At 60.5% G+C, this 45,966-nt stretch carries 31 protein-coding genes and 1 pseudogene; 11 read left to right on the top strand and 21 right to left on the bottom strand.

Annotation, left to right across the window (positions count from 1 at the left end; genetic code table 11):
• Positions 1–18: 18 nt before the first annotated feature.
• On the bottom strand, positions 19–1,116 hold the full coding sequence (locus tag PMI23_RS05375; protein ID WP_007949676.1) for an AraC family transcriptional regulator: 1,098 nt from the start codon (positions 1,114–1,116) through the stop codon (positions 19–21).
• A gap of 211 nt (positions 1,117–1,327) precedes the next feature.
• Between PMI23_RS05375 and PMI23_RS05370 the strand changes: the two genes are divergently transcribed.
• From PMI23_RS05370 to PMI23_RS29200, 3 genes are all read left to right on the top strand, one after another.
• A complete protein-coding gene (locus PMI23_RS05370; protein ID WP_007918190.1) occupies positions 1,328–2,275 on the top strand; it encodes a SphA family protein in 948 nt (315 codons plus the stop codon).
• Positions 2,276–2,530: 255 nt separating this feature from the next.
• Positions 2,531–2,725, top strand: a complete 195-nt coding sequence (gene relB, locus PMI23_RS05365) for a type II toxin-antitoxin system RelB family antitoxin (RefSeq protein WP_007918192.1) — start codon at positions 2,531–2,533, stop codon at positions 2,723–2,725.
• A gap of 73 nt (positions 2,726–2,798) precedes the next feature.
• On the top strand, positions 2,799–2,999 hold the full coding sequence (locus PMI23_RS29200) for a type II toxin-antitoxin system RelE/ParE family toxin (RefSeq protein WP_157279731.1): 201 nt from the start codon (positions 2,799–2,801) through the stop codon (positions 2,997–2,999).
• Positions 3,000–3,046: 47 nt separating this feature from the next.
• Here the strand turns inward: PMI23_RS29200 and PMI23_RS05360 are convergent, their stop codons facing one another.
• The 9 genes from PMI23_RS05360 to gspG form a co-directional block, all read right to left on the bottom strand.
• Entirely contained in the window at positions 3,047–15,559 is a 12,513-nt protein-coding gene (locus PMI23_RS05360; RefSeq protein ID WP_007918194.1) for a filamentous haemagglutinin family protein, read from the bottom strand.
• A gap of 189 nt (positions 15,560–15,748) precedes the next feature.
• Complete coding sequence (locus tag PMI23_RS05355; protein WP_007918196.1) at positions 15,749–16,858, bottom strand: substrate-binding domain-containing protein; 1,110 nt, start codon at positions 16,856–16,858, stop codon at positions 15,749–15,751.
• A gap of 611 nt (positions 16,859–17,469) precedes the next feature.
• Positions 17,470–18,681: a type II secretion system inner membrane protein GspF gene (gspF, locus tag PMI23_RS05350; RefSeq protein ID WP_007918198.1), complete on the bottom strand. Its 1,212-nt coding sequence runs from the start codon at positions 18,679–18,681 to the stop codon at positions 17,470–17,472.
• Positions 18,681–20,087 carry a type II secretion system ATPase GspE gene (gene gspE, locus PMI23_RS05345; RefSeq protein WP_007918200.1) on the bottom strand — a complete coding sequence of 469 codons (1,407 nt, stop codon included), beginning with the start codon at positions 20,085–20,087 and terminating at the stop codon, positions 18,681–18,683. The genes gspF and gspE overlap by 1 nt, the downstream gene beginning before the upstream one ends.
• 151 nt (positions 20,088–20,238) lie before the next feature.
• Positions 20,239–22,605: a type II secretion system secretin GspD gene (gspD, locus tag PMI23_RS05340; protein ID WP_007918202.1), complete on the bottom strand. Its 2,367-nt coding sequence runs from the start codon at positions 22,603–22,605 to the stop codon at positions 20,239–20,241.
• Entirely contained in the window at positions 22,602–23,147 is a 546-nt protein-coding gene (gspM, locus tag PMI23_RS05335) for a type II secretion system protein GspM (protein ID WP_007918204.1), read from the bottom strand. Before gspM ends, gspD begins: the two co-directional genes overlap by 4 nt.
• The gene (gspL, locus tag PMI23_RS05330; RefSeq protein ID WP_007918206.1) at positions 23,140–24,315 is read right to left on the bottom strand and encodes a type II secretion system protein GspL; all 1,176 of its coding nucleotides are present in this window, start codon (positions 24,313–24,315) and stop codon (positions 23,140–23,142) included. The genes gspM and gspL overlap by 8 nt, the downstream gene beginning before the upstream one ends.
• Entirely contained in the window at positions 24,312–25,271 is a 960-nt protein-coding gene (gspK, locus tag PMI23_RS05325) for a type II secretion system minor pseudopilin GspK (protein ID WP_007918208.1), read from the bottom strand. Before gspK ends, gspL begins: the two co-directional genes overlap by 4 nt.
• An 8-nt stretch (positions 25,272–25,279) precedes the next feature.
• A complete protein-coding gene (gene gspG, locus PMI23_RS05320) occupies positions 25,280–25,738 on the bottom strand; it encodes a type II secretion system major pseudopilin GspG (protein WP_007918211.1) in 459 nt (152 codons plus the stop codon).
• Between the two features lie 147 nt (positions 25,739–25,885).
• On the opposite strand from gspG, the gene gspI reads away from it, so the two are divergent.
• Entirely contained in the window at positions 25,886–26,272 is a 387-nt protein-coding gene (gspI, locus tag PMI23_RS05315; protein ID WP_157279730.1) for a type II secretion system minor pseudopilin GspI, read from the top strand.
• Positions 26,273–26,547: 275 nt separating this feature from the next.
• Here the strand turns inward: gspI and PMI23_RS05310 are convergent, their stop codons facing one another.
• Complete coding sequence (locus PMI23_RS05310; protein ID WP_007949675.1) at positions 26,548–27,690, bottom strand: IS481 family transposase; 1,143 nt, start codon at positions 27,688–27,690, stop codon at positions 26,548–26,550.
• Between the two features lie 126 nt (positions 27,691–27,816).
• On the bottom strand, positions 27,817–29,538 hold the full coding sequence (gene aceK, locus PMI23_RS05305; RefSeq protein ID WP_007918081.1) for a bifunctional isocitrate dehydrogenase kinase/phosphatase: 1,722 nt from the start codon (positions 29,536–29,538) through the stop codon (positions 27,817–27,819).
• A gap of 398 nt (positions 29,539–29,936) precedes the next feature.
• Between aceK and PMI23_RS05300 the strand changes: the two genes are divergently transcribed.
• Together PMI23_RS05300 and PMI23_RS05295 are read left to right on the top strand one after the other, a co-directional pair.
• A complete protein-coding gene (locus PMI23_RS05300) occupies positions 29,937–31,562 on the top strand; it encodes a methyl-accepting chemotaxis protein (protein WP_007918083.1) in 1,626 nt (541 codons plus the stop codon).
• An 85-nt stretch (positions 31,563–31,647) separates the two neighbouring features.
• Positions 31,648–32,556 (top strand): DMT family transporter, encoded by a 909-nt coding sequence (locus tag PMI23_RS05295; RefSeq protein ID WP_007918085.1) that lies wholly within the window; start codon positions 31,648–31,650, stop codon positions 32,554–32,556.
• 121 nt (positions 32,557–32,677) lie between these two features.
• On the opposite strand, the gene PMI23_RS05290 is transcribed toward PMI23_RS05295, so the two are convergent.
• On the bottom strand, positions 32,678–33,541 hold the full coding sequence (locus tag PMI23_RS05290) for a DMT family transporter (RefSeq protein ID WP_007911287.1): 864 nt from the start codon (positions 33,539–33,541) through the stop codon (positions 32,678–32,680).
• A 470-nt stretch (positions 33,542–34,011) separates the two neighbouring features.
• Here PMI23_RS05290 and PMI23_RS29960 point away from each other — a divergent pair, with 470 nt between their 5' ends.
• Positions 34,012–34,431 carry a hypothetical protein gene (locus PMI23_RS29960; protein WP_238539517.1) on the top strand — a complete coding sequence of 140 codons (420 nt, stop codon included), beginning with the start codon at positions 34,012–34,014 and terminating at the stop codon, positions 34,429–34,431.
• Between the two features lie 45 nt (positions 34,432–34,476).
• Here the strand turns inward: PMI23_RS29960 and PMI23_RS05280 are convergent, their stop codons facing one another.
• Both PMI23_RS05280 and cysK read right to left on the bottom strand, forming a co-directional pair.
• Positions 34,477–35,415, bottom strand: a complete 939-nt coding sequence (locus PMI23_RS05280; RefSeq protein WP_007911288.1) for an aspartyl/asparaginyl beta-hydroxylase domain-containing protein — start codon at positions 35,413–35,415, stop codon at positions 34,477–34,479.
• A 184-nt stretch (positions 35,416–35,599) separates the two neighbouring features.
• On the bottom strand, positions 35,600–36,574 hold the full coding sequence (cysK, locus tag PMI23_RS05275) for a cysteine synthase A (protein ID WP_007911289.1): 975 nt from the start codon (positions 36,572–36,574) through the stop codon (positions 35,600–35,602).
• 127 nt (positions 36,575–36,701) lie between these two features.
• On the opposite strand from cysK, the gene PMI23_RS05270 reads away from it, so the two are divergent.
• A complete protein-coding gene (locus tag PMI23_RS05270; protein ID WP_007911290.1) occupies positions 36,702–37,778 on the top strand; it encodes a DUF748 domain-containing protein in 1,077 nt (358 codons plus the stop codon).
• A gap of 7 nt (positions 37,779–37,785) precedes the next feature.
• On the opposite strand, the pseudogene PMI23_RS29195 reads toward PMI23_RS05270, so the two are convergent.
• Positions 37,786–38,043 (bottom strand): annotated as a pseudogene (locus PMI23_RS29195) (DUF2442 domain-containing protein); the annotation flags it as partial.
• A 279-nt stretch (positions 38,044–38,322) separates the two neighbouring features.
• On the opposite strand from PMI23_RS29195, the gene PMI23_RS05265 reads away from it, so the two are divergent.
• Both PMI23_RS05265 and PMI23_RS05260 read left to right on the top strand, forming a co-directional pair.
• Positions 38,323–39,168 carry an AAA family ATPase gene (locus PMI23_RS05265; protein WP_007911294.1) on the top strand — a complete coding sequence of 282 codons (846 nt, stop codon included), beginning with the start codon at positions 38,323–38,325 and terminating at the stop codon, positions 39,166–39,168.
• 12 nt (positions 39,169–39,180) lie between these two features.
• Positions 39,181–40,359, top strand: coding sequence for a vWA domain-containing protein (locus tag PMI23_RS05260; protein WP_007911295.1), 1,179 nt, complete (start codon positions 39,181–39,183; stop codon positions 40,357–40,359).
• Between the two features lie 64 nt (positions 40,360–40,423).
• Here PMI23_RS05260 and PMI23_RS05255 read toward each other — a convergent pair whose 3' ends face one another.
• The 5 genes from PMI23_RS05255 to PMI23_RS05235 form a co-directional block, all read right to left on the bottom strand.
• The gene (locus tag PMI23_RS05255) at positions 40,424–40,972 is read right to left on the bottom strand and encodes a hypothetical protein (RefSeq protein ID WP_007911303.1); all 549 of its coding nucleotides are present in this window, start codon (positions 40,970–40,972) and stop codon (positions 40,424–40,426) included.
• A 118-nt stretch (positions 40,973–41,090) separates the two neighbouring features.
• On the bottom strand, positions 41,091–42,008 hold the full coding sequence (locus PMI23_RS05250) for a biotin-dependent carboxyltransferase family protein (protein ID WP_007911305.1): 918 nt from the start codon (positions 42,006–42,008) through the stop codon (positions 41,091–41,093).
• Positions 42,005–42,709 carry a 5-oxoprolinase subunit PxpB gene (pxpB, locus tag PMI23_RS05245; protein WP_007911307.1) on the bottom strand — a complete coding sequence of 235 codons (705 nt, stop codon included), beginning with the start codon at positions 42,707–42,709 and terminating at the stop codon, positions 42,005–42,007. The genes PMI23_RS05250 and pxpB overlap by 4 nt, the downstream gene beginning before the upstream one ends.
• Complete coding sequence (locus tag PMI23_RS05240) at positions 42,706–43,458, bottom strand: 5-oxoprolinase subunit PxpA (RefSeq protein ID WP_007911313.1); 753 nt, start codon at positions 43,456–43,458, stop codon at positions 42,706–42,708. The genes pxpB and PMI23_RS05240 overlap by 4 nt, the downstream gene beginning before the upstream one ends.
• 62 nt (positions 43,459–43,520) lie before the next feature.
• A complete protein-coding gene (locus PMI23_RS05235; protein ID WP_007911315.1) occupies positions 43,521–44,807 on the bottom strand; it encodes an MFS transporter in 1,287 nt (428 codons plus the stop codon).
• Positions 44,808–44,966: 159 nt separating this feature from the next.
• On the opposite strand from PMI23_RS05235, the gene PMI23_RS05230 reads away from it, so the two are divergent.
• Positions 44,967–45,881 (top strand): LysR family transcriptional regulator, encoded by a 915-nt coding sequence (locus PMI23_RS05230; protein ID WP_007911319.1) that lies wholly within the window; start codon positions 44,967–44,969, stop codon positions 45,879–45,881.
• The last annotated feature ends 85 nt before the right edge of the window (positions 45,882–45,966 follow it).

The following is a 45,966-nucleotide window of genomic DNA, read 5'->3' as shown; positions in this document are numbered from 1 at the left end:
ATAATCGACACAGATCTTTCAGGTCGATGCATGACTCAAGACACCGCGGTCGGCCCCCTCTCCCTCCGGGAGAGGGCTGGGGTGAGGGTTGGCGTCATTACGCCAGGCGCTAGGGCTCAGCCCCGTCCAACGCTTGAACGCTCGGCGAAAACTGCGCACATCGCTGTAGCCCACCTCTTCGGTAATCCGCTCGATCGGCATATCAGGATTGGCCAGCAAACTCAGGGTCCGCGCCTGCCGCACCTGCTCCAGCAAAGCCTCGAACGTCAGCGCATGCTCAGTCAACCGCCGGCGCAAGGTGCGGCTGCTCATATTCAAATCACCAGCAATCTTTTCAATGTGACTGCCACTACTCAGATCCCGCGCAATCGCCCGTTCCACAGCCTGAATCAGATCAAGCTTCTGATGCACCTGCGCCGCTTCCAGCTCCAGCAATGCCACCGCCTGACGCAACGCCAGCGAATGATGATTGGGCAGATTCACATCCAGCCATTGCCCATCGATCAGCATGCGATTGTGCAGGCAACCGAAGCGCACATCCGGCCCCAGCAGGCGGTGGTATTCGCTCAGATAATCCGGCGCGGCGTGCACGAACTCCACGGCAATCGCCTTGAACTCAGCCCCTGCCAGCGCGCGGCCGTACACCAGCAGACTGGCGAAAAACTCCTCGACTGCGAACACCTGCACATCAGCGAACGGCAAGCGGCATTCAGCATCGAGATGCACCTGGCCACCGACCACATCGACGCTCGACACCACGATGCCGCCCGAGGTGTGCTGATGCCGAATGCCCAACGCAAAAGCATCACGCAAGGTCTTGCACAGCGACAGCACATGCCCGAGCAGGCCCAAAGTGCCGAGCACGTTCTGCGCCCCGACCCACAGGCCCAAGCCCTGATTAGGCAGCACTTTAAGTGCGCGCTGAATCATCGCTACGGCTTGGCGATAGGAAATCCGCTGCGCCGGATCCTGCAGGTCTTCAAGGGTAAAACCCAGCCCACGGCACAGGCTCTGGGAATCGATGCCCCTGCTCTGCACGACTTCGGCGAGGGTTTGCAGGAGGAACGGCGAGACCAGCGCCAGTTCGAAGGTCGGGTCTTGGACTTTTACGTTCATGGGGGCTGACATTCCGGATCACGCTTGATTGTTATTTTTGTAACCGGTTGTGTCGATGGAAGTTAGCACAAGGTTTACGGACTGTCCGCAGATGCCCCCCTCATTGTCCGCCAATACCCTGCCCCAACGTACGCCAAACGCTTATTTCTAGCGTACCGGCGCTCCGAGCGACCGGTACCAGGTCCCAATCACAATAATAATGAGGACAGTCATGAGCCAGAACCGTGCAACATCCTTCTTGCCGCTCGCCCTTTTCATCGCGGGTTGCCCGCTGACGTTGCCCGCCCTAGCCACCGAAGCCGGGGTCGACAACATCGGCACTGGCACGGACGGCTTCTTCATGCTGCCGCTGGAAGTCGACAGCCTCCCGGAGAACATGGTCGCGTTCAATCTCTACTACAACCATTACAAGGCGCGAAAACTCAATATCAGTTCGCTGGGCGGCAAGGTACCGAACGTCGAGATCGAATCCACTGCAGTGATTCCGCGCCTCGATTATCTAAGCCCTGTGCGCGTATTAGGCGGGCGCCTGGCCGGTTACATCGCCCAGCCGTGGTTGAAGCAGGAAGTCTCGGTGTTCGGTTTGAGCGACACCCGCGAAGGCATGGGCGATACCACTATCGCGCCGATCATTCTGTGGGACATGGGCAAGAACCTGACCCTCGGCGCCGCCGTGGAGATCACCGTGCCCACCGGCGAATACAGCGTCGATCGACTGGCCAACACCAGCAACAATTTCTACACCTACAAGCCGCTGTTCTCATTCACCTGGCTGCCGACTGAACGCACCGAAGTCTCGATGAAGACCACTTACAGCTTCAACGAGAAAAACAAAGACACCGACTACAAATCGGGGCAGATCTTCCACTTCGATTACTCGGCCAGCTACAAGATCACCGACGACTTGATGCTCGGCGTCAACGGCTACTTCCTCAAGCAAACCACCGACGACAAACAGTTCGGCCACACCGTGCAGTTTGCCGGGCAGGACGTTGATGACGGCGTACGCGGCAAGGTCTTTGCGATTGGCCCGGCGCTGCACTTCACCTTTCTCAAGTACGCCAGCGCGGAGATTCGATGGGCCAAGGAATTTGATGTGGAGAACCGGCCCGAAGGTGAAATGCTTTGGGCGAAAGTCAGCATCCCCTATGCGTTCTGAGTGCATTTGTAGGAAAACGCACCTGGATTTGTAGCCTGAAAACCTGAAAAACGCATGGGTGGAATACGCCTACAGCGGCGGTCGAGATTACCGGACAACAGGGGGAAACGTCTGGCAGATTTAAAGGATGCGCTTGCAGATACTGGGCTCCGTTATCCCATGGTTGCTCAAGGGCTCATGGGGTGCATCGTCAGCCAGTGACGACAATGGGCCATGTCCCCCCTTAAACTGCCGAGATTGATCACGGAGATCACTATGAGCATATTACTTTCCCCGTTTTACTCTGACTTCGAATCCGAAGAAGAGGCAGAGAGCTACGATCGCTGGTTTCGTGCAGAGGTACAGCATGCACTCGATGATCCTAGTCCTGGTATTCCCCATGATGAGGCTATGGCGATGCTCGACCAGATGCTGGAAGAGATGCGCAGGAAGCGCCGCTCTGCTGCTTGAATGGAGCAGCAAGTCCTCGCGTCAACTGGCTGACATCTTCAAATACATCGAGTAACACAACACCAACGCTTCAATTTCGCTAAGACACAAGGTTGGTGCGGCAGCACAACGGCTTTCATCAATACCTTACGGTTACCGACCTGGCCGAGTGCCTGGTACTCGTGAGATGGTGATTCATCCGAATTATCTGCTGGTCTATCGAGTGAATGGGCGCATCAGAATACTGGGGGTGCTTCACCCCCGGCAAAAATACCCTTCAACTTCATCGACATAAAAAAAGGGCGACCCACCGGCCGCCCAAACGTACTACACGAGAGTCTTTTACAGCGTCAGTTGCCCACGCTCCTCTTCGGTCAACTGCTGTTTCGCCTGATCATCCAGCGCCCCGGCGCCCAACACCTGCACCGGGCTGTTCGGGTTGTAACCCGGTGCCGGTGCACGGCTGGCACCATCGCGGGACGGCGCAAGCTGTTCGTTGCCGAAGCTCAACACCTGCACGGTGAACACCGACGCCTGATTCTGTCGCGAAGCTGCCTGCTGCTGACGGGCGACGTCCTCCGCCGCTTGAGTGGCCGACGATGCTGCGGAACTCGCCGATGTAATCGCCCCGGTATTCACCGCCGACACCACCGGCACACCCGTCGCCTTGCCCTGAACCGAAATGTTGGCGGCGTTGACCACCGTCAGCGCGGCGATGTTGACGTTGCCCGAAACGCGAATCCCCGCCTCGCCCGCATCGATGGTGCCCAGCGGCGCGATCAGGTCGATGTCGCCCGGCGCCACTTCGGCGATCGGGTTGAGCGTGGCGATACCCGCGCCGGTGCTCGGCACCGACGGCGACAGGGTCACGTTGCCCCAAGTGTCGTAAACGCGTTTCGGCGGGGTGTAGACCACGGTGGTTTTCGAGCCGCGACCGGCGTTGATATCGCCCTCGGCCGACCAGCCGAGAATCGAGCCGCCGAACGTGGTCATGATCCGGCTCTGGCCGAGCAAAATGCTGCCCTGCGAATAGAGCTGAATGTTGCCCGAACCCTGAGTGATGATCCCTGCGGTGGACGGTGGCGCCGCGCCTTCGATACCGAACACCTGACCGCCGCCCGGGGTGAGCATCTGGATGTCGCCGCCGAACAGGGTCTTGACCCCTGCTCCGCCGTACAGCGTGATGTCGCCGTCGTAACGGATCGGATTGCCCGCCACATCAGTGGTCGGGAACAGCGCGGCAATGGCGTTGCGACCGCGTAGATAACTGCCTTTACGCGGGCCATCGACATCGTTGTACTCCAGGCCGCCGGCGCGCAGCTCGGCGAAGTACACCTGCCGCGCGAAGATCGCCTGCTCGGCGCTCGGCAGCGCGGCGTAGAACGCTTGGGCCTGTTCGTCACTGCCGTTAAATCCATAGCCGAGGGTCAGCCAGCTCTGCAGTTCGTCGAAGTAGGTCCTGACCACTTTGCCCGGTTGCGCACTCAGCGACTGGTCAGGGTTGGCGAGGTTCTGGCGATTCAGATAATGCGCTATAAAGCGTGAGTAATCAGGCCCTTGCGCGCCCACACCCGCCTGCATGACCACGCTGGCACCAGGGCGGTTGTCACCCGCCACTACCGGCCCGATGCTGGTAATACTGGCGCGGTCCTCCATCAGGATATTGCGCCCGGCATTGATGTCGAGAACGCCGGGACCGGCGATGTCGAAGCTGCTGTAGAGAATGTCGCGGCCCGCGGATACCCGCGAAATATCTCGCGGATCGTTATGCACGAACAGGTTGCCGGTCGACGCAATGCTTTCGCTACTCGGCGAGCCCATTTCGGCGTTGGGCACGATCGTTGGCTGGCCGAGGAATGTACCGGACGCAACGATGTCGCGCCCGGCCAGCATCGACACCGGGGCCGCCGCTTCGTACCAGGTGCGTCTGGACAGGTTGAACGTCAGCGTTTCACCGCTGCGCACGCCCACCAGATCCCCGGTCAGGGCATAGAAACGTGCCGGTGCCTGCACATCACTCAACCCCGAGTAACTGTTGGGCCCAAAGGCAAACAGCGGATAGCGCACATTCTTGTCCGCTGAAACACCGTCACTGTTCAGATTCGTCATGATTGGCGTCGCCGACGTACTGCTGCCGTAGCCATTGAATGCGGGAGCGAACGGCGTGGCGATGGCCAGTGGACTGGCGCCCGACTGGTTGATCGCATAGCCGCCGGCATAGATCGAATCCTGCGCCAGCAACTCCAGTTGCCCTGCATTCGACGGCGCCAGCAGCAATGAATAACTCGTTGCCGGCACTACGCCGCTGCCTTGGCTGTACACCGCTGACGGCCCGGCATAGATCGAGCCTTGCGCAGCCACTGCGCGCAAGATCGACGGATAGACAAAGCGCCCGTCGGTCGGCGAGGTATTACGCGCAGTCACGGGACCTTGCCCGATGGTTTCGCCCAGTTGGGTGCTCGGCGTCAGATTGCCGCCCGCTGAAAACAGGTCGATCGCGGTGTGATCGGTCCACAACGAGAAGCCGCTCAAGCCGCCGCCGTCGTGTACGACGCCGTCATCGGTGGTAAACGGCGTAGAGTTCTGCAAGCGTACCCGGCCCGGGTCCGCCGCCCCACCCAGTACCAGATCGCCACGGGTATTCAGGCTCATGGCCGAGTCGCCCGGGATCAACACCAGGCCGCCGGAAGCGCTGCCCAGCGTGGCCGTAAACGGATCGTACGGGCGGACTTCACGAACGTCCTGAACGGGAGCGGCAGCGCCATACTGAAGATTGATACCACCCAGCGCGCCCCCGGTCAGTTGTGCGGCACCGCGCAGGTTGATCAACGCACCTTGCAGATCATGTTGCGCAACACCGACGCCATTTTGTCCCGCCCGGGCCTGCAGCGACGGGTTGACCGAGCCACCGACACGGATGTCCATGTCACCGCCGCCGGTCAATTGCAGAGTACCGTCGCTGCCCACACGTCCGGTGCTGCCGACTGCCACGATCAAGCCCTGCCCACGAGGATAAAGGTTGCTGTTGCCGCTGCCGCCCATGGCCTTGAGCATGCCGGCGTCAGCACCGGCGCGCAGGCTGATGTTGCCGCCACCCAACGTCCCGAAACCGGTGAACCCCACCAGGAAGGGGCCAGTGTCGACGCTTTGATCCGGCAACGGCTGAGTCGCGTAGCTGCCGAAGTTGATCCACCACGCCGTCGGCACATCGCTGCTGCCGGTGCCCTGACGCCAGAGCCAATTGCCCACGGCCACACTCGGCACCTGTTCCGGGGTATCCATGTTTTGCGAGTACCCGCGGCGACCCAGCACATCGCCGGAAATCGAACCGCCGGCATTGATCGTCAGGTTGCCACCCATTTGCGGGTACCAGGCCTGATACAGGCTGTCATTGCCACTGACCCATTTTTCGTAATCGCTGCCGCCACTGCCCAGCACCGAGCCGTTATCCGACAGGCGTCCGCGCGGCTGGTTGTACAGCGGATCGACGTCCTGCGACTGCGTGCCGGCGGTGTACACGCCGAACGGTGAATCCATGCTCAGATCGCCCGCGGCGAGCACGTCCAGATCGCCGGTGCCGGTGCGCAACACGCTGAACATTTGCGTGCGGGTTTTGACGGTGATGCCCGGTTTGTTTTCCACGCACAGTTCCGGGAACGCACCGCACCAGGCCGCCACGTCATCGTCGCTCATCGGGGAGCCGGCAGGCATGCCCAGCCAGTTGTCCGGCGCCCACGCCCAACGCGGCGCCGGCACGCAAGAGTTCGGCGCCCAGTCACACCAGTCTTTCAGGTCGTCAGGCACTGGCTCACCGGGAGTAAAACCACCCAGGTTGCCGTCGCCCCAGACCAGCGTCGGCGGTTTTTCCGTCACCTTCAAGCCGTAGTGGGTGTCGGCCAGACGCAAGTGCCCATCGCTGGAAAGCGGCTTGATCGCGCGGCTGTCCGCCGCACTCAGATCCGCACCCGCCACCACGCGCATCGACCACGACGCACTGCCGGCCGGCAACATGCTTGCGACTGCCCAGTTGCGCCCCTGTTGCGTGCCGCTCAACGGTCGCAACTCAATGAACGCGGTGCCGTCGGCCAACACGACATCAGTCATCGACGGGATCAGCGAGCCACGCAACAGAGCAAGCGAACCGCTCAGGCGCACGCCCTTGATCGCGTTGGTGCCCGCCTCGACGTTGCCTGGCAACGGCACGCCTTTGGGCCAGCGCACGGCGCCGATCGCCGTCACGTTGTTCAAGCGGATGCCCGCGCCAAGGCGACTGCCCGCCGGCAAGGTCACGCTGTCGGCAAGCAACGTACCGGCGGCGTACAACAACTGGCCCGTCGCATCGTGTACCGCAGCGGCCAGCACTGTGCCTGCGCCCAAGGTATACGGTCCGGCCAGGGTCGCCTCGGTGGGCAACAGGGTCCCGGCGGGCAGCGTCGCCGCTTGCAGCGGCACGTCGTAGTTCAACGTGACACCGGCCGGGAACAGCGTGCCTTCGGCCAGGGTCACGCCCGCCGTCGGCACGATCAGGTCGCCACCAAACGGCTGGATGCCCGGCAAGAGTTTCCAGCCGGCATCGTCGACGGTTTCCGGCGGCGGCGCGAAGCCGTCGTTGAGGCTGCCATGAATATCGAGGTTGCCGCCGGCTCGCATCACCAGACTGCCCGCCTCGCCCGAACCGTACACAGCGGTTTTCTGCGTATGCGGATTGAGGCTGGCATAGCGGTAGCCGGACAAGTCCACATCGCCCTGCACCACCAGATCGCCGTCGGCGGTTTTGCTGGCGATTTCCACGCCCGGCCGTAAATGGAACGCATCGGCGTAGGTGGCATTGTTCAGCCCCGCCAGCTTGTTCTGCAGCAGGTTGCGGTTGGCCAGCGCCGCGTCGATGAACGCACTGCTGTCAGCATGGATGCGGTCGAAGTAGGCCTGATCGATCACCTGATACGGCCGTCCGCTGGCCGCCGGGTCGACGCCGTCGGTGGCATCGGTATAACGCCGCGTGGCATTAAGGCCAATCGATCGCGCGCCCTGAATGCTCAGCGCACCGCTGGCATCAATGGCGATGTCATCGGCACCGAGGCGCGGCGCGTTCAACTCCAGCGTGCCGCGCAACAGCCCGTCGGACTGCCCGGGCAAGGTGCCGCGCACGGCATCGGTGCCATGACGCAGATCGATCCGCGCACCGGCGCCAAGGGTCAACAGACCCGCAGCAGAATTGAGCTCAACCGTCGCCCGGTTCGGCGCGTCGATGATCTTGCCGTAGCTATCGACCCGCAGCACACGACCATGGGCGTCGAGCACGGCGTTGCCGGCCAGGGTCAGGCCGTTTTGCGCCGACAGGCGAATGTTGCCGACCCGCTCGCCGCTGGCATCGATCAAACCCGCGACGGTCAGGCTGCCGTTGTCCACCGAGACGTTCACTTCACCAGCCTTGAGTCCGTCGCCAATCAGCAGATCACCCTGCTTGAGTTGCAAGCTGCGACTGCCGAAGACCTGACCGGCATTCAAGCGCTGGTTGAGGGCGGCAAACTGCTGACTGGCATCACCGTTCAGGTGCTGGGCGCGGATGTCCACGCCTGCGGATTTGTACGGCACCCACGTGCCGCCGGCATCGTAATGGCCGCTGCTGGTTCCGAGTATCTGGCCTTGCAGATCAACCATGCCCGCATCGCTGGCCAGCGCGACGGCACTGAGGGTGCCGGCCTGATTGTTCTGCGCCGAGAGGTCGATGCGCGAACCGGCGGCCTGACGAATATTGCCGTGGCTGCTGTACAGCGCCACATCGCCGCCCCAGCTGTACTTGCTGACATCATTGAACGGCAAAGTGCGGCCGGCCATGTCCACAGACGCGCCATCGGCGAGGGTCAGATCGCCCTCGGATTTCACCAGCAGTTTGCCGCTGGCCAGGGTGATGCGGCTGTCCAGCGCGATGCTGCGGGCATCGAGCGTCAGTTCCGCGCCCAAGGCATTGGCGGCCGCTGGCTTGCCGGCGCCGGTGAGCGTCAGGTTGTTGCCGGCCTTGAGCAGGTTTATCGAAGCGGCCTCGCCCGTCAGCAGCGGCGTGCGCAGGTTGAGATTGCCGCCGCTGTAGACATAGCCCTTGACCGGATCGTAAGCGCCCTGTTCCTGGTACACCGCCAGGCTGCCCTTGTGATTGGCGGTGATGCGCTCACTGGCGCTGAGGTTGACATTGGCAAAACCCAGCGCCAGCCGATTGTTCTGCTCCAGACCGCTGGCCTGCGGATTGGGGCCGTAACCGAATTCGATGCGCTGCGCCTGAATATCGAGGGTGCCGCGGCCCGTGCCGGCGCCGCCAGTGATGACGGCGCCGGGATCCTGGCTGGCGCCGTTCCAGATCAGATTGGCGGTGCGAATGGACGCCACGTCAGCGCTTTCACCCAAGCCGTAAATGGCTGGCGTGGTGAATATCAGGTTCTGCAATTTACTCACGCCCGTCTGCGCGTCCAGCGTATCGAGGCTGACGTTGCCGTAAAAGTTGAACGCATCGCGGCTGGTCAGGCTCAAGGTTTCCAGCGCGGGCGCACCCAACTGCGTATCGCCGCGCAACAAGCGATCGAGCACACTCTGGTTCAGCGTCAGACCGGTCGGCACGCGGTTGCCGGCAGCGCTCAAGGCTTCGGCGCTGCCAGCGTTGACGGCGCCGACAGCCAGGGCCAGATGGCGGGTGCCGAAGCGTACCGACTCATCGAGTTCAAACTGCTTGTCGGTGGCGGCGGTAATGCTGCCGTTGGAATAGAGCAGCGTCGGGTTGGTGCAGACGGTCATCGGGCACTTGCCAATGCGAATGTCGCCCGCACCGGAAGTACCGTCCGCTACCGCTGGCGCCAGGACGTTGGTCCAACCGTTCGACACCATCAGCAGCGCGGCCGCCCCCGGCTGGTAGATGAAACCACTGCTGGAGTCGTACGGCGCGTTGCCACGGCCCAGGGTGTTGATCCCCGAACCGGCTTCGAGGGTCATGCCACCATCGCTGCGGGCGGTGCGCAACAGCACCTCGGGCGCCGACAACATCGCCCCCTCGCGCAGGGTAATCGACGTCGTGTAGCCAGTGAACGAAATGATATTGCCCGCGCCGCTGTAATCGATCAGCGGTTGCGCGCCGAGGGTCAGGCGCCCGGCATTCAAACCGTTGAGGCTGTCGGCATACAGCGACACGCCAGTGAAACCGTCGGTGCGCGAATGCCCGGCGCCGAGAATTTCAAAGTCCATTGCCCCGCGTACCGTGGCGGTTCCGACCACCCCGCCGGCAGCCGGGGCGAATAACGCACGGCCGTTGAAATCCAGGGCAACGTCCTGCTCGGCGCCTGACATCAAATACAGATTCAGCGATTTGCCATCCATCGGGGCCAAGGCCCGGGGCACGCCACGCCGTGTCGCGTCACTCTGGATGAATTGACTGAAACCGGTCTCGTTGTACTGCGAATAACGGCGCAGGACATCCGCAGACGTCAGAATGACCTGGCTGGGCAGGCTGTTACGCAGCCCGGTGTTGGCAATCGACATCTGCCCCGAACGGGTCCACGAACCATTGCGCATCTGCAACGCGTCGTTGCTGACGCCTGCTGTGGCCTGACCATTGACTTCGACCCGGAACGCCCCGGGCAGCAAGGCAAAGGTCGAGGGCAGCAACGTGTAGGTGCCCGCCGCCAGACCCGGCACGCCGGCACCGAGGGTAATCTGCTGGCCGATGCGCGGATCGACCGCCCCGGCCTCGGCGAGCATCGGCGCGTAGGCACTCTGATTGCCCGGCACGATGGCGTACACCGGATTGCTGGCAAGGCCGGGCAGGCTGAAGGTGCCGTCATTGGCGTTGCGCACCAGCGGGTTGTAGCGGGCATCGGTGGAACCGCCGCGCCCGGAGACAAACCCGGCGCCGCGCAGATCACCGCCACCGGACAGATCGATCAGCGCGCCGCCCTGCACATCGACGTAGCGCGAGGTCAGCGTCACGCCGGCGGTATCCGCACTGATGCCCTTGAGCTGAACGGATTTGCCAGCGTAGCGATAGTCGATGCCGTCGGTGGTTCCGCCATATGGCATGAGCAACCCCGCGGCGCTGACCGAAGTCACGCTGCCTGGCAGCAAATGCAGCTCGCGGGTATTGACCACCGTCTCACCGCCAAGGCTGATCATGCCCAGCGGTGCGCGGATCACCCCGCCTTGTTCAATGCGCCCGGCCGCCAGTGTCAGGTTGCCAAACACCGAATACGGCAACGCGGCCGGTGCGGCCCCGCTGCTGCTGATGCGCAAGGTGCGAGCCGGATCGGCACCGGGGATCACGCTTTGGTAGCCCACCCGCACCTCAGCGGTGACATCGCTGGCAGGATAGATCTGCGCGGCACGCAGGTTGAGGTCGCCCGGTGTCCACAGTTCGGTTTTCTCGACATAACCGGTCGGCGCCAGAAAGCGCAGGTCACCACGGCTGTGCAGGGAGACCTGATCAAAGCCACGACGCGTCACCTGCAAATCCGCACCCGTGAGCTGGACAATATTGCCCGCGGTACCGAACGACAGGCTGTTGCTCAGGTCCAGTTGATCCGCACTGGCATTGAATTGCCCCATCGATATACGCGTTGTCGGCGTGTTCATCACCCGTGGCCGAAGGTTGCCCGGCGCCTCGAAATACTTGCCCGTCCCCGACAGGCGCAGGTAGGGCGCAGACAGGTCGATACGCGCATTGTCTTGCGCGCCTTCGGCCAGCGAAATCGCGCCGGCATACAGGCTCAGGCTTTGCTGCATGTGCAGATTGACGTCACCGTCGAACGACAGCAGGCCGTTGCTCAGCACACTCAGATTATCGAACCCGCCAGCCATCAACTGGTCGGCACTCAGGCGGGCACGCCCGTATTGCAACGCGGGCGCCGCTTCACCCGGTTGCACATCGGCCGGCAACAGGGCGTCAGCGGTTTGCTGGCTGATGATGATTTCGCGCGGCACGCGCACCTCATTGCTGGCATCACTGCGCAGATAACTCGGCGTCTCCAGAGCGATCTCCAGGCGCCCACCCGCCGCGCCGACGCCACCGGCCGCCGCGCGCAGGTCGCCGTCGATGAACAGGCCGTTATAGGAACTCAAGGAAATTCGCCCGCCGTCCGTAGCGACCGCCGTCGGCCCCTGCCCGGCGATATCCAGCAGCGCCTGCGCACCGGAAGCGTCAAGCCGCGCGCCATTGCGCACGACGACATAGGCATCGGCCGCCGTGGCGGTGGCCTTCTTCGCGTCGGTTTCACCGCCAATGATGATGCTGCCGCCCTTGCCCACCAGCCCATATACCCGGCCCAGCGCATCCACGCTCGTGGCAGCGCGCCCGGCGACATCGAGCACGGCGTGGTCGCCGATCCAGATCGAGCGGTTGTGGGCATTTTTGTCGGCGACTTGCGAGGCCTCGGCGACATTCATCGAGCCGAACTGCTGCTGGCGAATGTCGATGATGCCGCCCCAGGCATTCAACTCACCGTCGACAGTAATCTGTCCGGCGCCGCGCACGTTGATGCTTTGCCCCGGGTCGACACTGATGCGCGAGCCCTGGCCAAGGGTCAACGCATTACGCGCAGGATCGCTCAACGCCACCTCGCTGGAACCGGCCTGCAAGCTCAGGCTGGCACCCGCGCGTTGCGTCAGTTGCGCCTTGGCCGGATTGTCCTGATAGAGCGTCGGCGTCCACAGCTCCAGCGCCTGTTGCGGGGCGACACCGCTGGCCTGACTGGCTGCCGCGTCAGCAAACCGGTAAACCGGCATCAGCACGTCGATCAGGGTGTTGTCCGCAACGTCCAGGCGGTTGAGCCCGATCAGGTTGTAGGCTGAAAAGCCCTTGTCGAACAGATCCGCTTGCAGCTGCAAGGTATTGTCGGCGAGGTCTTTGTCGGTCTGGCCGATCAGCACGTTGCCGGCCTGAATCAACAGGCTGCCGCCGCCCGTCACACCATAGCCACGCAACTGGCCAGCGAGGCGCAGATGACTGTCACCCGGCGCTGACAACGCACTGGACTCCAGCGTCATGTCGCCGCCCTTGCCCCCCCGAGTCTTGCCGTTGGCCAGGAGCGCGCCGCCGGAGGACACGTCGAGCAGGCTGCCGGTGCCGATTTCGATGTCGCCGCTGCTGCGGATCGAAATGACGCCACCGTCCAGATACGCAAGACTGCTCGCGTCATCCGGGTCAGTGCGCAAGTTGCTCCACAGCCCCCGGGTGTCCAGTTGCACCTTTTCCGCCACGCGAACACCCGTGGTCGTGCCCGCAGGCGCAACGATGCGGGTATCGGTGACACGGTCGGTATTGAGCTGATTGAGCACGTTGCCCACATGCAGGCTGCCGCCCCGTGCAATCAGGTCGGCGTTGACCTGCACCTGCGGCGCGTAGAGGGTGATATCGCCACCGTTGCCGACCGTCACGGCGCCGTCCACGTCGATGCGCTCTTTGGCGGCGACTTTCAGTGCGCCCAGTTGCCAGTCACTCAGTTGTGCAGCATCGAGAAACAGCTTGCCATTGCGCGCCTCGGACACCGCGCCGGTCAGGCCCGCGTCATTGTCGCCGTGCGGACGCTCAATGCCGATCTGCACCTGATCGAGCAACGGATTGAGGCCGTAGAGCACGCCACCCGCCGCCGCGACGTAGGCGGCATCGTAACCACCGACGATCAACTGCCCGCGCCGCGCGAGAGCGGTCTGACGCTGCGCGTAGCCATCGAGCACGGCACGCGGCGCCTGAGTCTGGCGCTCGCCCTGATAAACCTCCCCCAGCAGTTGCCCGTCGAGCCGCGCGTTTCGGGTGCCGATCACCAATTGCCCGGCATCGCGACCCACGGTGTAGCCAGCCTCCAGGCGCTTGGTCGGTGCGATCAGCGGGTTGTAGTAATAGCTCGTCTGCCCCCAGCGTTCGCTGCTGTCTTCATAACCGTTGTACAGACCGCTGTAGAGCAGATCGCCCGGCGCCTTGGACAATTCGTAGAGATGCCCGTCAGCCCCGCGCAACCAACTCTGGCGAATCTCGCCACTTTGCACATCGAGCGTGCCGCCAGACAGGTTGATCAACGAGCCCTTCTCAGTCACCACGTCATTGCCGGCGAAATTTACCGTCCCGCCCTGGGCCATCCATTCACCGATGCTGTGCCCTTGAGTGCCAAGGTAACCACCGACTTCGAGCAACCCCCCTGCCGTGTACCAGCGATCCGTGGCGTAACCGTTGGTGCCGGCGGGCACGTAGACCAGCTCACGCACGTCAACCCAGACGTCGTTACTGTTCAGCGCACCTTTGTCGCGGTTGCCCGAAGCGTCGCGCTGTTCGTTGCCCTGCACATTGATCTTGATGCTGTTGGATTCCATCGCGACTTTCACGCCGATGGCGCCGGAAACGTCGATCAGCGCGCCGTCGCGCACCAGGCTGCGACGCTGCGCGGCCACCGCGATTTGTCCGCCCGTGGCCAGGGTAATCGAACCGTTCTGGAACTCGACGCTGCCACCACTCTGGATGTCGATGCGCGACTGGTCACTGCGAATCGAATTGGTCGGGGTAACGGCGGTCAGTGCGGACTGATGCTGGCTGTCGAGGGCCGTGAGGTCACTGCTGTCGAGCATGATCGCCGTGGCACTGCCCTGCCCCAGCGTCACGCTGCCTTGGGTGTCCGTCGCCGGGTTGAGCAGATGAATCGTGCCGCGCGTGGCGACCGATGTGCTGGCGAGTAATACGCCGTTTTGCACGACCTCATGGCCGGTCAGGGTGATGTCGCCGGTCGCGGCCTGAATCAGACCATTGTTGCTGACCTTGCCGGCAACGCTGGCGGCTTTGAAGCCCGGCGTGACTTCGTTGCCGAACGTCGTGGAGAAGCCGTTGCCTTCGGTGCCCGCACCCTTGCGAATGTAAAAGCGATCCCCCGCCCCCAGCACGGTCTGGCCCTTGGCGGTGTTGATGCTGCCGTCGTTCTGCACTTCACTGCCCAACAGCAAGGCATAACCGCCGGCGTCGGTGGACTTCGCCGGTCGCGCGGTTTCGATGGACGCCCCGCGCTCCACCAGCACTTTGCCCGCCGCGTCGGTGAACGTCGGCTGGCTGGCGCTGCTGTCGAAATACAGGCCGCGATCACGGAACTGGATATCGGTGATGTTGGCGGCGGCTGCCACCAGGTTGCGCACGTTGACCTGACTGGTGCCGCTGAAGACGATGCCGTTGCGGTTGATCAGCATCACCGTGCCGTCGCCCTTGATCTGCCCCTGAATCTGACTGGCCCGTGCACTCGGATCGTTGACCCGGTTGAGCACCGCCCAATTCGCTTGCTGGGCAAATTCAACGCTGGTGTTACGCCCGACGTTGAAGGTTTCCCAGTTGAGAATGGCTTTGTCGGCGGTCTGCTCGATCTTCACCGTGGTCTTGCCGTCGGCCTGAGTCTGTTGCGGGCCTTTGGCGTTCTGCCAGCCTTGGGTAAGGCTGTTGTCGACCTTCAGCCCCCCCTCGGCCAAACCGTCCGGAACAAACTGCACCGAGCCCAATGCCGCCGCGCGTCCGGCCGCTTGCGCCGCTTGCTGTGCAGCAATCGCGGCGACGGTGTTGTTCAAGGTCTGAATCGACCGCTGCAGCTGTTGGTTGGCCTTCTGCTGTTGCGCCAGCGGCGGCGTCATCCCCGGCAAACCGCCGGTGCCGGGCCGTGCAGCGCTCGCCTGCTGCGCCGCGCCCTTGGCGGCAAACCATCCCGAACTGAAAGCAGTGGCCGCCTCGGCGCTGCCCGCCACCAGACACAAGGCAATCGCCTGCGCCAACGGCTTGAGCAGCCACAGCGCCGGATCGACGACAAGACGCTGTTGAGGCTGAACACGGGTACTGCGACGGGATGGGCGAGCGAGCATCACTACGAGATCCTTTTGAGTTGCCACACGAGGCCGCAGGTCGGGTGGACCCTGCTGTTATGAGGTAGGCGGTTGGCGAAGGCCGCGACCGAACGGATGTCACACAAACTTCATGATTGAGGAGTAGATCGGCCAAAAAAAAGCAGCAGCCCGAAGGCTGCTGCGATTGCATTGCGACTGAAGCGAAGCTTACAAAGGACGACCGATAGCGTTGCAGACGCTGGCGTTGTTGATGTCCAGGTTGTTGCCCGAAGAGTTGGTGACGAAGTTGGCGGTCACAGCGGCTTTCCAGTTGGTTGGAACCGGAGTGAAGCTGTGCGCGATGGTGGCAGCGTTGTTGCCCGGGTTGCTGTAGTGAGTGGTCAGGAAGCTGCGTACATCATTGGCCACGGTTGCATCCTTGTAGCACTGACCGAAGATGAAGTTGGTGTAAGCGACGATCGGGTAGCCGCTTGCCGGGTTAGGCACAACCGGTACCCACTGCGCCGGGTTGGCAGGCGCGGCTGGCAGAGCGGCCGAACCCAATGCCAGGGAAACGTTGGCAGTGGTTGGCTGCACGCCGTTGACGCGGGCAACAACAGCGTTGCTCGCAGCGTTCACACCGTCCGGACCGACGTAACCGATCGAACCGTCAACGGCGTTGACCTGGGTGGCGACGTCAGATGTACCGGCAACACCCACCCAGTTCGCAGGCAGTGCGGAGCCGGCTGGCAGGCGAGCGTTGGTGAAGGTGGAGTTGGTGGCGAACTTGGTCGGGCAGATCGAGTTCAGGTGGCGAGTGAGGATTTCCGAGGTGCCGCTGGAAACGTTGCGATAAACAACGCGAATCGGCGTGGTGTCGGCAGTACCCAACAGCGCACCCCAAGTGGTTTTGGCGCCCGAGAAGGCATCACACAGCTGAGTGCTGGTCAGGTTCAGCGCGGTCTGGCCAGACTTTTTGTACGGAATGGCAACCGAAGTGGCCACCGAAGGCAGTTGGATCAGCGGGCCGTACGAAGCGCCGTAGGTGCTGTTGTAGGTGCTGATTTCCGTAGCGCTGAGGATCGAGTCGCTACCGGCGAAGTGCACCGAACCGGTGGTGCTGAACAGCGCGGAGTTGTTGGTCAGGAAAGCCGTTTTGCCAGTGCCGCTACCGGTGCCCAGGTAGCTGAAGTTGGCTGGCAGGATGCTGTTGGCAGAACCTTTGTACAGAGCGGCAGGCAGAGTCGCGCCACCACCGGTAACGTTGGCGGCCATGGCCTGGGCGGAAGCCAGAGCGGCGACGGTCAGTGAGGCGGCGATCAGAGTGCGCTTGAACATGAAGAATCTCCTTTTCAACTGGGTTGTGAACACAGGTTTCGGGGTTGCTTGCATGACACTGGGAGGACTCACCGGGGCCCTCGCTAGCGCTGGCCTTGGTTAAGTCGCACTGAGAAATTCGCAGTTTCCGGTGACAGATAAAGGAAAAAACCTCGGGAGCTGTGAGGTGTTTCCGAAGGGATTTTCTCGGGTGTTTGTCGGGTGCTGCGCAGCGTCTGGGGCGGGGGTTTGGCTGAATCGGGCTGGAGGCGTTGGCGGGTGGTTGCAGATGACAGAAAGGAGAACCCGAGGATGGACCTTTTGAGGGTCGGGTGATGCTGAAGTCCTGGAAAAAAGATTGGATTATTTGTTGCCCTGACTGGCCCCATCGCTGGCAAGCCAGCTCCCACAAGGAGCCATGTTGTCAATGCGATCTGCGACACAACACAAGAACCTGTGGGAGCTGGCTTGCCAGCGATAAGGCCAGGTCAGACACCCTAAAAACATCTGACACACCACTACTGGATCAACTCAGTGCTCTCAATGATCGAATGCAATTGACTTCACAACACAGAACACTGTGGGAGCGAGCCTGCTCGCGAAGGGGCCCGATCAGACACCATAAAAACCGGCTACTGGACCAGTTGATTGATCTCAATGATCGGCAACAACACCGCCATCACAATCACCAGCACCACCCCGCCCATCACCACAATCATCAGCGGCTCCAGCAACGCGGTCATGCCCATCGCCCTCCGCTCGATATCACGCGACAGGGTTTGCGCCGCACGCTCAAGCATCGGTGGCAGTGAACCGGTTTTCTCGCCGCTGGCAATCAAATGAATCAGCACCGGTGGAAACACATTCTCCACGCGCAACGCTGCCGCCAGGTTCACGCCCTCACGCACCTTGGCCGTGGCCTCAGTGACGCTCAAACTCAAGCGATCATTGGACAAGGTCTGCCGCGCCGCCTCCAATGCACGCAACAACGGCACCCCGGCGCCGCCGAGAATCGCCAGAGTCGAAGCGAATCGCGCGGTGTTCAGGCCCAGAATAAAACGCCCGAACAGCGGCAACTTCAGCACCCGGTGATGCCAACTCAAACGTGCCGCCGGATTGCGCAGGTACAGGCGCCAGCTCCAGAACGCCCCTGCGATGATCGCCGCACACAACCAGCCCCACGCCCTTATGAAATCACTGGCGTTGAGCATCGCCAAGGTCAGCCCCGGCAAGTCCTGTCGCGCCTGGGAAAACGCGCTGACCACCTGCGGCACCACATAGCTGAGCAGGAAAATTACAATGCCGATCGACACCAGCCCTACCACACCCGGATAGATAAACGCGGTGAGAATCTTGCCGCGCAGGTTGTTGCGCTCCTCGATGTAATCGGCCAGCCGCTCCATGACCTGCGCCAGATCGCCGGACTCCTCGCCAGCCGCAATCAACGCGCGATAGATCTCAGGAAAATCCCGTGGCCGCGCCGCCAGCGACTCAGCCAGACGCATGCCACTGCGCACATCCGCACGCACGGCGCTGAGGGTGTGGGCGATGTGTTTTTTCTCGGCCTGCTCGACCGTGGCACTCAGCGCTGCTTCCAACGGCAGACTCGCGCCCAACAAGCTCGCCAATTGCCGCGTGGCCCACGCGAGGTCGTTGTCCGAGAGTTTGGCGCTGAACAGGCCACCGCCACCGTGCTGGGCGACGTTGCTTTCCTTGTGCACCGACAACGCGGTCAACCCGCGCCCGCGTAATGTTGTGAAAGCGGCGCTTTGACTGTCCGCCTCAAGGTGCCCGGATTCGATCTTGCCAGTGGCATCAGCAGCTTCAAAACGATAGCGATTCATCAGGCGTCCCGTGTCACACGCAAGATTTCTTCAGGCGCGGTGGCGCCGCTACGGATCCAGCGCTCGCCATCCTCGCGCAAGCTGAACATCCCGGCCTTGGCGGCTGATGCGCGCAAGGCCTGCTCCCCTGCACCTTGATGAATCAGGGTGCGGATGTCGTCGTCGATGCAGAACAATTCGTGGATGCCGGTGCGGCCGCTGTAACCGGTTTGATTGCACGCCGGGCAACCGACCGGGCGCCACGTCCCCGGTGTCGCCGGGTCTTCCTGTTTGCAGTGATTGCACAGGCGCCGCACCAAGCGTTGCGCAAGCACGCCGAGCATCGACGACGCTAGCAGAAACGGTTCGACGCCCATATCGATCAAGCGGTTGACCGCCGACACCGCGTCGTTGGTGTGCAAGGTTGCCAGCACCAAGTGACCGGTCAGCGAGGCTTGCACGGCGATTTGCGCGGTTTCGAGATCGCGGATTTCGCCGATCATGATGATGTCCGGGTCTTGCCGCAAAATCGCACGCAGCGCCAAGGCAAAGGTCATGTCGATCTTGGCGTTGACCTGAATCTGACTGATGCCAGGCAAGTCGTATTCCACCGGGTCTTCCACGGTGAGAATGTTGCTGGTACTCGCATCCAGCCGCGCCAGTGCCGCGTAGAGGCTGGTGGTTTTGCCGCTGCCGGTCGGCCCGGTGACCAAGACAATACCGTGGGGCTGGCGGATCAGGTGATCGAGTTTGGCCAGCACCTGCGCGTCCATGCCGAGGGTTTCCAGATGCAGGCGCCCGGCCTGTTTGTCGAGCAGACGCATCACCACCCTTTCGCCATGCCCGGTCGGTACCGTTGAAACACGAATATCGATCGGCCGCCCGGCCACGCGCAAGGCGATGCGACCGTCCTGCGGCAGGCGTTTCTCGGCGATGTCGAGCTGAGCCATGATCTTGATCCGCGACACCAACGCACCGTGCAGAGCCTTGCGCGGCGAGACCACGTCACGCAACGTGCCGTCGACGCGGTAGCGCACCACGGAATGGGTTTCGAACGGCTCGATGTGAATGTCGCTGGCTTCATCGCGGGCGGCTTGGGTGAGCAAGGCGTTGATCATGCGGATCACCGGCGCACCGTCCTGGGTGTCGAGCAGATCGGTGATTTCCGGCATGTCTTGCATCAAGCGGTCGAGGTCGACTTCGTTTTCCGCCGCACCGACCACTGCCGCCGCGCTGCCGGTGTCGGCATAGGCAGCGGCGAGCAAACCGTCGAGTTCGTCATCGCGTACGCGTTGAATCGTGGTCGCACCGAACTGCCGCCGCGCCTCGCTGATCGACCAGCCCGGCGTTGACGGGCAAACGGTCAGCACGCCATCACACAACAAAATCCGCTGCGCCTTGGCCCAGGCGTAAGGCAGCGCACTCATCTCATGCCCTCCCCAATCCCTGTAGGAGCTGCCGAAGGCTGCGATCTTTTGATCTTTGGTCGTTTGGGTCCGTCGAAGAGCAGGATCAAAAGATCGCAGCCTTCGGCAGCTCCTACAAATCGGTTTTCCAGATCAAGAGGCGATGGCGGAATCATTGGATGGGCACCGCTTTGATAGTGGCGCGCGGACCCGACCCCGGTAAAACCGCCGGTACGCCCTGCGCCGCTGTCGGCAATTGCGGCGCCTGCATGTCCGGCATCGCCCAGCTGCGTTCCGGTTGCAAACCGCCCTGCGCACGGCGCATAAAGTCGTAGCGGTTGAGGGTGATGCTGCGCCCCGCTTCGCTGTCGCGAATGATGTACGGGCGCAGGAACACCATCAGGTTGGTCTTGGTAATCGCCCGGCGCTCGTTGCGAAACAGCGCGCCAATCCCCGGCAGACTGCCCAGCCACGGCACCGCGTCGTTACTTTGGCTGTAGCCGTCCTGCAGCAACCCACCGAGGACCATGATCTGCCCGTCATCAAGCAGAATGCTGGTGTCGATCGCGCGTTTGTTGGTGACGATCCCCGCCGACGTCGAACTGGCCGAAGCCCGCTCATCAATGCTGCTGACTTCCTGATAGATATCGAGCTTGACCGTGCCGCCCTCGGAAATCTGCGGGCGCACATTGAGCTTCAAACCGACCTCTTCACGGGTCACGGTCTGGAACGGGTTATTGCTGGTGCCCCCGCCGCCAGTCACGTAACTGCCGCTGACAAACGGGATGGTCTGGCCGACAAAAATACTCGCCGCTTCGTTGTCGAGGGTCAGCAGGTTCGGCGTCGACAGCACGTTGGTGCCGCCCTTGCTTTTCAAGGCCCGGGCCAGCACTTTCAGGTCGAGAATCTTGCCGATACCGGGAATGTCGACGGTGCCGTTGACGTAACCCAGGTTCAAACCCTGCGGCAGCACGTCGATGCTGGTCTTGCCGTTGGTGTTGATCCCCGAACCACCCAGATTCGCGCCGCCGATCACGCCTTTGCCGCCGAGGTTGCCGGTCTGCCATTGCACGCCGAACTCACTGGCATCGTCCTCGCCGACTTCGACGATCAGGCTTTCGATCACCACTTGCGCGCGGCGCTGGTCGAGCAGATCGATCACCTCGCGCAGGTTGCGATACAACGGCTCCGGCGCGGAAATCAGCAAGGTGTTGGTGGTGGCGTCGGCCTGAATCGTTACGCCGCCGGCACTGAAGGCGACGTTTTGTTCGCTCGCCTGATTACCGCTGCTACTGGTGCCGCCACTGCCTTGTGCGTAACTGCCACCGGCACTGCCGCTGCTATTGCTGGTCGATGTCGTGCCGCTGGTTTGCGTGCCGCTCTGGCCATTCTGCCCAGCGCTGCCGCCAGTACTTGCACCCATGGCGCTGAGCACCGAACGCGCGCTGTCACTGGTGCCGCTATCACTCTCACCGGTGAGTAACCCGCGCAAGGCCTGCGCCAGTTTCGCCGCTTGGGCGTTACGCAGATAAACCACGTGCAGATTGCTCGGATTGCTCTGCGCGTTATCCAGTTTGTAGATCAGGTTGCGCGCCAACTCCGTGCGCTCCGGGCTGCCGGCGCGAATGATGATGGTGTTGGAGCGCGGATCTCCGATCACCGCTATTTTCTGCGTCGGATCATTGCCCGGCGCATCGAGCAAGTCCGCGACCATCGGCGCAATGTCGGCAGCGATGCCGTTCTGAATCTGCACCACATCCGTATCGATCGCACTCGGCGAATCAATGCTCGCGATCAACTGCGCAACGCGGGTCAGGTTCTCGGCGTAATCGGTGATGACGATGGTGTTATTGCCGGGATAGGCGTTGATCGGGTTGTTCGGCGAAACAATCGGCCGCAGCACCGGAATCAGGTTTACCGCGTTCTCGTATTGCAGACGAAACGTGCGGGTGAGCATGCCGTTACCCGCCGGTTTGTCAGCGCTGTAAATCGGCCCACCCAGCAGCTTGGCATCCGCCTCCGGCACCACCTGCGCCACACCGCCGACATCCACCACACTGAAACCCTGCATACGCAACGCCGCCAACAACATGTCGTAAGCCTGCCGCGCCGGCACCTGACCTTCCGAGACCAGCGTCAGTGTGCCCTTCACCCGAGGATCGACCAAAAACTGCTGCCCGGTCGATCGCGCCAACGCCCGTACCACCGCTTGAATATCGGCGTCGACAAAATTCAGCGTCACTGGTTGATCACCCAACGGATTGCTCGGCAACGCGATGCCCGACGACGCCGCACCACTGCGCGCACTCTTGCTGATGTTGTGCAATTGCTTGGGCGCCGGTCGCGCCTGCGCCTGTGCGCGTTCGCGGTCGAGCACCGCGTCACCGCTGCGCTGGGTGTTGGCCAGCGGCCGCCCGAGTTCACTGTCGACCAGCAACGGCGGCTGATTCTGCGGCGTGGTGGTGTTGCTGCACGCGCTCAACGCCATCAGCAGCATCGGCAACGCCAGACGTGCCGGTTTGGATCCTGACCCCTTCATGAAGCTTCCTTAGCGCCCAGCGCCTGATCCATGCGAACGGTGCCTGACAAAGTGCCGGCGGTGACTTCGGTCGAGGGGTTGTCTGCGCGTTGCAAACGGGCCTCGACCACTTGCAGAGAAAGTTGTGCCGGGTTGCTCAACAGCCATTCGAGCACGGCATCGGCCGGCGCCGCGTCGAAGGTCAACTGCCAGGCACCCTGTGCCTCCTGTAATTGGTAATGCCCCGCCAGGCCACTGGCCTGAAGGGTCTGCTCCAGAGACTGCGCCACGCTTTGCCCGTCCGGGCGCACGCTGACTTCGCGCAGCAGCACCTCAAGCGCTTCGGTCTGGGCGCGAAGCTTTGGCGTCTCGGTTTGCCAATAGGTGATTTTCTTCAGCGGCGGCTGGATCAGTGCGACCCACAGCAGCAAGCCGATCAGCGCGATGGCCATGCCGGCAACCATGCGCTTTTCGCGCAACGCCAACGGCTGCCATCGGGCTTGCACCTGAGCGTTAAAGCGTTGCCACTTGGCGCGGTACAGCGCGAGCGAGGCCTTATTCATCTTCTTCTGCTCCGCCGCTGTCATCGCTTTCATTTGGGCTGGCTTCAGTGGCCGGACGCAAGGTCCAACCCTCGTCATCGGCAGTGACGCTGATGCCGGCCTGGGCCAAGGTGCTTTGCCAGTCCTGATCATTGCCGCCACGACGGGCTTCACTCAGCAGACTCAGTTGCAAGGCACCGTCGACAAACACCAGCCGCTCGACACTGCCGGCCATCGACGGCATACCGGTGCCGGCCTGCAACACCAGACGATTAAAAGTCTGCGCCGGATCATCCGCCGCGCCCTTTTGCCGCGCCGCCAATTGCTGACGGGCCTGTTGCAACGGGTTGAGGATCACCGGCAACTCGGGAAAGGCCTGCTTTACCCGCAGGTTCATCTGGGCTTTCAGCTGCTGGCCCTGACTCGCCTCACGGGCGGCATACAGATTCAAACCGATCACCCAAACAGCCACGGCCAACGCTGACAGGGCGATTGCCCTGCCCCAGCCGCGATGCTCGGTTTTTTGTTGCTGGACCGCGCCATGCAGCCCCCAACCCGGTAGCGGCCCGGTCCAGCGCTGCGCATCCGCCATCGGCAGTTCAGCGCCCGGCGGCTGATCACCGATCCAATGCAAAGTGACACCCGGTTCCCACACAACACCGTCGAGTCCGTCATCGAACAACGGCTGCACCCGCGCCACTTGCACGCTATCGCGCAACAACAGATGCCCGTCCTGCACGCAAGCGACGGTGCCGGGCAGCACCGGCAAACGGTACGGCGCCGGGTAGAGACCGCGCAGGTTCAACCCAGCGCTTTTCAGCAATTGCCCAAAACTCAATAACTGCTGCCGAGGCGCCCAGGCGATCTGCACCTGCCCGGCCTCGTCCCGTGAACTGTGCGCGATGTGCATCTCACTGCTGTCGCCGAGCATCAAGGCCTGCGCCGCACACTGCACCGCCGCGACAATCTTGTTCGCCGGCAGCGGCGGTAAATCGAGACTCGCCAACAGGCTGTCAGCCGGGTGCAGAAAACACACCAGCGGCGGCAGTTTCGATTGCTGGCTCAACTGGCTCAGGCTGAGGCGTTCTTCCCGCGTGACCTGGCCTTGACGATCCAGCCAGGCGCAATGCAATTGACTGTGCAGATCCAGTTCCGCCAAGGGCGGCAACGCCACTTTCAACTGGCTCATACGCCCACCCGCGACCAAATCACCTGCGGCAAGCGGTCCTGGCTGCGATGCAGCAACGCCTCAAGACTGACCCGCCGCTGATCGCGCCGCGCCTCGCCCCGCAGGCGAAACCAGTCACTGGTGATGCCGACCTTGACGCTGGTCAGCTCCAGTTGCGGCAGGCGCAAGCGGTTAACGAAATCGCCACGGTTGATAAACCAGCGCCCGGCATCACGCTCGGCAATCAGCGCATTGGCACGCTCCAACGACAGCCCCGGCACATACGCGGCCAACACCGGCGCGGTGGCGGTGTTGCCGTTGAGCCAGGTCGTCGCGGGGATCACCGTCAGGTACGGCGCCAGTTTGCCCATCACCGCCTCATTCACGCCGTCGACACTGCGCAGATCATCGATGCTACGCAGCATCGGCAACGTCGGATTCTGCGGTTTGCGTGAAGCGTTTGGCGAAGTGGCGCGACCACTGTCGAAACCACTTTTCGGCGCCTCGGCAACCTGCGCATTCAGCAGCCGCGGGTACGAGGCAATCACCCGCTGACTGATGCGTTGACTCAACCCGGCGCTGACCCCGATCAACTCACACAAGCGCTGAAACGCCGCCACCTGCGCCTCATCAACCCGCTCGTTGGCCACCAGATTGCGCAGGTTGAACTTGCCCTGCTCATCCTCCAGCCGCCCTTCAAAACCTTGCGCGGAGAGCCGCTGCGCCCACGGCTGATCGAGCCGGGTCAACGGATCGCGCTGACGTGCGTCCCACAACAATTGACGGCTGATCTCCAACCCGCCCTGCACCAGCCAACGCCCCTGCACGCGCTGCTGATCCGCCTCCAGCGCCCGGGTCGACACGCTCTGGCGCGTCAACATGCCCGCCGCAATCACCGCCACCACGGCCGCAATCAACAACGCGCTGATAATCGCCATGCCCTGTTGCTTCGCCCCCTCAGGCGAGCGGCTGTTCATGGCCGGCCTTACAACTGCCAGGAACCGATGTCGGCATTCACGCCGTCGCCGTCCGGCTGACCGTCGGCACCGAGGGAAAAGATGTCGATCTCGCCATTCGCACCGGGGTTGAGGTACTGATAAGGACGCCCCCACGGATCGTTCGGCAAGCGCTCCAGGTACGAGCGCCAATTGCTGTTCTTCGCATCCGCCGGCCGCTCCACCAACACCTTCAGCCCTTGGTTCATGCTCGGGTAAGTGCCGTGATCGAGGCGATACAACTTCAACGCCTGCATCAACCCACCAATATCCTGCTTCGCCGCCGTCGCCCGCGCCTGATCCGGCCGGTCGAGCACCTTGGGCACCACCATCGCCGCCAAAATCCCCAGAATCACCACGACCACCATGATCTCGATCAGGGTAAAACCCTGCTGCCCACGCGGCGTGCGCAACGGTTGCTGAAGCGATTTGAAAGGTGCGATATCCATCTCGACATGCCCTGGCTTGATTCGATTCGACGCGCAGTGTTGCAAGAAGATATGTCAGTGATGTTGAAAATCCTCGGGTGTTTTCGTCGTCAAGCCGTCAAGGACGGGGGTTAGCGTCGAGGGCTGGGTTTGGGTTTTGGGCCATGTATGCGTGCGCGTTCGCGGGAAGCGGGTTTCACGTTGATTGAGGTGCTGGTGGCGCTGGCGATTATTGCCGTGGCGATGTCGGCGGCTGTGCGGGTGGCGGGGTTGATGACGCAGAGTAGTGGGGTTTTAAGGGATCGGTCGCTGGCGATGATTGCGGCGCAGAGTCGGATGGCGGAGTTGCGGTTGGAAGGGAAGTTGCCGATGGGTATGAAAGCGCTGGATTGTGATCAGGGGCGGTTGTTGTTGCGGTGTGAACAGGTGATCAGCGCAGCCGAAAACGGCCGCTTACTCAAGATTGGCATTCAGGTATTCGACCGCAACCAAGATGCGCCGCCGTTGGCCAGGCTTGAGACGTTGATGTCCCGAACCGAAAGCCCCTCACCCTAGCCCTCTCCCAAGGGAGAGGGAACCGATTCGGGGATATTCGAGAGCTACACCGACTTGAACGTCTTTCATTGAATCCAAAATGGCCAAGCTCACAAAGCCAAATCGAAGGCCTTTCACAAAAGCCATAACCGCCAAGGTCTTTCACCAAAACCATAATCACCAAAATCTTCCAGGTCGACGTACCCCGCAAGACACCTCGGTCGGCCCCCTCTCCCTCCGGGAGTGTATGTACCGGAGACATGGTGGACACATGTTCGGAGACATAGTGGACGGTTTTAGATCTTCTTACCTGCCGTAACGGTCTGCAAGTTCAAGTCGATTCGGGCGATACGATGTCTACTCCAGTAGACATCGTGGATGCCGTCCTCCGTCGTTTCCCGGATAGCTACTGACCTCCCGTGAAAAGCCTTTCCGACTGTGTATTCACGGTTCCCCCAGTAGATCTCTCCTTTCACCTGAACCTTCCTGACCACATCCCCATCGTCGTACTCAGGTGCCGCTGGTTGCTCCTGGTATTCCCGTGGGCTGCTGCTGTAGCGAGTAGCAGGAACCTGCATGTCCAGCGCTTGATGCGGGCGCTTCTGGTTGTAGATATCACGCCAGATATCAAACGCCCGTTGTGCATCGTCCAGATCGATGAAGAGTTGGCCTTGCAGGACTTCCCTTTTCAGACTGCGGTGGAAGCGCTCCAGCTTTCCCTGGGTTTGCGGGTGATAAGGTCGGGAGTGGCCGACCTTGATGCCCTGGCTCATCAGCCAGACCTCCAGCGCGGTATAAACGCCGGTCTGGTCACCCCATGGCGAACCGTTGTCCATCGTCATGCGCAGAGGCAGACCGTAGCGCCGAAAGGCCCGCGTTAGTTGCTCCTGGACGGTTCGGCGCTGCTCATTGGCGCACGCAGCGATGCACAGTGAGAACCGTGAGTGATCGTCCAGTATCGTCAGCGGATGGCAACGTCCGTGTTTCAGGCTGATATGGCCTTTGAAGTCGATCTGCCAAAGATCGTTGGGCGCCTCGTGCTCGAACCGGATAATCGGTTTGACCTCGGCAGCCTTTGGATCAACGCGCGAATGACGCTGTAAAACCGCATGCACGGTGCTGACAGAGGGCATCACTTTGCCGTCGTCTTCCAACACGCGCTTGAGCTTGCGAGCGCCCCAAGCGGCGTACTCCTGACTCACGGTCAAAATCTGCTGCTCAACCTCATCAGCGCAGCGTTTGGGTGACGTCTTCGGTCGTCGAGACTGATCGATCAACCCTTGCGCACCGAGGTTTTCAAACCTGTTGAGCCATTTGTAGGCAGTGCTTGGGCTGATATTGAATCGACGGCAAAGCTGCCGAACATTGGCCCCTTCTTGCCGAGCCAACAGCACGAATTCTGAACGAAGCTGCACGGTGGACACCTCTTCCCAAGACACAGGCCATCTCCTTCGCGATGAGCAATGTGTCTATTAAAATGTGTCCACCATGTCTCCGAACACCTGTCCACCATGTCTCCGGTACATACACTGGGAGAGGGCTGGGGTGAGGGGCTTTTAAAAGAGTTATTCGTTATCGAGGCCTTTGCGCCGATACGGGAAGACGTCGATGACTTTGCCGGCGCGAATCGCCTCCTGCAAACTCTTCCAGTAATCAGCGTTATACAACTCGCCATGCAACTGGTCGAACAACTTGCGCTGCCCCGAATCAGCAAACAGAAACGGCGGAAATTCCTCGGGAAACACATCCAGCGGCCCGATCGAATACCACGGTTCGGAGGCCATCTCATCTTCGGGCGTGCGCGGCGCAGGAATGTGACGGAAGTTGGCTTCGGTCAGAAAGCAGATCTCGTCGTAGTCATAAAACACCACACGGCCGTGCCGGGTGACGCCAAAGTTCTTCAGCAGCATGTCACCGGGAAAGATATTCGCCGCCGCCAGTTGCTTGATCGCCAGGCCGTAATCCTCCAGCGCCTCGCGCACCTGCGCGTCGTTGGCGTTCTCCAGATACAGATTGAGCGGGGTCATTCGCCGCTCGGTCCAGCAGTGGCGGATCAACACGGTGTCGCCTTCGACTGAAACCGTCGACGGCGCCACTTCCAACAATTCCTCAAGACAGGCCGGATCAAACTTGCTCAGCGGAAAACGGAAGTCGGCGAACTCCTGGGTATCGGCCATGCGCCCTACCCGGTCGACACTTTTCACCAATCGGTACTTCTCGATCACCGTGGCGCGATCGACGTTTTTCGACGGCGAAAAACGGTCCTTGATGATCTTGAACACGGTGTTGAAGCCCGGCAGGGTGAACACGCTCATGACCATGCCGCGCACACCCGGCGCCATGATGAACTGGTCGTCGGTGTTGGCCAGATGGTTGATCAGTGCGCGGTAAAACTCGGATTTGCCATGCTTGTAGAAACCGATCGAGGTGTACAACTCGGCAATGTGCTTGCCCGGCAAAATGCGCCGCAGGAAGCCGATAAACTCCGCCGGCACCGGTACGTCGACCATGAAATACGAACGGGTGAACGAGAAGATGATCGACACGTCAGCTTCGTCGGTGATCAGCGCGTCGATCTGAATCCCGCGCCCTTCGCGGTGCAACAGCGGGATCACCAGCGGCCATTGCTCGTCGCGGGTGTAGATGCGCCCGACCAGATACGCGCCCTTGTTACGGTACAGCACCGAGGAAAACAGCTCGACGCTGAGTTCCGGGTCCTTGCACACCCAGTCCGGCAGGTTCTCGCGCAGTTGCGCTTCGAGCCGGCGCAGGTCACCCGGCAAATCGGCGTAGTCCTCGCTGAAACGGTAGTCGGCAAAAATGCTCGCGAGCATCCCCGACAGTTGTCCCTGCGGCTTGTATGTGCGGGTTTGCGCGGCGCGGGCACGGCGCAGGCTCGGGCGCGTGGTGTGGATGAACATGCAGCCGTCGCTGATCAGGTCGTGGCTGAACAGCCCGCAGAAAATCGAGTTGTACCAGGTCTCGGACAGCTCATCGTCGAAGCGCAGGTCGATGACGCTGATGTAAGCGCTTTTCACCAGCGGCCAGCAGCTGACATTCATCAGCGTTTCGTCGTCGAAGTATTCGCGCAGGCGGGCGATGGTTTCGCCGACCTTTTCTTCGTAAAGGTTGATCCGTGCTGCCGACGCCGTCTGCGTCTCCTGCCAGCGTGCCTGCTCGAAGCGCTCCCGGGCACCGTCGGTGATGCGCCGGAAATGCTCGCGGTAATCGTCAAAGCCATCGAGGATCATGCGGGCGATGTCGGTGGCTGGCCATTGCTGCGGCATAGATGAGACCTCGGCGTGCATTGGGAAATCTGTGCCTGAGCTTAGCCACGGATACGCGCGCAGGTGAAGTGCAATTTCTGCCAAATCTGCGTCAGGGTTGTACAGCGACACAGTTTTTAGCAAAGTTTTTTAAATCGACCGTTCGGTCAGTTAATCACCTTACCGGTCTTTCTGGCCGTCCTGCGCCAGCCCGCGAATTCTCTGGGCTTCGGATCCAATACTGATCAGGCGCGTCTAGTTCGTGGCTTTGCTGCCAATGCACTTACCGTCAGTGCCGATTCCAGATTGGTCTTACCAAAATAGTGGCACTTTGATATACAGCCCGCCATTACCCGCCTCATAACAAGATCCTCGCCGACGAGGGCGACCTCTCCCCTCAAAGATCAAGGAGCACACTGATGTCTATCCGGAATCTGCGCATAGGTTTGCGCGCCAGTTTGAGCTTTGCCGTTTTGGCCGGTCTGCTGGTGGTGGTCGGCCTGTTCGGGCTGGGCCAGATGAAAACCCTGCGCGAAAGTGCAGCGGTGATCGAAGAGTCATGGATGCCCAGCATCGAGAGCATTCATGACGCGGCGGCGAATATCGCCAGCATCCGTCTCGAATCCTTGCGTCTGATCGCCATCACCCAACCCGCCGTGCGCGACAGAAGCAAAGGCATCCTCAAAGCCCAACGCGATGAGTTGCTCAAACGCCTCAACGATCACAAAGCCTTGATTGCCAACGATCAGGAACAAGCGATGCTCGACGGCTTGAACGCAGCCGTCGGCAAATACCTGAGCATTCTCGATCAGATTGTCAGCCAGATTGACGCCGGTCAGAACGAGCAGGCGGCCACCCGTTTGAGCAACGAGCTGGCACCTCAGGGTACTGTGCTCGACAAGACGCTGGAGCAGATGATCAGCCTCAATCAACAAGGTGCCGACGCCGCCGCCGATGCCGCCGCAGCCATGTACCAACGGGCATTGTGGATCGTCGCGACCATCATCGTGATTGCCCTGATTGCCACGCTGCTGTTGGCCTGGCAGTTGACGCGCAGCATCACCACCCCGATCAATCAGGCACTGGGTGTAGCGCGACGCATTGCTGCCGGTGATCTCAGCGGCCAGATCGTCAGCACTGGTAAAGATGAGGCTGCGCACCTGCTCGACGCCTTGGCCGAGATGCAGGGCAATTTGCGCTCGACCATTCGAGGAATCAGCGAATCGGCACAGCAACTGGCTTCCGCTGCCGAGGAAATGAGTTCGGTGATGGAGCAAAGCACCCGCGGCCTGCAACAACAGAACGATCAGATTGAACAAGCCGCTACAGCAGTCACCGAGATGAGCACGGCGGTGGATGAGGTCGCGGCCAATGCGGTGTCCAGCGCCGAAGCGTCCGCTGCATCCAACGAAGACAGCAAGCACGGTCATGTACAGGTCAGCGAAACCATCAGTTCGATTCAGGAGCTGGTCGATGCGGTACTCGGTGCTTCCGAACAAGCCGAGGGCCTGGCCACTCAGGCACAGGACATCAGCAAAGTGCTGGAGGTGATTCGCGGGATTGCCGGGCAGACCAACTTGTTGGCGCTCAATGCGGCGATCGAAGCGGCGCGCGCCGGTGAAGCCGGGCGCGGTTTTGCCGTGGTCGCCGACGAAGTGCGTTCGCTGGCACAACGCACGCAGAATTCCACCGAAGAAATCGAGCTGATGATCAGCAGCATCCAGCAAGGCACCGGGGCAACAGTGGGCGCGTTGCAGAGCAGTGCCGAGCAGGCTGGTCAGACGTTGCGCCGAGCCAACAGCGCGGGCCAGGCACTGGAGAAAATCACCGCGTCGATCTCGCAGATCAACCAGCGCAATCTGGTGATCGCCAGCGCGGCCGAGCAGCAGGCTTTGGTGGCGCGTGAGGTCGATCAGAATCTGGTGACCATTCGTGACCTCTCCACGCAAACCGCCGCCGGGGCGACTCAGACCTCGGCGGCGAGCCAGGAGTTGTCGCGTCTGGCGGTCGATCTCAACGGTCTGGTGACACGCTTTGTGATCTGAGCGCAAAGTTGAATGCCCGAATAGCGGTTGCCATCGTCAGGGCGCTCGGCAACACTCTCGTCCCGATCAAGGAAGGAGACCCGCCGTGAGCCCTGTCGATATTTTCCGTATGTTGTCGCTGGCGGCCATCTGGGGCGCGAGTTTTCTGTTCATGCGCATTATTGCGCCGGTGATTGGCACGATCCCGACCGGTTTTTTTCGCGTGTCGATTGCGGCCGTTGGCCTGCTGGTGATCCTCGGGCTGATGCGCGTGCGCTGGGATTTCAAAGGCAAATTGAAAACCGTGATGCTGCTGGGCGTGATCAATTCGGGGATTCCGGCGACGCTGTATTCCGTTGCGGCTCAGGTGTTGCCAGCCGGCTACTCGGCGATTTTCAATGCCACCACGCCGTTGATGGGCGTGCTGATTGGCGGGTTGTTCTTCAGTGAAAAACTCACTGCTGCCAAGTTGGGTGGGGTGTTCCTCGGCCTGTTCGGTGTTGGCGTGCTGACCCGCGCCGGCCCCGTGGCGTTCGACTTGCAGTTGTTGATGGGCGCCGTCGCCTGCCTGCTGGCGACCACTTGCTATGGCTTCGCCGGTTTCCTCGCGCGGCGTTGGCTGGATCAGGCCGGTGGACTGGACAGCCGATTGTCGGCGCTGGGCAGCATGCTCGGTGCGACGTTGTTCCTGTTGCCGCTGTTCGGCTATAGCGTAATCACTGCACCGCCAGTCAGCTGGGGCGGCTGGAATGTCTGGCTGTCGCTGTTGGGCCTGGGGTTGGGCTGTACGGCGTTTGCCTACATCATTTATTTCCGCCTGCTCAGTTCGATCGGTCCGGTGAAGTCGATGACCGTGACCTTCATGATTCCGCCGTTCGGGGTTTTGTGGGGGGCGTTGTTGCTGGATGAGCCGTTGTCGATGGCGCACATTTATGGCGGGGTGTTGATTGCGCTGGCATTGTGGCTGGTGTTGAAGCCGGCGGTGGTGCAACCGGCTGAGGTGCCGGCCCGATAAATTTGTGCTGTTGCCGAAAAGGCAATCGCGAGCAGGCTCACTCCTACAATTGGAATGCGTTCCCCTGTAGGAGTGAGCCTGCTCGCGATCGATGGCCTAAAAGCCGCCACCTGACGACCTGTTACCCCCTTTTACGGAAGACAAACGCCAGACCGACAATGATCAACAGCATACCCAGCACGCTCAATGCCGCCAGGCGATTGCCGAAAATCAAGTAGTCCATCACTGCCGTCACCGCCGGCACCAGATAGAACAGACTGGTGACATTCACCAGATTGCCTCGCGCGATCAATCGATACAGCAACAGCGTCGCCAGCACCGAGACCACCAGCCCCATCCACAAAACAGGCACGATAAAGCCTGTGCTGTGTTCAAAGTGGAACGGCTGGAACGGCACGAAGATCCCGCACAACAACAGCCCGGCCAGATACTGCACCGGCAGTGTGCCGAGGGGATTGTCGGTGATGCGCTTCTGCATGATCGAGCCCAGCGTCATGCTCGCCAGCGCCAGCAGACCAAACAGCATCCCCGCCCAGGATATCCCGGCCAGACCGATGCCTTGGTAAACCACCATGATCAGCCCCGCCAGCCCCAACGCCAGACCAAACATCCGGCTCGCCGAGCGCTGCCGCTCCATCAATACCACCGTGAGAATCGGCTGCACGCCCATGATGGTCGCCATCACCCCCGGGGTGACTTTGGTGTTGAGCGCCAGCAGATAGAAAATCTGATAAGCCCCCAACAACACCACGCCGGTGGCGATCGCAAACAGCATCGGCCGTCGACCCTTGGGCAACTTCAGTTTGAGCAGCGGCGCCAGCAGCACCAGCCCGCACAAGGCAATCACAAAGCGAATCAGCAGAAAGGCAAACGGCGAAGCATGGGCCAGGCCCCATTTGGAGAAGATCGCACCGCTGCTCCACAGCAGGACGAACAGGCTCGTGGACGCGGCCGCGAGCGCGGATTTTTTCGACAGGACAAACATGAATACCACCTGTAGTCAGGCAAATAGCCAACTCAGCCGAAGCTGAAATTCAGTAGGTTTTTCTGGCGGGCGCAGGGGTCAGCAAAAACTGCCGATCAGCCCGAAACGCCAACGCCCGGCGGTGATACGACTGCGCACACCGGCGTGCTACTGACAGGTGGAGGGTAATGACTGATCTGCTGGGGCTGCTGATTCCCGCACGGCACGACGCCAGCGTTGACCGCTGAATCGACTACCGCGTTGATGAGGGATGCAGGCATAGGGGCAGATCTTTTTTGAAGGGCTGGAAGGTGAACCATGGGGCTCACGAGCGCTGACTATAACCAGCGGGCGACATCGATTGCAATGATTTGGGCAAAGGGCCGGCAGGGACAGTTGGCCGCAAGGTGAATAGGCTGGATCGCAATTGCGACACCCCACCATCGAGGACAAGGAATGCACGGGATCACATGCCAAGGGAACGGACGTATTTGCGCTACCAAGTGTATAAATCACAGGCCAGAAAACAGGCTGGGGTTACTTTCGCAAAGCTGCACAAAGACTTGTTGCAGCAAGGGATAGTGGATGTTGATCACTCCAGAGTTCGTTTCGAAGCAATCGATGCTCAAGCGCTGAGTGCCTATGAAGAATGGTTTGATCCTCATTTCTCTTGGCGAGATGTTGTCAGGTGGAAGGCCAAAGAACCCCTTAGCTTCAACGCCGGAGGCACCATGAAGGCTGCCGTTGAAAAAAAGGCGCCAGGCGCCAGACCGATAAAAGCTGATAGAAAACGCTCTTCTGGAAAGTTGTCTGAACAGGAGTTGCATCGAATCAGAGAAGCATTGGTGAATCCAGCCGCGGAAGAGCCAGGAGGCGTCCTCGCTGGCGCTTCGTTCACCTTCTCTTCATAAAAAAACCGCTCACAAGGAGCGGTTTTTTTATTACAACATCCAGCCTCAACCAAACAGCCAATACCCCAACAACGTCAACACCACCACCGCCAGCACCGGTCGCATCACGCGGTAGGCCTTCGGATGACGGCGTTTCCACTGTTTGACCACTCCACTGAACTTGTCGCTGAAGTTCTTGCTCCAGGCGTAAGCCTGGTTGATCCCGCCGACGCGCTCGTCGTCAAGGTTCTGCGGTGCGGTGGCGCGGCCGAGCCAGGCGCTGATCGAGCGGTTGATGCGGGTCATGAGGCGGTTGCTCAGCGGACGCTCGACGTCGCAGAACAGGATCACGCGAGTTTGTTCGGTTTCGTTCTTGACCCAGTGCACGTAAGTTTCGTCGAACATCACGTCTTCGCCGTCACGCCAGGCGTAAACCTGACCATCGACGAAAATCCGGCAATCGTCGGAGTTCGGCGTCGACAAGCCGAGGTGATAACGCAGGGAGCCGGCGAACGGATCGCGATGCGGGTTCAAGTGGCTGCCACCCGGCAACAACGCAAACATCGCACCTTTTACGTTGGGAATCGCACTGACCAGTGCCACGGTCTTCGGGCACAGGGTTTCAGCCGACGGCAGCGGTTTGTCATACCACTTGAGGTAGAAACGCTTCCAGCCCTTCTTGAAGAATGAGCCGAAACCGGCGTCGTTGTTCTTTTCCGCCGCGCGAATATAGCCTTCATCGAACAGATGCATGGCCTCGTCGCGAATGGTTTCCCAGTTGTCGCGTAGTACGTCCAGTTCCGGGAATTTGCTGCGATCCAGATACGGCTTGGACGGCACGCCGGAGAACAGGTACATCAAGGCATTGTACGGAGCGAACAGTGCCGAGTGGTTGACGAACTGGCGCAGAACCGGCAAACGCGCCTTGCCGCGCAAATGCACATAGAGGATGCTGCCCACAAACAGCAGCAGCACCGACACCTTGGCGGCTAACGAAAAGCTCATCAACGACTCCTTGAATAAAGACAACGCTGCGCAATGCCCTTTACCCGACATGGCAGCCGGCCATGATAAACACTACCGGCTTCGGACAAAACCCGCCTTACACAAGATTCAGTGTTAAGCATTGCGCAACAAAGCATTTATTAGCATAACGATCCTGAACCCCGGCTGACCTGAATCAACTGGATTACTGCTGAGTCTCCTGCTCAGTGAACAGATCGCTGAACAACATGCTCGACAGATAACGCTCACCCGAGTCCGGCAGAATCACCACGATAGTCTTGCCCTGCATCTCCGGCGTCTCCGCCAGACGCACTGCTACCGCCATCGCTGCACCGCAGGAGATGCCGCACAAAATCCCCTCTTCCTGCATCAAGCGCAGGGCCATGGCCTTGGACTCTTCGTCGGTGACCTGCTCAACCCGGTCGACCATCGACAGATCGAGGTTCTTTGGCACAAAACCGGCGCCGATCCCTTGAATCTTGTGCGGGCTCGGTTTGATTTCTTCACCCGCCAGCGCCTGGGTGATCACTGGCGACGACATCGGCTCCACCGCCACCGACAGAATCGGTTTGCCCTGGGTATTCTTGATATACCGCGAAACGCCCGTGATGGTTCCGCCCGTGCCAACCCCAGCCACCAGTACATCCACCGCACCATCGGTGTCGTTCCAGATTTCCGGACCGGTAGTTTTTTCGTGAATCGCCGGGTTCGCCGGGTTATCGAACTGCGCCGGCATGAAATATTTGTCGGCATCGCTGGCAACGATCTCGGCAGCCTTTTCGATGGCGCCTTTCATGCCCTTGGCTGGCTCGGTCAACACCAGCTCGGCGCCCAGAGCCTTGAGGACTTTACGGCGTTCGATGCTCATCGAAGCCGGCATGGTCAGCATCAACTTGTAACCACGGGCAGCGGCAACAAACGCCAGACCGATCCCGGTGTTACCCGACGTCGGCTCGACAATGGTCATGCCCGGCTTGAGTTTGCCGCTGCTTTCGGCGTCCCAGATCATGTTGGCTCCGATCCGGCACTTGACCGAATAACCGGGGTTGCGCCCCTCGATCTTGGCCAGAATGGTCACGCCACGCGGCGCGATGCGGTTGATCTGCACCAGCGGCGTATTACCGATGGAATGGGCGTTGTCAGCGAAAATACGGCTCATGGCTGGGTCCTTATGCAGCATTGAATTCAGCCTTCAAAGGTATGCCTGTTGCCCATCACAGTCCAGTCGGGTCGAACGTCTGCGCGACGTGACAGTCAATCGCTTACATCGTCAGGGAATTGCCGTCATGAAGCGTCGCTACAGTTGGCCATTAGGGATTTTCGCCGTCGTCGTTGTGCTGCTGATCGCGCTGCACATCGCCCTGCCCTACATGGTGCGCGACTACCTGAACGGCAAACTGGCGGACATGGGTGACTATCGGGGTCAGATCACTGATGTCGACTTGGCCCTATGGCGCGGCGCCTACAAGATCAATGGGCTGAAGATCGTCAAGGTCGACGGCAAGGTACCGGTACCGTTCGTCAACGCACCGCTGATCGATCTGGCAGTCAGCTGGCATTCGCTGTGGTACGACCATGCCGTCGTGGCGCAGGTGAGATTCGTAAATCCTGAAGTCAATTTCGTCGATGGTGGCGCTAACAAACAGAACTCACAAACAGGTCAAGGCACCGACTGGCGCGCGCAACTGGGCAAATTGCTGCCGATCACTCTCGACGAAGTACAGATTCAGGACGGCAAGATCAGTTTCCGCAACTTCAATTCAAAACCTCCAGTGAACATGAACGCGACCGATGTCGACGCGAGCATCTACAACCTGACCAACGTGGTCGACAAACAGGGCAAACGCGACGCCCGCTTCGAAGGCAAAGCCCTGCTGCTGGGTCATGCACCGCTGGAAACCACCGCAACGTTCGACCCTCTGAGCAATTTCGAAGACTTCGAGTTCCGCCTGCGCGCCAAAGACATTGAACTCAAGCGCATGAACGACTTCGCATCGGCCTACGGCAAGTTCGACTTCAACGCCGGCCACGGTGATGTGGTGATCGAAGCCCAAGCCAAAAAAGCCCAGGTCAACGGCTACATCAAACCCCTGCTGCGTGACGTCGAAGTGTTCAACTGGCAGCAGGACGTGGAAAACAAGAACAAGAGCATCTTCCGCTCAGTCTGGGAGGCTTTGGTCGGTGGTACTGAAACCGTGCTGAAGAATCAGGCGAAAAACCAGTTCGCCACCAAGGTCGAACTCAGCGGCAACGTGCATCAGCAAAACATCAGCGCGTTCGAAGCATTTTTGCAGATTTTGCGCAATGGTTTCGTACAGGCATTCAATGCCCGGTATGAGCGGCCGAAGCCAGATGCGGGTTAGGGTTCATTTCTGGAAAAGCATCCAGATATAGAGTATCGGCGCCAATCTGAATATCCGGGGCCGGCCATTCAACGGTCCAACCGTTATCGCCCAAGATGGCAGTCGCAAAGACTTGGGGATCAAGCAAGGGCTGCAACTGCTTATACGTTTGAATATCTCGACTCAAATCGAGTGTCAGCGCGCGACCATCAACAAAGCAGAGTGCAAGCCGACTATCAGAGAGCGCAGTAACTGCCGCCAAGCGTGGTCGTTTCATGGATAACATCAATTCAGCGCCTCAGGGCAGATGGGGACTGCTTCGCAGCCCAGCGGGAGCAAGCTCCCTCGCCACAGATTCAGTGGACATCCTGAAGGCTATCGCCAAATCGGCGATACCTGAATACTGGCCATCGGCCGAGACTGAGTCAACATGTGACGCCCCATTCAGAGACTGAATAAGCCGTCTGCGTTCACAGTCGACCGGGCTGCGCGTTATAGTCGGGCATCCGATTATTTCGCCCCCGCCCTGCCCGTCAGGTCGGCGTTACCGTTCGAGGATTAGCAGATGAAGTTCGAAGGCACCCAGGCCTACGTCGCCACCGATGACCTGAAGCTGGCGGTCAACGCCGCCATCACCCTGGAGCGGCCGCTGCTGGTCAAGGGCGAACCGGGCACCGGCAAGACCATGCTCGCCGAGCAACTGGCCGAATCGTTCGGCGCCAAGTTGATCACCTGGCACATCAAGTCCACCACCAAGGCCCATCAGGGTCTGTACGAGTACGATGCGGTCAGCCGTCTGCGCGACTCGCAACTGGGCAATGAGAAAGTCCACGATGTGCGCAACTACCTGAAGAAGGGCAAACTCTGGGAGGCTTTCGAGTCCGAAGAGCGGGTCATTCTGCTGATCGACGAGATCGACAAGGCCGACATCGAGTTCCCCAACGACCTGCTGCAAGAACTCGACAAGATGGAGTTCTACGTTTACGAGATCGACGAGACCATCAAGGCAAAGAAGCGCCCGATCATCATCATTACCTCCAACAACGAGAAAGAACTGCCGGACGCCTTCCTGCGCCGCTGCTTCTTCCACTACATCGCCTTCCCCGACCGCACCACCCTGCAAAAAATCGTCGACGTGCACTACCCGGACATCAAGAAGGATCTGGTCAGCGAAGCGCTGGACGTGTTCTTTGACGTACGCAAGGTGCCGGGGCTGAAGAAGAAGCCATCGACCTCCGAACTGGTCGACTGGCTGAAGCTGCTGATGGCCGACAACATCGGCGAAGCGGTATTGCGCGAACGCGATCCGACCAAAGCGATCCCGCCACTGGCCGGTGCCTTGGTGAAGAACGAACAGGACGTGCAACTGCTTGAGCGCCTGGCGTTCATGAGCCGTCGCGGCACCCGCTAAGAGGCTGACGCCATGTTGCTCAACCTGTTCAATGAAATGCGTGCAGCCAAGGTGCCGGTGTCGGTGCGCGAGTTGCTCGACCTGATCAACGCGCTGAAACAGCGCGTGACCTTCGCCGACATGGACGAGTTTTATTACTTGTCGCGGGCGATTCTGGTGAAGGACGAACGCCATTTCGACAAGTTCGACCGCGCGTTCGGCGCCTACTTCAATGGCCTCGAAAAGCTCGATGATCACTTGCAGGCGCTGATTCCCGAAGACTGGCTGCGCAAGGAATTCGAGCGTTCGCTGAGTGACGAGGAGCGCGCGCAGATCCAGTCCCTTGGCGGCCTCGACAAGCTGATCGAAGAGTTCAAGAAGCGTCTGGAGGAACAGAAGGAACGCCACGCCGGCGGCAACAAGTGGATCGGCACCGGCGGCACCAGTCCGTTCGGTTCCGGCGGTTTCAACCCGGAAGGCATTCGGGTCGGCGATGCCGGCAAGCGCCAGGGCAAAGCGGTGAAAGTCTGGGATCAGCGTGAGTACAAGAACCTCGATGATTCGGTGGAACTGGGCACGCGCAACATCAAGGTTGCCCTGCGCCGCTTGCGTAAATTCGCCCGTCAGGGCGCAGCGGAAGAACTCGATATCGATGGCACCATCGACCACACCGCCAAGGACGCCGGTCTGCTGAACATCCAGATGCGCCCTGAACGCCGCAACACGGTGAAGCTGTTGTTGCTGTTCGACATCGGCGGTTCGATGGACGCCCACGTGAAGATTTGTGAGGAACTGTTCTCGGCCTGCAAGACCGAGTTCAAGCATCTGGAGTACTTCTACTTCCACAACTTCGTTTATGAATCGGTGTGGAAGAACAATATGCGCCGCACCTCGGAACGCACTTCGACCCAGGACCTGCTGCACAAGTACGGCGCCGACTACAAAGTGATCTTCATCGGTGACGCCGCCATGGCGCCGTATGAAATCACCCAGGCCGGCGGCAGTGTCGAGCACTGGAACGAAGAGCCGGGTTACGTGTGGATGCAGCGCTTCATGGAGAAGTACAAGAAACTCATCTGGATCAATCCGTATCCGAAAGACACCTGGGGCTATACCTCGTCGACCAATATCGTGCGCGATCTGATCGAGGATCAGATGTATCCGTTGACGTTGCGCGGGCTTGAGGAAGGGATGCGGTTTTTGTCCAAGTAAGATTGCGAACGTAAATACTGAAAGGCAGACCGTATGAAAGCGGCTGCCTTTCAGGCTCGCGAATTTACCAATCTGTCGCGAGATAAGACTTGCAGAGCCGGTCCATGAAAGAGGTGTCCAGAATCGCGGGGCCGACAGCAGTCGTTTTTTGCCCGCGGCGTTTTTTCTTCCCTCTGGCGACAACTTTCGCCCCGCCATTTTCCAGCGCTACCCTGCGATTTTTTTCAATGTCCGTTTCAGGACTCAGGGTCACTTCACTCTTCATTTCGCCCTCTGGCGCCAGAAAGCGAAACCTTACGCTTTTCACCTCAGCACCCGCGTTGGTCTCCACGGTCATCAGCTCCATGGCGTTACCACTCGCCTCCGTGCGGTGATTCCAGTGAAACATACGCATCATGTCGACGGTTGCGGTGGACATAAATGTCTCGATACACGCAACGATGTCCTGATGACCGGCCCGGTCGGCGTCCAGTCGTTGCACATTGTAGAAACGATCGATGCTCGCCCGATAAACCGGCACGCAGTCCACACCCTCATAAAAACCGACAATGTGCCCATCGACACTGTTCGCACATTCGCCCTTTGATTGGGCCATTACTGTCATAAAACGCATCTGTAACTTCCTTGTAAAAGATGAAGACCGATAGTTCCATACATGCTCGACAAGCGATGTAGGGCGACGTACTGATGCGCCAGGAAAAATCTCGGTCTTCCGTCCGAAGTACGGACAATTACAAGTAGGACTTCAGGTAGTTGATATGGTCATGCCATGCACGCTCTTGCATGACTGGCGTGAACCGCACCCTGTCACCCGGGAGACATTGCGCCAGCCTCGCCAGCGCCAAGGGTGTCAGCGCCCCCAAGCGTGGATAACCACCAATGGTCTGACGATCATTGAGCAACACGATCGGTTGCCCGTCCGGCGGTACCTGCACCGCCCCGAGTGGAATGCCTTCGGAAATCATCGGCTGCCCCTGATATTCCAACGCCTTGCCCAGCAAACGAATGCCCATGCGATCAGCGCGACTGTCCAGCGTCCAGGCACTGTTGAAGGCATCAAACAAACTCTGCCCACTGAACTGGCCGATCTGTGCGCCGAGCACCAGATCCAGCGGTGCATTCGCTTTCAAATCCGGTCGTAAATCCAAAGGCACTTCGCGAACACATAGCGATTTCCTGTGATAACTCAGCGTCGCGCCCTTGGCCAACGGCAAGCCCATACCGTCCAGCCCACCGAACTCTTCACGCACCACCGTCGCGCTGCTGCCCAGCACCTTCGGTGCATCAAAACCACCGGGCGCCGCCAGATAAGCCCGGGCACCGAGCAGCGGTTGCGTGAACAGCAACTTCTGTCCTTTACCCAACTTGAAACTGCGCCACGGCGCCAGCGGCTGACCATCAATCTGTGCGCCAAGATCAGCTCCGGCCAGTGCCAGCAAACAATCCTCTGCAGCGACGACGGCAAACCCGCCTAGGGTGATTTCGATCACCGTTGCATCGAGGTTATTGCCGAGCAACCAGTTGGCCCAGCTCATCGAACACCAATCCGCCGCACCGCCCTGGGTGACGCCCAGGTGCCGCACGCCAAACCGTCCCGCGTCCTGCAACAGGCACAACGGGGTACTGGCTTCAATCGTCAGTCGGCTCATGTCTGCGCCTCCAGTGGTGTGTCATCACCACCCAGATTGACGAACTCGGCATGACTGACCGCTTCGAATCGCACCGTGTCGCCCGGTTGCATCAGGCTGTAGCCGTCGCGATTGCGGTCGAACAACTTGGCCGGGGTGCGGCCGATCAGGTTCCAGCCACCGGGAGAGACCACGGGGTAAGCCGCCGTCTGCCGTTCGGCAATGCCGACGCTACCGGCAGCGACTTTTTTGCGTGGTGTGTTCAGGCGAGGCGCGGCAAGCACTTCTTCGACCAACCCCATAAACGCGAAACCCGGCGCGAAACCAAGGGCGAATACCTGATACTCACGTCCGCTGTGGCGACGGATCACTTCATCCACCGCCAGACCGCTGCGCTCGGCCAGCAAACTCAACTCAGGGCCGACGCTCAAGTCATACCAGACCGGCAACACATGACATTGGCCGCCAGTTCGCGCATTCGGTGACAGATCGATCAGCGCTTCGGCGATCAATTCCCGCGCCTGACTCGGACTCAGTGCAGTCAAATCGTAATGCACCATCAGCGTCGTATAGGACGGCACCAGATCGATCAGTTGCTCACCGAATACCGCACGCAAACGCTCACTGGCAGCGAGCATCCACGGCATGTTGGCTTCGGCGATTTCATCGAACAGACGCAACATCAGGCAATCCAGTGCCACCACTTCAATCCTTGGGTTCATAAGGCGCTCTGCTGATTCAGGGCCTCGCGAATGCGCTGCACGGCCGCTACCGAACTGGCGTTGTCGCCGTGCACGCAAAGGGTGTTGGCGTGCAGGCGCAAGGCGCTGCCGTCGCTGGCGCTGAGGTTGTCGCCACGGGCAATGGTCAGGGCTTGCTCGATGATTTTTTCCGGATCGTGATGCACCGCGCCCGGCAATTGCCGTGAAACCAGTTTGCCGGCACTGTCGTAAGCGCGGTCAGCGAAGGCTTCGAACCACAATGTCACGCCATATTCATCGCCGATCTGCTGCGCCGCCGAGTTGTCGCGGGTGGCCATCAGCATCAACGGCAGGCTGCGGTCATAAGCGGCCACTGCCTGAATCACCGCACGCAATTGCGCCGGATTGGCCATCATGTCGTTGTACATCGCGCCGTGTGGTTTGACGTAGCTGACGCGCCCGCCCTGGGCCTTGCAAATGCCGTCGAGCGCGCCGATCTGGTAATGCAGGATGTCTTGCAGCTCTTGCGCCGAATACGCCATGGAGCGGCGACCGAAACCGACCAGATCCTGATAAGCCGGGTGTGCGCCGATCTGCACGCCGTGGCTCAATGCCAGGCTGACGGTCTTGCGCATGATGCTCGGGTCGCCGGCATGGAAACCGCAAGCCACGTTGGCACAATCGATGAAGGGCATGACCTCGGCATCCAGACCCATGGTCCAGCTGCCGAAGCTCTCGCCAATGTCGCAATTCAATAGCAGGCGGCTCACGGTGAACACTCCTGTAGGTGCTTGTCTTTTTATCTGTAGGACTGTGCTAAGCAGGTTATCAGTTACTGCGCATCGAGTTGCTTGCCACGGGTTTCCGGCAGGCTCAATGCCGCGATAATCACCACGCCGTAAGACACCGCCGCAAACGCGCCAATGCCGACACTCAACGGCACCTTCTGGCTAAGCAAGCCGATCAGCAGCGGAAACAAAGCCGCCAGTGCCCGACCGATGTTGTAGCAAAAGCCCTGCCCCGAACCGCGAATTCGCGTAGGAAACAATTCAGTCAGAAACGCGCCCATGCCGCTGAAAATCCCTGAAGCAAAGAAGCCCAACGGGAAGCCCAGCCACAGCATCACGCCATTGCTGACCGGCAGTTGCGTGTAGAGCAGAACGATGGTGAACGAGCCGACCGCGAACAGGATGAAGTTCTTTTTCCGCCCGAGCAGGTCTGTCAGATAAGCGCTGATCACGTAACCGACGTAGGAGCCGACAATCACCATCGCCAGATAACCGCCCGTACCGAGCACGCTCAAACCGCGTTCGTTTTTCAGAAAGGTCGGCAGCCAGGAAGTGATCGCGTAGTAACCACCGAGGGCGCCAGTGGTCAGCAGTGAAGCGCGGAACGTGGTGAAGAGCATGCCCGGCGCGAAGATCTCGTAGAACTTCGATTGATTCTCCGGCGTTTGTTGGGCTTTAGCCTCGCGATAGATCTCCGGATCTTTCACCAGTCGACGGACGAAAATCACGAAAATCGCCGGCACGATGCCGAGGATGAACAGCGCACGCCAGGCATCTTCCGGCGGCAACACCGAGAACAGCAGCGCATATAGAATCGCTGTGAGCCCCCAGCCCAACGCCCAGCCGGATTGCACCATGCCCACCGCTTTGCCGCGATCCTTGGCGCGGATCACCTCGCCGATCAGTACCGCGCCAGCCGTCCATTCGCCGCCGAAACCGAAGCCCATCAAGGTCCGGGCGATCAGCAGTTGTTCGTAGTTCTGCGCGAAGCCGCAGAGGAAGGTGAAGAAGGCGAACCACAACACCGTGAGTTGCAGGGTGCGCACGCGACCGATGCGGTCAGAGAGAATTCCGGCAACCCAACCGCCGATGGCCGAAGCGATCAATGTGCTGGTATGAATCAGCCCCGCCTCGCCGGTGGTGATGCCCCACATCGCAATCAGCGTCGGCACGACGAAGCTGAGCATTTGCGTGTCCATGCCGTCCAGACCGTAGCCGATCTTGCAGCTCCAGAACGTACGGCGCTCCTGCTGATTGATGTTGCGATACCAGTCGAACGGCCCGGGGCGCGCCGTTGCCGTGGATGCTTCTAGGGTGTCGGGAGCACGCATGGCTTATCTCCGCAGGTTTTTTATTGGTCTTGTTCGTAGCCCCGACGACGCCTATCGTGGGGACCGGATGCGTCGATTTTTCGTCGCGCGGCCCCGCTGCGTCCAACGAATAAAAACCCGCCTTAGCCATAAGAAAAATTTGTCACCCGAGCCTTGCCCATGAACCTGAAGTTTCTCGAGACCTTTGTCTGGGTCGCCCGACTGAAGAGTTTTCGCCTGACCGCCGACAAGCTGTTCACCACCCAGGCGTCGATTTCCAGCCGCATCGCGGTACTGGAAGGCGAGCTGGGGGTGAAGCTGTTTTTGCGCGATTCACGCGGTGTCAGCCTGACGCCCGAAGGGTTGAAAGTGCTGGAGTACGCCGAGCAGATGCTCGACACCATGTCGGCGCTGAAACAGTCGATCGAGACCCGCTCAAGCAAAGTCGGCCGCGTGCGCATTGGCGTGATGGACACGGTGATTCACACCTGGCTCAGCCCGTTGGTGGCACAGATGACGGACCTGTATCCACGGGTGGAAATCGAGCTGGTGGCGGATACTTCGTTGAACCTCTGCGATCAGTTGCAAAAAGGCTTTCTCGATATCGTTCTGCAAACCGATCTGATCCGCCATGAAAGCGTGCGCAGTCTGGAGCTGGCCAGCCATCCGCTCGGCTGGATCGTCGCCAGCAATTCGATCTATAACCGCGACTATGCCGACCTTGCCGAACTGGCGCAGGAACGGATCATCACCTACTCGAAAAACTCCCGACCGCATCAGGATCTGTTGGCTTTGATGCAAGCCAGTGGCGTACTCGCGCCACGCTTGAATTGCGTGAACTCGGTGTCGGCGATTACCCGCTTGTTACGCGATGGATTTGGGATTGGTGTGCTGCCGCCGGTGCTGGTTGCGGAGGAGCTGGCGCGGGGCGAATTGACCTTGCTCAACATCGATCAACGGCCACCGAATCTGCAGGTGGTGGTGTCGTGGCGGGTGGGGGTTGAGTGGGTCGAGGAGATTGTGACGTTGTGTCAGCAGGTGCTGGAGGGGTATGCGATCAAGATGGGCACTGACTATATCGCCCTGACACCGTGATCATTCCCACGCTCCGCGTGGGAATGCAGCCCGGGACGCTCCGCGTCCCTCGAAAGCCGAACGCGGAGCGTCGGTTGAGGCGTTC

The organism is Pseudomonas sp. GM24 (genome assembly GCF_000282235.1).
Lineage (GTDB): Bacteria > Pseudomonadota > Gammaproteobacteria > Pseudomonadales > Pseudomonadaceae > Aquipseudomonas.
Note: the sequence above shows the minus strand (reverse complement) of the source record. Positions and strands in the feature narration are given on the sequence as shown.

Bases quoted from the DNA above. Each gene is read 5' to 3' on its own strand.
- PMI23_RS05375 (WP_007949676.1), bottom strand. From the start codon at position 1,116: ATGAACGTAAAAGTCCAAGACCCGACCTTCGAACTGGCGCTGGTCTCG.
- PMI23_RS05370 (WP_007918190.1), top strand. From the start codon at position 1,328: ATGAGCCAGAACCGTGCAACATCCTTCTTGCCGCTCGCCCTTTTCATC.
- relB (WP_007918192.1), top strand. From the start codon at position 2,531: ATGAGCATATTACTTTCCCCGTTTTACTCTGACTTCGAATCCGAAGAA.
- PMI23_RS05360 (WP_007918194.1), bottom strand. From the start codon at position 15,559: ATGCTCGCTCGCCCATCCCGTCGCAGTACCCGTGTTCAGCCTCAACAG.
- PMI23_RS05355 (WP_007918196.1), bottom strand. From the start codon at position 16,858: ATGTTCAAGCGCACTCTGATCGCCGCCTCACTGACCGTCGCCGCTCTG.
- gspF (WP_007918198.1), bottom strand. From the start codon at position 18,681: ATGAATCGCTATCGTTTTGAAGCTGCTGATGCCACTGGCAAGATCGAA.
- gspE (WP_007918200.1), bottom strand. From the start codon at position 20,087: ATGAGTGCGCTGCCTTACGCCTGGGCCAAGGCGCAGCGGATTTTGTTG.
- gspD (WP_007918202.1), bottom strand. From the start codon at position 22,605: ATGAAGGGGTCAGGATCCAAACCGGCACGTCTGGCGTTGCCGATGCTG.
- gspM (WP_007918204.1), bottom strand. From the start codon at position 23,147: ATGAATAAGGCCTCGCTCGCGCTGTACCGCGCCAAGTGGCAACGCTTT.
- gspL (WP_007918206.1), bottom strand. From the start codon at position 24,315: ATGAGCCAGTTGAAAGTGGCGTTGCCGCCCTTGGCGGAACTGGATCTG.
- gspK (WP_007918208.1), bottom strand. From the start codon at position 25,271: ATGAACAGCCGCTCGCCTGAGGGGGCGAAGCAACAGGGCATGGCGATT.
- gspG (WP_007918211.1), bottom strand. From the start codon at position 25,738: ATGGATATCGCACCTTTCAAATCGCTTCAGCAACCGTTGCGCACGCCG.
- gspI (WP_157279730.1), top strand. From the start codon at position 25,886: ATGCGTGCGCGTTCGCGGGAAGCGGGTTTCACGTTGATTGAGGTGCTG.
- aceK (WP_007918081.1), bottom strand. From the start codon at position 29,538: ATGCCGCAGCAATGGCCAGCCACCGACATCGCCCGCATGATCCTCGAT.
- PMI23_RS05300 (WP_007918083.1), top strand. From the start codon at position 29,937: ATGTCTATCCGGAATCTGCGCATAGGTTTGCGCGCCAGTTTGAGCTTT.
- PMI23_RS05290 (WP_007911287.1), bottom strand. From the start codon at position 33,541: ATGTTTGTCCTGTCGAAAAAATCCGCGCTCGCGGCCGCGTCCACGAGC.
- PMI23_RS05280 (WP_007911288.1), bottom strand. From the start codon at position 35,415: ATGAGCTTTTCGTTAGCCGCCAAGGTGTCGGTGCTGCTGCTGTTTGTG.
- cysK (WP_007911289.1), bottom strand. From the start codon at position 36,574: ATGAGCCGTATTTTCGCTGACAACGCCCATTCCATCGGTAATACGCCG.
- PMI23_RS05270 (WP_007911290.1), top strand. From the start codon at position 36,702: ATGAAGCGTCGCTACAGTTGGCCATTAGGGATTTTCGCCGTCGTCGTT.
- PMI23_RS05265 (WP_007911294.1), top strand. From the start codon at position 38,323: ATGAAGTTCGAAGGCACCCAGGCCTACGTCGCCACCGATGACCTGAAG.
- PMI23_RS05260 (WP_007911295.1), top strand. From the start codon at position 39,181: ATGTTGCTCAACCTGTTCAATGAAATGCGTGCAGCCAAGGTGCCGGTG.
- PMI23_RS05255 (WP_007911303.1), bottom strand. From the start codon at position 40,972: ATGCGTTTTATGACAGTAATGGCCCAATCAAAGGGCGAATGTGCGAAC.
- PMI23_RS05250 (WP_007911305.1), bottom strand. From the start codon at position 42,008: ATGAGCCGACTGACGATTGAAGCCAGTACCCCGTTGTGCCTGTTGCAG.
- pxpB (WP_007911307.1), bottom strand. From the start codon at position 42,709: ATGAACCCAAGGATTGAAGTGGTGGCACTGGATTGCCTGATGTTGCGT.
- PMI23_RS05235 (WP_007911315.1), bottom strand. From the start codon at position 44,807: ATGCGTGCTCCCGACACCCTAGAAGCATCCACGGCAACGGCGCGCCCC.
- PMI23_RS05230 (WP_007911319.1), top strand. From the start codon at position 44,967: ATGAACCTGAAGTTTCTCGAGACCTTTGTCTGGGTCGCCCGACTGAAG.